The following is a 50,109-nucleotide window of genomic DNA, read 5'->3' as shown; positions in this document are numbered from 1 at the left end:
CTTCGGATCCAGCTTGTTCATCACTATCGTGATCGCCGCGGTCAAGGTCGTCTTGCCGTGATCGATGTGTCCGATCGTCCCGATGTTGACATGCGGTTTGCTGCGATCAAATTTCTCCTTGGCCATATCTCCCTCCGAACCTAGTTGACTGACGACTTTCCGCGGATCTTCGAAATCACCTCTTCGCTGACCGTCTTGGGCGCTTCCTCGTAATGGGAGAAGTGCATCGAGTAGGTCGCCCGCCCCTGGGTCATGGAACGCAGATCGGTCGAATAGCCGAACATTTCCGAAAGCGGCACCCTGCATTGAATCACGGTCGAGCCCAGCCTGTTTTCCGCCGACTCGACCCGCCCCCGGCGGGAATGCAGGTCCCCGGTCACGCTCCCCATGTACTCTTCCGGGACCACGACCTCCACCCGCATCATCGGTTCCAGCAGGACGGGACGGGCCCGCTTCGCGGCGTCCTTGAGGGCCATGGAGCCGGCGATCTTGAACGCCATTTCCGAGGAATCCACCTCGTGGTAGGAGCCGTCCGTGAGCGTGACCTTCACGTCGACCGTTTCGTACCCCGCCAGCACGCCCGCGGTCAGGGCCTCGCGGATGCCGCTTTCCACCGGGGCGATGTATTCCCTCGGGATGGCGCCGCCCACGATCTCGTTGACGAACTCGCAGCCGGACCCGGCCTCGGCCGGCTCCAGGATGATTTTAACATGACCGTACTGCCCGCGCCCCCCGGTTTGCCGCACGAATTTTCCTTCGGCTTCCGCCCGCTGGCGGATGGTCTCCCGGTACGCCACCTGCGGCCTGCCGATGTTGGCGGCCACTCCGAATTCCCGGATCATCCGGTCCACCAGGATTTCCAGGTGCAGTTCCCCCATCCCCGAGAGGATCGTCTGGCCCGTGTCCGGGTCCGTATGCACCTTGAAGGTGGGATCCTCACGGATCAGCTTTTCCAGCGAAATGCCCAGTTTCTCCTGGTCGCTCTTGGTCTTCGGCTCGACGGCGACCGAAATCACGGGAGCCGGGAACTCGATGGCCTCGAGAACGACGGGATGCCGCCGGTCGCAGATCGTGTCGCCGGTCGAGACGTTCTTGAGCCCGACGGCCGCGGCGATGTCGCCCGAGTAGACTTCCTTGATCTCCTCCCGCTTGTTGGCGTGCATCTTCAGCAGCCGTCCCACCCGATCCACCGAATCCCGGGTGGAATTATAGATGCCGCTCCCCGACTGGAGCTTCCCCGAGTACACCCGGAAGAAGGCCAGGTGCCCGACGAAGGGGTCGGTCATGATCTTGAAGATCAGCCCGGCAAAGGGCTCCTCGTCCGAGGCGCGCCTCACCGGCGGGGTCTCCCCCTCCCCGGCGACGCCCGTCACCGGCGGAACGTCCAGCGGCGACGGAAGATAGGCGATAATGGCGTCGAGCAGCTGCTGGATCCCCTTGTTCTTGAAGGCCGAACCGCAGAGGACGGGCACGAATTTCAGCTCTATCGTCCCCTTGCGCAGGGCCCGCCGGAGTTCCTCCTCCGTGACCGGTTTCCCTTCCAGGTACTTCTCCATCAGCCCGTCGTCGGCCTCCGAGGCCGTTTCGATCATCCGGTCCCGGTAGGCGGCCGCTTCCGCCTCGTACTCAGCCGGAATCTCTTCCATCGCGAAGTCCGACCCGAGGGTCTCCTCGTTGAAGACGATGGCCTTTTTCGCGACCAGGTCGATGATGCCGCGGAAGGCATCCTCCGCCCCGAGCGGCAGCTGGATCGCCACGGGCACGGTGCCGAGCCGCGAGCGCATCATGTCCAGCACCCGGGGAAAGTCCGCCCCGGTCCGGTCCATCTTGTTCACGAAACCGATGCGGGGCACGCGGTACTTGTCCGCCTGGCGCCACACCGTCTCCGATTGCGGCTCCACCCCCTCGACCGACCCGAAGATCCCCACCGCGCCGTCGAGCACCCGCAGGCTGCGTTCCACCTCGGCGGTGAAATCGACGTGGCCGGGCGTGTCGATGATGTTGACCCGGTGGTCCTTCCAGAAGCAGGTGGTGGCGGCGGACGTGATCGTGATCCCCCGCTCCTGCTCCTGCTCCATCCAGTCCATGGTAGCCGTACCCTCGTGCACCTCGCCCAGCCTGTGCGTGATTCCCGTGTAATAGAGAACGCGCTCGGTGGTCGTGGTCTTACCGGCATCGATGTGGGCCATGATGCCGATATTCCGAGTCCGTTCTAAGGGTACCAAGCGTCCCACAGAGGAAACCTCTTTATCCGCTTCCACTTGAAAGCGGAAATGCACAAATTACCAGCGATAATGGGCAAAAGCCTTGTTGGCCTCCGCCATCCGGTGCGTGTCTTCCTTTTTCTTGATGGCGCCGCCGCGGTTGTTCGAGGCGTCCAGGATCTCGGCGGCCAGCTTTTCACGCATGGTCTTCTCGCCGCGGTTCCGGGCGTTCAGAATGATCCACCGGATCGCCAGCGAGGTCCTGCGGTCGGCGGCGACCTCGATCGGCACCTGATAGGTCGCCCCGCCCACGCGGCGCGACTTCACTTCCAGGAGAGGCTTGACGTTGTCCATCGCCTTCTTGAAGACCTTGACGGGATCGTCCTTGGTCCTTTCCTTGACAATATCGAGACTGCCGTAGAAGGCTCCTTCGGCAACGCTTTTCTTGCCCTGGATCATCATGCAATTGACAAACTTGCTGATGAGGGTGCTTCCGTAAATCGGATCGGGCAGCGCCTCTCTCTTCGGTATTTCTCTTCGCCTCGGCATACTTAAAGATTCTCCCCAAGATCTGCGCATACTCAACTGCACAGGGTCGGCACGCCCGTCGATACCGAATCCCGTCGGCCCCCCCGCGGGGGCCGATTGAGGATCATTGTCGGGAGCAGATCGCTCGCCCTGAAACAGTGGTTATGAAGAAGTGATTAGCTTTTAGGCCGCTTGGCACCATACTTGGAACGGGAATTCTTGCGATCCTGAACTCCAACCGAATCCAGCGTCCCACGAACCACATGATACCGAACCCCGGGGAGGTCCTTGACACGCCCACCGCGAATCAACACGATGGAGTGCTCCTGCAGGTTGTGCCCGATCCCCGGGATGTAGGTCGTAACCTCGATCCCGTTGGTCAGCCGGACACGCGCAACTTTTCGCAGAGCAGAGTTTGGCTTTTTGGGCGTAGATGTGTACACCCTCGTGCATACTCCCCTCCGCTGAGGACTCCCCTGCAAAGCCGGACTCTTCGTCTTGTAACGAATCTTCTTTCGGCCAGATCTTACCAGCTGATTGAAGGTCGGCAAACTTTGCTCTCCTTATAAAAGTCAACGCACGGCCAGAAAAACTCCACCATTACAGTATTTCCGAGCCGTGCCGGATACAGCGAAAAACCTGACGAATATAGCAAAGCCCCCTAATCCTGTCAAGCAAATGAAATATTTGGAGATTCTTTTATCCGGGCCGGCCCGGGAATCCCCCGGAATTCGCCCCGTCCCCGAAAAATTTAGGAAATTTCCAGCGCTTTTTTCATCCGCCTGAGCGCTTCGGCCAGTTTTTCCCGGGGACAGGCGAAATTCAGCCGGACAAAACCCTCCCCCCCCTTCCCGAAATCGGTCCCGTCGCTGAGCGCCACCCTCCCCCGCTCGAGGAAAAATTCGGACAATTTTCCCGCCACCCCGGCCGCGGAGCAGTCGAGCCAGGCGAGGTAGGTGGCTTCCACCCGGCACATCCGGACCCGGGGGATCTCCCGCGGCAGGAACCCGGACAGGAAGTCCCGGTTGGCCCGCAGGTAGGCGAGCGCCTGGCCGAGCCACTCCTCCCCCTCGGACAGGGCCGCGAGCGCCGCCGTATGCCCCATGATGTTGACCCACGGTACGATTCCGGCGCTCACCTCCATCCAGCGCCGCCGCAGCCGCGGGTTGGGGATGACGGCAAAACCGCAATCGAGCCCGGCGATGTTGTAGGTCTTGCTGGGCGCCATCAGGGTGACGGTGCGGTCCGCCACCTCCCGGTCGAGCGTGGCGATCGGAATATGGCGGTGCGGGGGGTAGAGGAGCTCGCAGTGGATTTCATCCGAGCAGAGAACGAGCCGGTGGCGGAGGCAGATTTCCGCCAGCGTCTCCAGTTCGGCCCTGGTCCAGACGCGCCCGACGGGGTTGTGGGGGTTGCAGAGGAGGAAGAGACGGGTCGCGGGGGTGATCGCCCGTTCGAAACGCTCGAAATCGATCTCGTAGCCGTCGCCGCTCGGGGCCAGGGGCGGGTCCGCCAGCACCCGCCCGTGCTGCACCGGGTCCCGCAGGAGGTGGAAATAGACCGGCGGCTGCGCCAGCACCCCCTCCCCCGGGGCGGTAAAGGCCTGGATGGCCACGTTGAGGCCTGTGACGATGCCGGGGAGATAGACGACGTCGGGCTCCGCCACCTCCCAGCCGTAGAGCTTCCCCAGCCGGGCGCGCAGCAACTGTGTCAGCCTGGGGGACGGCCGGCTGTAGCCGAAGATCCCATGCTCCGCCCGTTCCCTGAGCGCCTCGATGACCGGCTGCGGGGAGCGGAAATCCATGTCCGCCACCCACAGGGGGAGGACGTCCCCGGGATAGTGCGACCACTTGACGCTGTCGCTCCCCCGGCGGTCGACCCTTTCGTCGAAATCGTACCTCATTCCCCAGAGGTTACAGGTTTCCGGCCGCCGGCCGCAAGGGCCAACGCGGGCCGCCGGGAGCGATTTTTTGGCTCAAATCGGCTCCGTTTCATTTATATAGGGAAAGGAGGAGGCGTCATGGGAACCATCAACAAAGTCCTGCTCATCGGAAGGCTGGGGAAAGACCCGGAAGAACGGACCACGGCGGGGGGCACCTGCGTGTCCAGCTTCAGCCTGGCCACCGACGGCTACCGGGGCAACAACGCCGAGAAGACGGCCGAGTGGCACCGGGTGGTGGTGTTCGGCAAGGTCGCGGGGCTCTGCAACCAGTACCTCAAGAAGGGACGCCTGGTCTGCGTGGAGGGCTCGCTTCAGACCCGCTGCTGGGAAAAGGGTCCGGGGGAGAAGCATTATTTCACCGACGTCGTCGCCTCCCGCGTGACGTTTCTCGGGTCCCCCGGTTCCGACTCCGCGCCCCGCCCGCCGGAGGAGGCTTCGGACGCCCCGAACTGAAGGAGCTGTGCTATAATGCCGTTCCGATGACGGCCTCCGGAAAAAAAGCAGACGGCACACTGTCGGCCCGCAGGGACAGGCTCGGGCTATGGGGTTTCTTCCTCTTCCTGGCCCTCCTCTTCATCACGGCCGGGCTGGGGCTGGGGATTTTTCTGGGCTACGAGTACAACCTCCCCCCGATCCAGAGTCTCGAGGATTACCGTCCCGACGTCATCACGAGCATCTATTCCGCCGACGACAGCGTCATCGGCGAATTCGCCGTCGAAAGGCGCATCATCGTCTCTTTCGAGGAGATCCCCCCCTACCTTCAGCTGGCCATCATCGCGGTCGAAGACGCCCAGTTCTACAACCACTCGGGGCTCAACTACTACTCCATCCTCAGGGCCGTCGTGAAGGACACGATCCGCCGCAGCTTTCCCATCGGCAAAGGGGCCAGCACCATAACGCTGCAGCTGGCCCGCATGCTCACCGGCCGCTACGAAAAGACCTGGGACCGCAAGATCAAGGACATCCTGATCGCCTGGAAAATCGAAAAACGCTACTCGAAGCACCAGATCCTGACGCTCTACGCCAACCTGCACAACATGGGCCCCGGCATCTACGGCGTCGCGGCGGCGGCGGACTATTACTTCGGGAAACAGCCGAAGGAACTGACGCTCGAGGAATGCGCCCTGATCGCCGGGCTGCCGCGCAGCCCGGGGAGGTACAACCCGCGCAGGCACCCACGGGAGGCCATGGCCCGGCGGAACCTGGTGCTCGACCGGATGGCGGACGAGCGGATGATCTCCCTCCAACTGGCCGAGGAGACGAAGAAAAAGCCGATCGTGCTCGCCCCCCCCCGCCGGAACGAACGCGACCTGGCCCCGCATTTCGTGGAGTGGGTGCGGGAGACGCTGGCCGGCCGCTATTCGACCGACGAGATCTGGAGAAGGGGGATGCGGGTCTACACCACCCTCGACATCCGCATGCAGACCGCGGCCCGCCGGGCGCTCGCCGAAGGGCTCCGCGAGTTTGACAAGAGGACCGGGTGGCGGGGTCCCATCGGGAACGCCTTCGCGGACGCTTCCGCCGACGCGGGCGCCTACGAGCACCCGGGATGGCGCACCCCCCTGCGCCCGGGCGACATCGTCGTCGGACTGGTCGAGGAGGTCGGCGGCGCCACGGCCGCCGTGCGCATCGGGAGTTACCGCGCCGAAATCGGAGCCCGGGAGATCGCCTGGACGGGGGCCAAGGCCCCCGGCGCCATCCTCGGGGCGGGGGACCTGGCCTGGTTCCGGATCGTGTCGCTGGACGAGGGCACGCTGAGCGCCGCCCTCCGGCTCGAGCAGCAACCGGAGGTGGAGGGGGCCCTGGTCATCCTCGAAAACGCCACGGGGAAGGTCCGTGCCCTGGTGGGGGGCTACGATTTCGCCTCGAGCGAATTCAACCGGGCGACCCAGGCCATGCGCCAGGTCGGATCGACCTTCAAGCCGATCGTCTACTCGGCCGCTTTCGAACAGGGCCTCGGGCCCGAGAGCCCCCTGCTCGACACCCCGGTCAGCTTCGACTCATCGGACGGGCGCCCCTGGAGCCCCCGGAATTACGACGGCGTGTTCAAGGGGGAGATCACCGTCCGGCAGGCCCTGACGGAATCGCGCAACGTCCCGACGGTCAAGGTGGCGTCCATGATCGGGATCAAGAACGTCGTCGTCATGGCGCGCCGGTTCGGCCTCGCCGGACCGCTCGACCCCTACCTGCCGCTGGCGCTCGGCGCCTGCGAAGCCACGCCGCTCGAAATGGCCTCGGCCTTCACGGTCTTCCCCAACCTGGGGAACCAGGCCCAGCCCTGGTTCCTGCGCCGGGTCGAAGACTACGACCGCGTGAAAAGGGAGGAGCACGAGCCGCAGGTCCACCGGGTGCTCCAACCGCATCACGCGGCCGCGATGCTGGGAGTGCTCGAGAACGTGGTTCAAAACGGCACCGCGAGAGCGGCCAGGGGCCTCGGCCGGCCGATCGGCGGGAAGACGGGAACGACGAACGACTTCACCGATGCGTGGTTCGTGGGGTTCACCCCCTCGCTGACGGCCGCCGTCTGGGTTGGGTACGACAAGACGCGCAACCTGGGAAACCGGCAGTCCGGCTCCGCCGTCGCCCTGCCGATCTGGATCGACTGCATGCGCGAGATCCTCGAGGGCACGCCGGTCGAGCGGTTCCCCGAGCCCGAGGTCACCGACCAGATGTCGGACGAGGTTTCCGGGTCCGCGCCCTACGAACGGAAGCGCATCTTCATCGAGGACCTTCCGTGAGGGGTCAGCGGTCGCGTTCCACGAGGAAATCGGGGATGGAGAGGAGGGCCTCCCGGGCCCGGCCCGGGGGGAAACCTTCGAGGCACGCTTTGGCCTTGCGGGCGTAATCCTGGGCCTTTTCCATGACGCGTTCGGCCGTCCGGTGCTCCCGCACCAGGCGCGAGATCCTTTCCTGCCCCTCCGCGTCCGGGTTCGCCGATTGCAGGACATTCCGTATCAGTTCCCGGTGCCCGGGGTCCCCCTCCCGCATCAGGTAAATCAGGGGGAGCGTCAGCTTTCCCTCCTTGAGGTCGCTCCGTACCGGCTTGCCCAGCGTCGTCTCGTCCGAGGTGAGATCCAGCACGTCGTCGACCAACTGGAACGCCAGCCCGACGTTGAGCCCGTACAGCCTCAGCCTCTCCTCCCCCTCCTTCCCGACCGCGCCCAGGACCCCGCCGAGCTGGGAGCAGGCGGAGAAAAGCACGGCCGTCTTGCGGGTCGAGATATCCAGGTGCTGCGCCTCGGTGATGTCCAGATTGCCGTTCAGGGTGAGTTGGATGAGCTCCCCCTCCACCATCTTGCGCGTGACCTCGATGAGGACGTCCATCACCTCGATCCGGCGCTCCCCCAGCGCCAGGCGGAAGGAGGTCATGTACAGCCAGTCCCCCATCAGCACGGTGATTTCGTTCCCCCACCGGGCGTTGACGCTCGGCCGGCCGCGGCGCGTGGAGGCGTTGTCGATGATGTCGTCGTGGACCAGCGTGGCGGCGTGGATCATTTCCACCACCGCGCCCAGCCGGGGCCCGACCGGGCCGTCGTAGCCGCACATCTGCGCCCCGAGCAGCAGAATGGCGGGGCGCACCCGCTTGCCGCCGCCGTGGCACACGTACTGCCCGATATCGTGAACCAGGGGGATCACGGAACTGGACTGGCGCGCGAGCTCCGCCTCGACCTCGGCCATTCCGCTTTCGATCAGTCTGTAGATTTCGTGAGGAGTCAAGGAGCCCCCGGTCCCGTCTATTTGAGCAAGGCGCCGTTCGGAACGTCCTCGGCGAAGGTGGCCAGGACCGGTTTCCCGTCCGCGGTGGCCGCGACCACCATGCCGTCGGATTCGACCCCCATGAGCCTGGCCGGCTTCAGGTTGGCCACGATCACTATCTTCCTGCTGAGCAGGCTTTCCGGTTCGTAGGCCTCGGCGATCCCCGCCACGACCTGGCGCACCTCCGTCCCGATATCCACCCTGAGCTTCAGGAGCTTGCGGGAACCTTCGATCTTTTCCGCCTCCAGCACCTGCCCCACCCGCAACTGCACCCTGGCAAACTCCTCGATGCCGATCCTGTTCGGCGTCTCTTCACTCTTGACCGGATTCGGCGTTTCTTCACTCATTCGATGTCCTTCCCGACGGGGTTCCCCGGATCGACCCGGGCCCCGAGATATGCGTGCACGGCCGCGGCCTGGACCTCCTTCAGGGCGGCGCCGGCCAGGTCGGCCAGGCGGCGGCAGTCTTCAAATTCGGGCACGAAGTTGACCTCCCGCCCGTCGAGGAGCGATCGCTTCACGGCGACGGGGCCGAAGGGCGTTTCGACCTTCACGAACTCGCGCCGGAGCGTCCGGCGCCGCTGCAGGGTGCAGCGCACCCCGATCGTGGTGGTCTCCCGGAACATCAGCGCCGTCATGCGATCGATCTCCCCGGGGGCGCACACGCACGTCACCTTCTGTCCCGGCCGGTTCTTCTTCATCTGCACCGGGGTCGCGTAAACGTCCAGGGCCCCCGCCTCGAGGGCCTTCTCCAGGAAATGGCCGTAAAGCTGCGGGCTCATGTCGTCGATCGTCGCCTCGATCACCGCCACCTGCTCGTCGGGCCCGGGGGCCGCCGCGGCGGCCGGCTCGCCCAGGCTCATCCTCAGGACATTCGCGTTCCCCGGAGTCTCGCGGGTCCCGGCCCCGTACCCCGTGGCCGAGATCCTCATCGCCGGGCGGTCGCCGAAACTCCCGACGAGCGTGACGAGCAGCGCCGCCCCCGTCGGGGTGGTCAGTTCCCCGTCGACGCTGTTGGAAAAGACCGGGACGTTACGGAGCAGCGCCTGGGCCGCCGGGCCGGGAACCGGGTAGGTGCCGTGCTGGCACTGGAGCGTCCCCTTCCCCACGTTCACGGCGGAGGAAACGACGCGGGCGGAGCGGAGCGGCTCCATGGCGATCATCGTCCCCACGATATCCACGATCGAATCGACCGCGCCGACCTCGTGGAAATGGACCTCTTCCGGGGGGAGGCCGTGGATCGCCCCCTCGGCCCCGGCCAGGACCCGGAAGGCGTCGATCGACCTCTCCCGGACCCAGGGCGACAGGGGGCTCGACGCTATCATCTCCCGGATGCCCTTGAAGGTCCGGTGATGGTGCGAGTGCTCCACCTTCACGTGGAACCGGGTCGCCTGGATCCCGCAGCGGAGGAGCTTCTCGGTCGCGAGCTCGTACCCCTCGAGGGGGAGGAGCCGAAGCTTCTCCCGCAGCTCCCCGAAACCGAAACCGAGGTCGAGCAGCGCGCCGATGAACATGTCACCGCTAGCGCCCGAAACCGGTTCGATGAACAGAATCGTGTCCGTGGAAACCGAGGGTACCGTGCCCACACCTACTCCTCTCCAAACTTTCAGACTGAGTCTATGGGCCAACCGCCCCCAAGTCAAGGCGGCCGTTGCGGAAGCCCCGCCGCGCCGCCGTGGCCCGCGCACACCCCCCGCGGCCTGTAACCGGGTGGAGGAATCGTGTATCATGGATGCCGTCGCTCGACGGCAAACAGACCAAGGACGGAAAGACACCCATGCTGCTGACCATTACCAGAAACCTCGAAAAGACCTTGCTGCGAAGCATTTCCGAAAGATACGGCATCCGGTACGACTCCCTGAGTTTCACGGTCCCCCCGAAGATCGAGCTGGGCGAACTGGCGCTTCCCGTGGCCTTCGACCTGGCCCGCAAGGTGCGGCGCCCGCCCGCCCAGATCGCCGGGGAACTGGCCGCGGACGCCGGGAGCCTCCCCGGGATCGGGAGGGTGGATGTCGCCGGCGGGGGGTATCTGAACTTCCATCTCGACCGGGGGTCCCTGGCGCGCCTCCTGGCGCGCAGCATCGGGCGGAAGCGGTTCGGGCGCGAAACGGAACCGGACCCGGGCGGCAAGATCATCGTCGAACACACCAACATCAACCCCAACAAGGCGGCCCACATCGGGCATCTGCGCAACGCCACCCTGGGGGATTCCTTCGTCCGCTGTCTCCGGTTCCTGGGGCGGCAGGTCGAGGCGCAGAACTATCTCGACAACACCGGCGTCCAGGTCGCCGACGTCGTCGTGGGACTCGAGCGGATGCAGAACCGGACGCTCGCGGAGGTGGCCGCGATCGGGGGGAAATTCGACTATTTCTGCTGGGACGTCTACGCCCAGGTGTCCGATTTCTACCAGCGGTCGGAGGAAAACAAACAGTGGCGCAGCCGGACGCTGCAGGCGGTGGAGGCGGGGGGCAACCCCACCGCGGAGCTGGCCGAGCACGTGGCGATGCGCATCGTCGACGCCCACCTGGCGACCATGGAGCGCATCAACGTCCGGTACGACCTCCTCCCGCGCGAAAGCGAAATCCTCCACCTGCACTTCTGGGACACCGCCTTCCGGCTCCTGAAGGAGCGGGGGGCCGTCTACTACGTCGACGAGGGAAAAAACCGCGGCTGCTGGGTCATGAACACCGGCGAGACGCAACCGGAGGCGGCGCGCGCGGAGGCGGAAGACGACGAGAAGATCATCGTCCGATCCGACGGGACCGTCACCTACGTCGGCAAGGACATCGCCTACCAGCTCTGGAAATTCGGGCTGCTGGGCCTGGATTTCCAGTACCGGAGGTACCCCCGGGAGACCGGGCACCCGGGCGAACCCGGGCACCCGGGAGGACCCGGGCACCCGCTCTGGATCACCGTCGCGGAGGGGGGCGGCGCCGATGCGCCCCGGTTCGGGCATGCCGAGCGCGTCTACAACGTCATCGACAGCCGACAGGCCTACCTGCAGTCGATCGTGGTCCAGGGGTTGCGGGCGCTCGGGTACACGGCCCAGGCGGACAACTCGATTCACTTTTCCTACGAAATGGTCGCCCTCAGCCCGGCATGCTGCGACGAACTCGGCTTCCCCCTTTCCGACGAGGACCGGAAACGCCCCTACGTCGAGGTGTCCGGGCGGAAGGGGCTGGGGGTCAAGGCCGACGACCTGCTCGACGCGCTCGAGGAAAAGGCCCTCGGAGAGGTCCGGGCGCGGCACTCCCTGCCCGAAGAGGAGGCGCGGCGGATCGCGCGGACGATCGCCGTGGGCGCCCTGCGCTATTTCCTGCTCCGTTTTTCCCGCAACACCGTCATCGCCTTCGATCTCAGGGAGGCGCTCAGCTTCGACGGGGAAACGGGCCCCTACGTTCAGTACGCCGCCGTGCGGGCGGGCAACATCTTCCGAAAGCTCGAGGAGTCGGGGGAAAGGGCGCCGGCGCTGGAGGGAGAGTTCCCCGGGCTGGACGCGTTTCTGGACGAAAACGACGAAATCTGGGACCTCGTCTGCCAGGCGGCGCGCTTCCCCGAAATCGTGCGCCAGATCTCCCAGAACCTGGAACTGGGCCAGCTGTGCAAATACGCTTTCTCGCTGGCACAGAAGTTCAATCTCTTCTATCATAAACACCATATTCTTTCGGAAACGGACCCGCTGAAGAAGAGCCATCTCCTGCTGGTGGCGGATCTGGTCCGCCGCCAGCTCGAAAAAGCGCTCGATCTGCTCGGCTGCGAGGTGCCGGCCAAGATGTGACGGTCATGACGTTTGCGCTCTCACTGTTTCTCGCGCTGCTGCTCGGCTCCCCGCCGGAGGGGCTCCCCCCTGCGGAGGGGCTCCCCCCTGCGGAGGGGCTCGCACCGGAGGAGAAGCCGCTGTTCACCCCTTCGGAGAGCGCCCGGCTCGCCCGCGCCGACAGCCTGGACGACAGGATCCGGGTCTACGAATCCGCGTCCAAGAGGATGCGGGAGGAGATCGAGCGGATGGCGGGAAAGGACGCTTTCGGGGCGATACCGGCCGCACTCGAAACCTGGGCCTCCCTGCTCGGGCGGTCGCTCGAAGACATCGGCGCCAACACCCCGCCGGACCGCAAGAAATCGAAGCGCCTCATCAAGTACGAGATCCAGGTGCGCAAATCGGTCGACGGCATGCGGGACCTGAAGATCAAGTCACCGATCGAACTGGCCGACGCCTTCGACGCCTTTCTCCTCGAAGCGGAGGAGGTCCGCAAGGGATTCATGGAGATCCTGTTCCTGGGGAGATAGCCCCCCGGACGGCTCGATCGGAGGGGAGTGCGATGTTCGTCAAATGCCTGGCACCGCTGCTCGTTTTCCTCATCGTTCCGGCGCCGTGCGCCCCTGCCCGGGACTTCCTCACCGAAAAGGAGATCGAGATCCTGCGCGAGAGCCCGGGCATCGACGCCCGGGTGAATATCTACATGGACGCGGCCGGGCGGCGCCTCCGTTCGGCCGATGAGCGGCTGACGGGCGAGGAACCTCGGGAGGGGGACCCGCTTGAGCTGCTCACGGCCGAGGATCTGCTCGAGGACTATCTCCGGATCCTCCGCAGCGTGATGTTGGCGGTGGACGACGCCTTCCAGGAACCGAAGAGGGCGAAGGGCGACATCCCCACGGCGCTCAGGAGGCTCAAGGGCCGGACCGGAGACCTCCTCAAGCCGCTCCAGGAGCTCAGGCGGCTCTCGGAAGAGAAGCGGAAGGAAGCGCTCTGGAACCTCGTCCACGAGGCCGACGAAATCACCCGGGCCGCCCGCGACGGGGCCGATGAGGGGCTTTCGATCCTGCGCGAACGCGAATCCCGGTAATTGCTCCTTGGCCGCGCCCCCAAAGAAGATATAATACCCCTTTTTTTGCCTGCGGGACCGCTCGCCCGGAAGAAGGGAACCAGTGAGGGAAGACAGGGAGATCAAAACCCGAAGCGACATGCTTGCGCGCGAAAGGATCGGCAGGCTCCTGTGGAAACTGTCCTTCCCCGCCATCATCGGGATGATGGTCCACGGGCTGTACAACATCGTGGACACGTTCTTCGTGGGACGCTACACCGGGACCCTCGGCATCGGGGGGACGGCCGTCGCCTTCCCCATCCAGATGATCGTCATGGGAATCGGGATGACGATCGGGATCGGGGGGGCCTCCATCCTTTCCCGCCGCATGGGGGAGCGGGACCACGAAGGCGCCTCCACCGCGCTCGGGAACATGATCCTCCTTTCCCTCGTCACCGGCGTCGCGTGCGCCGCCGCCGGCCTCGCCGGCGTCACCCCCCTCCTGCGCCTGTTCGGAGCCAACGACGCCCTGATGCCCTACGCCACCGATTACATCACGGTGATCCTGATGGGGAGCCCCCTGTTCACCTTTTCCATGGTCGCCAGTTCGGCCGCCCGGGCGGAGGGAAACGCCAAGGTCGCCATGAACACCCTCCTGATCGGCGGCATCCTCAACGTCATTCTCGACCCCATCTTCATCATCGCCCTGGACCTGGGCGTCAAGGGCGCCGCCATCGCCACGGTGATCTCCATGGGCGCGTCCTGCGTCTTTCTCCTCCTCTACCTGCGGAGCGGCAAGAGCGAGATCCGGCTGGACTGGGGCCACATGCGGCTCCGGTCACCCATCGTCCGGGAGATCTTCGCCGTGGGCTCCTCCGACTTCGCCCGGACGGCGGCCATGAGCGTGACCTCGGCCATCTTCAACAACATCCTCCGCGCCCTGGGGGGGGAACTCCCGATCGCCGCGTTCGGCATCATCTTCCGCATCATCAGCTTCGTCTTCATGCCCATGATCGGCATCGCCCAGGGGGTGCAGCCGATCCTCGGGTTCAATTACGGCGCCCGCCAGTTCGACCGCATCCGGGAGGGGCTCAGCCTGGCGAACCGGAGCACCACCGCCCTGGCCCTGGTCGGCTTCGCGGTGTTCCTCGCCTTCCCGGCGCCCATCCTCGGCATATTCAGCACCGACCCGAAGCTCATCGAGATGGGGTCCTCGGCCATGCGCTGGCTGGTCCTCGGCCTCCCGCTGGTCGGGTATCAGAACATCGGGACCAGCCTCTTCCAGGCGATCGGAAAGGCGAAACCCGCCATCTTCCTCGCCTTCTCGCGCCAGGTCCTGTTCCTGATCCCCGCGGTGATCCTCCTGTCGAAACTGCTCGGGCTGCGGGGGGTCTGGCTCTCCTTTCCGGTGTCCGACGTGGTCGCGTTCGTCGTCACCTACGCCATGGTGGTCCGCGAACTGCGCCGCCTTTCCCGCATGGCGGGGGGCGCGGCCCCGGAGGGCCCCGCCGGGGAGACCGGGGTCACGCATCCGGCTTCCAGAATCGGGGGGAAACCCTGATCTCGCTCTGCTTCCAGGAGAGGAGCCCGCGCCGCTTCAGGTCCTGAAGCAGCCGCGACAGGGTCTCCGGGGTGGCGCCGATGGCGGCGGCCAGCTGTTTCTTGTTCATTTCCACCCGGATGTCGAGCCTCTCCCCGTACTGCTCCGCCAGAAACGCCCGCAGCCGCTCGGCGACATCGTGGCGCGTCAGGTGCTGGATCCGGTCGGTGAGGTACCGCTGCTTGCGAAGGAGCATGGCGATGAAATCGTTGCGGAAATCCTCCTGGCCGAGCAGGTCGAGCATGTCGCGCCGCAGGATCCGCATCACGAGGACGTCGGTGAGCGCCACCGCCGTCACCGGGTACACCCTCCGTTCGAACAGGACCACTTCCGCGAAGGCCTCGCCCGGCTTGAGCACCTTGATGACGGTTTCGTCCCCCGCTTCCGACACCTTGCCCAGCGAGATGCGCCCCCGCGCCAGCAGGTACATCGCCTCCCCCGTCTCCCCCTCCCGGAACAGCACCGACTGCCGGGGGCGCTCGAGCGGCCGGCAGAACCGGGTCAGGATTCTCTTGCTGGCCTCGGAAATGCCGTCGAAAAACCGTGCCTGATCGAGTATGCTGTAAACATCCATGAGCCCCCCCCGTGCCGGACGCCAGGACAGGAAAAATGGCGATTTCTTGATCTGGGTCAATGTCGTCCCGCACAGCTCAAAGTATGCTATCGATCGTACGCGGACAACCAATAATTTCCGGGAGACGAGACTATGAACATGTTTTGCTACCAATGTGAACAGACGGCCGCCGGCCGCGGTTGCGAGAAGGTGGGCGTTTGCGGGAAAGACCCGGTCACGGCGGCGTTGCAGGATCTCCTCCTGTACGCCGCCAAGGGGATCAGCCAGTATGCCGTCCGGGCGCGACAGTGCGGGATGAAGACCCCGCAGGCCGATACCTTCGTGGTCGAGGCCCTCTTCACCACGGTCACGAACGTCAACTTCGACGCCGCGCGGGTGGAAGCCCTGATCCGCAAAGGGGCGGGCGTGAAGGACGCGACCCGGGCCCTGTACGAGGACGCCTGCAAAAAGGAGGGGAAAACCCCCGAGATCGTGCAGGGGCCGGCCGCATGGACGCCGGCCCAAACCCGCGACGGCCTCCTCGACCAGGCGGCGGGGATCGGCATCGCGGCCGCGAAGGCGTCGCTGGGGGACGACCTGACCGGGCTCCGAGAACTGCTGACCTACGGCCTGAAGGGGATGGCCGCTTACGTGGATCACGCCTACATCCTGGGAAAGGAGGACGACAAGGTCTACGCCTTCATCCATGAGGCCATGGACTACATAGCCCGGCCCGCCCTCGACCTGGGCCGGCTCCTGGAACTGAACCTGAAATGCGGAGAGGTCAACCTCTCCGTGATGGGGATGCTCGATGCGGTCCACACCGGCACCTTTGGCGACCCCGTCCCGACCCCGGTCCGCGTCACCCCGGTCAAGGGGAAGGCGATCCTGGTATCGGGCCATGACCTCAAGGACCTGGCCGCCCTGCTCGAGCAGACCAGCGGGAAGGGGATCAACGTCTACACGCACGGCGAGATGCTTCCGGCCCACGGCTACCCCGAACTCAAGAAATTCCCCCACCTCGTCGGGAACTACGGCGGGGCCTGGCAGGACCAGGCGAAGGAATTCGCCGCCTTCCCGGGCGCCATTCTCATGACCACCAATTGCATCCAGGCCCCGCGCGACTCCTACAAGGGCCGCATCTTCACCTGCGGCCTGGTCGCCTGGCCCGGGGTCACCCACATCTCCGATCGGGACTTCTCCCCCGTCATCGCGGCCGCCCTGGCCGAGCCGGGGTTCGAAGCGGACGAACCGGAAAAGACGATTCTCGTGGGCTTCGGCCACAACGCCATCCTGGGGGTCGCCGACAAGGTCATCGAGGCGGTCAAGGGGGGGCAGCTGCGCCACTTCTTCCTCATCGGCGGCTGCGACGGGGCCAAATCGGGGCGCAACTACTACACCGAGTTCGCCGAGGCCGTCCCGAAGGACTGCGCCATCCTGACCCTGGCCTGCGGCAAGTACCGCTTCAACAAGCTGGAGTTCGGCGACATCGGCGGCATCCCCAGGCTGCTCGACTGCGGCCAGTGCAACGACGCCTATTCGGCCATCAAGGTGGCCGGGGCCCTGGCCGAGGCCTTCGGCTGCGGCGTCAACGACCTGCCGCTGTCGCTCATCCTCTCCTGGTACGAGCAGAAGGCGTGCGTCATCCTCCTCTCGCTCCTGCACCTGGGGATCAGGAACATCCGTCTCGGCCCGACTCTGCCGGCCTTCGTCACGCCGCCCGTGCTCAACGTTCTGGTGGAAAAGTTCAACATCAAGCCGATCACGACCGTCGAGGCGGACCTCGAAGCCGCGCTGGCCAACGCCTAGATCGAAGACGGGAGGAACGCCAGGGGGGCGGCCGGCGGCCGCCCCCTTTTTATTTCAGGGTCGCCAGGTAGGCGACCAGGTCGCGGAGAGCCTTTTCGGGGAGGTTCGGGTAGGCCTTCATGGTGGTGTCCGCTTTCATGCTCCTGGGGCTCTGGATCCATTTCCGGATCTCTTCCGGCTTGAGCCGGGACCCGACCCCGTCGAGCGCCATCTTCTTCCCACCGATGCCGGAAACGGAGTGGCAGAGGGCGCATTTCTGCATGGCGTAGACCTCCCTCCCCTGGTCCGCCGTCGAGTCCAGTCCGAGCGTGACGGCCACGCCGACGGCCAGGAGCACGGCCCCGCAGATGATGATGGCGGCAGCTTTCATTCGAAATCCTCCTCCTTGAGAGTCTTCACTATACTATGCCTGGCCGGCGGGCTCAATCTCCCATCGCCCGCATCAGCGGCGCGCCATGGGGCGGGTTGAAAAACCTCACGCTTCTTTTCTTGAACGCCCCCACCAACACCACCCCCGCGACGAACCCGCCGACATGGGCCCAGAACGCCACCCCGCCCGCCGCCCCCGCCGTGGTGCTGCCGCCGAGGAGCTGAAGAACGAACCAGTACCCCAGGATGACCCCGGCGGGGAGATACAGGACCCGGATGAAGACGAAGAGAAAGATCAGGGTATGCACGCGCGCCCTGGGGTACAGCATGATGTAGGCGCCCAGCACGCCGCCGATGGCGCCGCTGGCGCCGATGGCGGGGATGACCGAATCGGGGTTGGCCAGGATGTGGGCCGCTCCCGCCGCCAGGCCGCACGCCAGGTAAAAGAGGACGAACCGGAAACGGCCCGTCGCCTCCTCGATGTTGTTGCCGAAGATCCAGAGGAACCACATGTTTCCGACGAGGTGCATCCAGCCGCCGTGAAGGAACATGCTGGTCAGCACGCTCGCGAGCGGGGGGACGGCGGCCAGGTCGGCCGACAGCCGGCCGAGCCCGGTCACCACCGCGGGGATGCTCCCGTACTGGTAAATGAACCGTTCGGCCGATCCCGGGGGAAGGGACAGCTGGTAGAGGAAGACGACCAGGTTGACCGCGATCAGGGAGATCGTGACCACGGGCGTGCTTTGGGTCGGGTTGTCGTCCTTCAAAGGAAACATGACGCTCGCCGGGCGGCACCCGCGACGGGAAATCCGCCTCTCCTCCCTTCAATCTGCTATAGTACCAGCCGGGAGCCGGAAGTTTCAGCCCGGATCGTCGCCTATGACCCTCGCCTTCGAGTTCGCCACCGCCACCCGCATCGTCTTCGGCCCCGGAAAGGTGTCGGAGGCCGCCTCCGAAGCCGCGTCCCTCGGCCTCCGTGCCCTGGTGGTCGGCGGAAGCCGGCCCGGGCGGCTCCAACCGCTTCTGGAAAAACTGCGCGCCGCGCGCGTCGGCTTCACCCTTTTCTCCGTTCCCGGCGAGCCGACCCTCCCCGTGGTATCGGCGGGGGTCGCGCGGGCCGGGGCGGAAGGGTGCGCGGCCGTCATCGGGTGCGGCGGGGGGAGCGTGCTCGACGCCGCCAAGGCGATCGCGGCGCTCCTCACCAATCCCGGGGACCCGCTCGATTACCTGGAGGTGGTCGGACGGGGCAACCCCCTCCCCCATCCCCCGGCCCCCTGCATCTGCCTCCCCACCACGGCCGGAACCGGCTGCGAGGTCACCCGCAACGCCGTCCTCATCGCGCCCGAACAGCGCGTCAAAGTCAGCCTGCGCAGCCCCATGATGCTCCCGCGCCTGGCCGTCGTGGACCCGGAACTCACCCGCTCCCTCCCCCCTTCCCTGACGGCCTCCACCGGCCTGGACGCGCTGACGCAGCTCGTGGAACCGTTGCTGAGCGTGCGCTCCCATCCCCTGACCGACGGTCTCTGCCGCGACGGGATCCGCCGCGCCGCCCGCTGGCTGCGCGCGGCCTGCGCGGACGGCGACGACATGGAAGCGCGCGAAAACATGGCGCTGGCCAGCCTGTTCGGCGGCCTGGCGCTGGCCAATGCCGGGCTCGGCGCCGTGCACGGGCTGGCCGCCCCCCTCGGCGGCATGTTTCCCGTGCCACACGGGATCGTCTGCGCCCGGTTGCTGCCGGGTGCGCTCGGCGTCAACCTTTCGGCCCTGCGCTCCCGGGCGCCCGGGTCCCCGGCGCTCGCGCGCATGGACGAAGTCGCCCGGCTGCTGACGGGCGACGGCCGCGCCGGCGCCGAGGACGGGATAGAATGGCTCGAGCGGCTGGTCGCGGACCTCGGGCTGCCGCGCCTCGGCGCCTTCGGGCTCACGCGCGAGGATCTGGGCGCCGTCGCCTCGCAGGGGGTCCGATCGAGCAGCATGCGGGGGAACCCCCTCCCGCTCGAGCGGGAAGAGCTCTGCGCCATCCTCGAGAGCGCGCTCTGATCCCTCCCCCGCGGCCGCAAAATGGCCGCTGTCCCCTCCACCCGGATTGTATTAGAATGGGGCTTTAAGACCCACTGGAGGAGAGTGCCCGATGCTGGTCATGATGAAGTCGAACGCGACCCGGGAGGAGATCGACGCCGTATGCCGCAAGATCGAGTCGATGGGGTTCAAGCCCCACCCGATCCCCGGAAGCACCCGGACCGCGATCGGCATCACCGGCAACCGGGCGCCGGTGGAACCCTTTGCGCTGGAGGCGCTCCCCGGCGTCGGTGAATGCGTCCCGGTATCGAAGCCCTACAAGCTGGTGGGACGCGAACTCAAGGAAGACACGACCGTCATCGACCTCGGGGACGGGGTCCGCATCGGGGGCGGGCAACTGGCCGTCATCGCGGGGCCGTGCGCCGTGGAAAGCCGGCAGCAGGCCCGGGAAACGGCCTCCCGGGTCGCCGCCGCGGGCGCCCGCCTCTTCCGGGGAGGGGCCTTCAAGCCGAGGACCTCGCCCTACAGCTTCCAGGGCCTCGCCCTGGAGGGACTCCAGATCCTGGCCGAGGTGCGGGAGGAGTTCGGTCTCAAGATCGTCACCGAGGCGGTCGACGTCGAGAGCGTCGACCTGGTGGAGCGCTACGCCGACATCATCCAGGTCGGCGCGCGCAACATGCAGAATTTCTCGCTCCTGAAACGGGTGGGCCGCTCAAGCAGCCCGGTGCTGCTCAAGCGGGGCAATGCGGCGACCCTGGACGAGCTGCTCATGGCGGCCGAGTACATCCTCTCCGAGGGGAATTACCGCGTGATCCTGTGCGAACGGGGGATACGGACCTTCGCCGATCACACGCGCAACACCCTCGATCTGAGCGTCGTCCCCGCGGTGCAGCACGCCAGCCACCTCCCCATCATCGTCGATCCCAGCCATGGCACCGGCCGCCGGGAGAAGGTGATCCCCATGTCCCGGGCGGCCGTCGCCGTCGGCGCCGACGGGTTGATCATCGAGGTGCATTCCCACCCCGAACAGGCGATGTCGGACGGGAACCAGTCCCTCGACCCGGTCGAGTTCGAGCAGCTGATGAGGGAAATCGGGCAGATCGCCCCGGTCCTGGGCCGGTCCATGGCCTGAAACCGGGAGCGGATGCCGGAACGCGAGGCCGCCATGAAAATCCTGATCACGGGATCCACCGGGCTCGTCGGGTCCGCCCTGGTCTCCCACCTGGCCGCAAACGGGCACCGCGCCCTGCACATGGTCCGCCGCCCCCCCCGGGGGGCCGATGAAATCCGCTGGGACATCGAAGCCGGGACCCTGGACCCCTCTTCCCTGGAGGGGCTGGACGCGGTGGTCCACCTTGCCGGCGAAAACATCGCCTCCGGGCGCTGGACGGCGGAGCGGAAACGCCGGATCCTCGAGAGCCGCGTCCTGGGGACGCGGCTCCTGGCCGGGGCGCTCGCCCGGACGGATCGCCCCCCCCGGGTGCTGGTCAGCGTTTCGGCCGTGGGGTATTACGGAAACCGGGGGGAGGAGGCGCTCGACGAGGAGAGCGGCCCGGGAACCGGTTTTCTCGCCGAGGTATGCCGGGCGTGGGAGGCGGAAGCCGCCCCGGCCGCCGCGCGCGGCATCCGGGTGGTCCACCCCCGGCTCGGCATGGTCCTGAGCGCGCGGGGGGGGCGCTCGACCGGATGCTCCCGGCCTTTCGCGCCGGTTTCGGGGGCCGCATCGGCAGCGGCCGGCAGTACATGAGCTGGATTGCGCTCGACGACCTGGTCGGCGTCATCCTCCACGCGATCGGGCACGACGACCTGCACGGCCCCGTCAACACGGTCTCGCCCCATCCGGTCACCAACGCGGAGTTTGCCCGGGTCCTGGCACGCGCGCTCGGCCGCCCGGCCTTCACGGCCCTTCCGGCCTTCGCCGCGCGCCTGGCCTTCGGGCAGATGGCCGATGAGCTTCTCCTGGCCAGCGCCCGCGTCTCGCCGGGCAAGCTCGAGCGGTCGGGCTACCGGTTCCGCTACCCGCGCCTGGAGGAGATCCTCGGTCGGCTGTTCGGGCCGGGGTCGAAATGACGCCGGCGCCCGATCCCCGGCTCCGCTTCGACGAAACGTTCGCGGGGCTGGAGGAGATCCCCCGCTCCTTCCTGCGCGGGGACACCGCCAGGGCGGCACGCGGGCTCATCGGCGCCTGGATCGCGTGCCGGCACGGGGGCCACTGGTACGGGGCGCGGATCGTGGAGACGGAGGCCTACCTCGGACGGGACGACCCGGCGGCCCATTCCTGCCGGGGGAGGCGCACGCCGCGCGTGGAGCCGATGTACCGGGACGGGGGGCACCTGTACGTTTACCTGGTCTACGGCATGCATCACTGCGCCAACGTCGTCACGAGGACCGAGGGGCTGGCCGAGGCGGTGCTGCTGCGGGCGGCCGAAGCCCCGGCGGGGGCCCCGGAAAAACTCCTGAGCGGCCCGGGACGCCTCTGCCGGGGATTGGGAATCACCACCGCCGCGAGCGGCATGGACCTGCTCGCGGGGGGAAAGGTGCGCCTCGCCCGCGGCCCGGACCGGCCGCGCACCATCCGGGCGACCCCCCGCATCGGCGTGGCCTACGCGGGCGAGGCGGCCGGGTGGCCGCTGCGCTTTTTCGACGCGCACTCCCGCGCGGTTTCGGGCCCCGCCCGCCTGAACCGGGGATGACAACGCCATGAAACGCACCCTGAAACTGACGGCGGTTTTGATCGCCACGCTCGCCGGACTCGGTCAGGGGCCGGCGGCCCGGACCGAGCCGCCCGATGCCCCCCCGCCGCGGGCCGGGAGCACGATCCGGGCGGCCGTGGAGATGGTGTCCCTGCCGGTGGTGGTCACCTCGGGCGACGGCGGCTACGTCACGGGGCTCACGAGGGAAGACTTCCGGGTTTTCGAGGACGGCGTTCCGCAGGAGATCGCAGCCTTCGCCGCGGTGGAGGACCCCATCTCGGTGGCGCTCGTGATCGACACGAGCGGGAGCACCGAGTCGCAGCTCTCCCGGATCCAGGCGGAGGCGATGCGCTTCGTGAGGCTCCTGCGGGAGGACGATGCGGCCGCCGTCGTCTCCTTCGCGGACGAGGTCACCCTGATCGAACCCTTCAGCATCTATCACCGGAAGAACCCGGAAGCGATCCGGAAAATCCGTCCGGGGGGGCTGAGCGCGGTCTACGAAGCGGTCTGGCTCACGATGGAGCAGGTCCTGAAACTGGAATACGGGCGCAAGGCGATGGTGATCCTGAGCGACGGGATCGACAACCGGAGCGAATCGGTGAGCCGGGAGGAGACGCTGGAACTCGCGCGCCGGACCGAAGCCCCCATCTACAGCGTCTATTTCGCCCCCGGCAAAAAGCGCGCCCCGCGCTGGAGCCCCATCCCCGTCCCCTCGCGGCGCGACGGCCCCGAGCGCGACGCCGGCCGGAAATACCTCGAGGCCCTGGCGCGATCGAGCGGCGGGCTCCTGGTCGACTCCTCGCGCGAGGCCGACCTGGGCCCGGCCTTCGCCCGCATCGCCCGCGAACTCCGCAACCTGTACAGCCTGGGGTACTACCCCCGGAACCTGAAGCACGACGGCTCCTTCCGCGAGGTGAAGGCCGTCGTCACCCGCCCGGGGCTCAAGGCCCGCACCCGGGGGGGGTACGTGGACCGCTGACGGGCCCGCGCCCCTACTTCGGGTACTCCATCGTCATCGGGTCGGGGAGCGGGATGCGGACGATGCCGCCCCTCCCCATCTTCCCGAACGAGTCCTCGGGCCGGGCCGGGTCCCCCCGGAGCACCTCGTCGACATTGCCGACCGCGAGGATCACGAGGCCGTCCGGATGGAGGTGGGCATTGGCCGCACGATGAACGTCGTCGACGGTGACCGCCCGGACCCTGTCCCGGTAGGTGTCCCAGAAACGGGGGTCGCGCCCGGTGTAGGCGTCCGCGGCGAAGGTGTCGGCCGTGGCGCGCGCCGTGGCGAAGATGCGGGGGAAGATCTCCACCGCCTGGTTCTTCACGGTTTCCAGCTCCCCGGGATCCACCCTGGTCCGGCGCATCCGCTCGATCTCCTCGATCACGATGCGCGCCGCCCGGGCCGCGGCCGCGCTTTTGGTCTGGAACCAGGCCCGGAAATCCCCCGGGTAATAAATGCCCGCCGCGTAGCGGGAGCCGGTGTCGTAGGCCAGCCCCTCCTCGGTCCGCACCCGGCTCATGATCCGGGAGGTGAACCCGGAGCCGCCCAGGATGTCGTTCATGACGTCCACGACGATCTCGTCCTGGTCCCCGCGCCGGATCCCGCGGTGTCCGAGCGAAACCCGGGCCTGGTTCACATCCGGCTTGTCGACCATGTAGATTCCGGGGGAGGGAGACGCGTCCGGCGGGGGGACCGGGGGCGCGCCCTCGCCCTTCTCCCAACCGGACATCGCCCGCTCCAGCGCCGCTTTCATCTCCGCGGTCCGGAAATCGCCCGAGACGGCCAGGATCAGGTTCCCGGGATGAAAGCAGCGCCGGTGAAACTCGATCAGGTCCTCCCGGGTGAGCGAGGAGATCGACTCCCGCGTGCTGTGGCGGTTGGAGAAGTGGTCCTCCCCGAAGAGGAGGCGGCTCCATTCCCGGCTCTCGATCTCATTCGTCTGGTCGTTGCGCCGCTCCATGGCCTGCAGCTGCCGCCCCTTGTAGAGGTCGAGCCGGTCCTGCTCGAAGGCGGGGCGGCGCAGCATGTCGAAGAAAAGGTCGAGCGCCCGGTCCGTGTCCTTGGCCATGAAATTGACCGAGGCCCGTCCCGCGGTCGGACCGACCGAACTTTCGAGGACCGCGGCCAGGAAATCGGCCTCCTCGTCGAATTCCTCCGCCCGGCGGCCCGTCGTGCCGCCCGAGCGCAGCTGGTTCCCCACGGCGGCCGCGAGCCCCGCCTTCCCGGCGGGGTCGAGGTAGGCGCCCGTGCGGATGTAGGCCGACACGTGAACGAGCGGGAGATCGTGGTCCTCGACGAAGAATACCGGCACGCCCGGGGCCACGGCCTGCCGGTGGTCCGCCGCCTTCGGAGGGACGTAGTCGAGCGGCTGGTAGACGATGTCCCGGGGATGCGGCGGTACCGCCCCCTCCCCCTGGCCGAACAGGATCGACGCTCCGAACATCCAGACAATGCAGGAAAGGCACACCCGTCCGCTTCGTCGCATCATCGGTCTCCCTCCTTCGCGATCCTCTCCTCGAGCAGGCGGATGAGGGCGGCCACGTATTTCCGTTTTTCGGGCGGCGCCGAACCCTCCTGGGCCCGGACCTTCCCGAGGATCGCCCGCGCCTCCTCGCTCCCCATCCCGGCCACCGCCCCCCTGAACTGCCCCAGTTCCGCCCGCTCCTGCGGGTCCAGCCCCTCGAGCAGCGGGTCGTCGCCGCCCTCCGCCTCCTTCGTGTAGTAGAGGGCGACCGCCCGGTTTTCCGGCCGGAAATAGCGGCCGGCCACCCGCCGGACGTCCTCCGCGGTGACGGCCGCCACCCGCCGCGGGTCCTCGTTGAAGCTCTGCCAGCCCCGGTTGCTGTCGGCCACCAGGAGCTGCAGCATGAGGTAGAGCCGGCTTTCCATCCTCCGCAGGTTGTCGGCCGCGAACTGGTTCTTCACCTTCTCCAGTTCCCTCTCCCCGACCGGCTCCCGCTGCAGTCTTTCGATTTCGGCGTAGAGCGCCCGCTCCACCTCCTCGGGGCTGCTCTCGGGCCTGGCCACGCCTCCCAGGGCGAAGTATCCCTCGTACTTCATCCCGTTCTGGCCGGCGGAGGCGCTGTTGGCGATCTTCTTGTCCAGGACCAGCGCCTTGTGAAGCCGCCCGGTCTCCCCGCTCAGCAGGGCGCCCAGGACCAGGAGCGCCGGCTCGTCCACGTGCCCGTCGGCCACGGAATGGTAGCGGACCTCCACCTGGGGACGGGTTTCGGCATGCGCGACCATCCGCTTTTCGGCCGTCTGCTCGATTTCGCGGGTCCGGACCACCGGGCGTCCCCGGGGGTTCGGCCGGAGGCGGCCGAAATAGCGGTCCGCCAGGCGGCGGGCCTCGGCGGGGTCGAAGTCCCCCACGAGGCAGGCGCTCAGGTTGTTGGGGGCGTAGTGGAGCCCGAAGTAGGCCTCGGCCTCCTCCCGCGTGATCCCGCCCAGGTCGCTGGGCCACCCGATGACGGGCCAGGCGTAGGGGGAGGAGCTGAAAAAGAGCGCGTCGAACTGCTCCTCGAGCCGGCCGGTGGGGGTGCTGTCGACCGTCATGCGCCGTTCCTCCTGGACCACTTCCCGCTCCGGGTAGAACTCGCGGAAGACGGGGTTCAGCAGCCGGTCCGACTCCATCCAGAACCAGAGTTCCAGCTTGTTGGCGGGAACGTTGATGAAATAGACGGTGTAGTCGCGCCCCGTCCCCGCGTTCATGCCGCTGGCGCCCGCGTGGGTGTAGATCCGGTCGAACTCGTTGCGCACGATCAGCTCCGCGGCCTCCGCCTCGAGCCGGGCGAACTTCTCGAGGAGCTCGGCGTGCCGCCCGGTCCGGCTGTCCGGGTCGCCGAGGTCGGCGATCTCGCCCAGCCGGAGGCGCTCGATCTGCGCCCGCTCCTCCCGGCCGATCTCGGCCTTCAGCGCGTCCATCTCCGCCAGCAGGCGGAGGTCCCGTTCGATGTCGGTGGTCCCGACGACGCGCGTCCCCTTGAACATCATGTGTTCGAGCAGGTGGGAGATGCCGGTGATGCCCTGGCGCTCGTTGACCGAACCCACCCGCGCGATCCACCCGGCGGCGATGTTGGGGTCCCCCTTCCTGGGCACCATCAGGAGGCGCAGCCCGTTGGGCAGCACGTATTCCTCGACGGCTACCTGCTGCGCCAGGAGCCCGGGCGCGCACAGGAGCCACATCCAGAAGACCGCCAGGTTTCGTCTCATATCCTTCTCCGTCTCGCTGTCATGGAGTCCGTCCCGCGCCGCGATCACGCATGGAGCGGGTCGGGAGCCTCCGGGTCCACGCCGAGGTCGCGGATGCCGCGCGCCGCCTCCGCCGCCGGCAGCCGGCCTTCCCGGCAGAGCGCGTGGAGCGCGGCGACGGCGATGCTCTCGGCGTCGACCTCGAAATGACGCCGCAGCCGCTCGCGGGTGTCGCTGCGCCCGTAGCCGTCCGTCCCCAGGGTGACGTAAAGCCCGGGGACCCAGGGGCGGATGAAATCGGGCACGATCTTCATGAAATCGGTGGCGGCGACGAAGGGCCCCGCCACCCCTTCGAGCGCCCGGCTGACCCAGGGGAGGCGCGGTTCCGATTCCGGGTGGAGCCGGTTCCAGCGGTCGGTCGCGAGGGCCTCCTGGCGCAGCTGCTGGTAGCTGGTCGCGCTCCAGACATCGGACGAGATCCCGAAGCGCTCCGAGAGCGTCTCCTGCGCCGCGAGGACGGAGCGCATGATCGACCCGCTGCCGAAGAGGGTGACATGGCGGTCCCGTTTCTCCTCCGCCGGCCTGAAGAGGTAGAGCCCCTTGAGAATTCCCTCCACCGGGTCCTCCGGCCCCTCCGGCATGGCGGGGTGGGGGATGTTCTCGTTGTAGAGGGTGAGGTAGTAAAACACGTCCTCCCCCCGCCCGTACATGCGCCGGAGGCCGTCCCGGACGATGGCGGCCAGTTCGAAGGCGAAGGCCGGGTCGTAGGCCAGGATGTTGGGCACCGTCGAAGCCAGCACGTGGCTGTGCCCGTCCTGGTGCTGGAGCCCCTCGCCGTTGAGGGTGGTCCTCCCCGCCGTGGCGCCGAGGGCGAAACCGCGCCCCCGGGCGTCGCCGAAGGCCCAGAAGAGGTCGCCCGTGCGCTGGAACCCGAACATGGAATAGAAAATATAAAAAGGGATGACGGCTTCGCCGTGGGTGGCGTAGCTGGTGCCCGCCGCGGTGAAACTGGCCACGCTCCCCGCCTCCGTGATCCCCTCTTCCAGGATCTGGCCCTCCTTGGACTCGTGGTAGCTCAGGAGCATCCCGGCGTCGACCGACTCGTACAGCTGCCCCAGCGAGGAGTAGATCCCGAACTCCTTGAACATGGCGTCCATGCCGAAGGTCCGGGCCTCGTCCGGAATGATGGGAACGATGCGCCGGCCGATCTCCGGGTCGCGCAGCAGCTGCCGCAGGAGGCGCACGAAGACCATGGTCGTCGAAACCTCGCGCCCCGGCGCGGTCCCTTCCCTGAATTCGGCGTACACGTCGTCGGGCGGGAGGCGCAGGCTCCCGCCCCGGACCAGGCGCCGCGGCAGGCTCCCCCCCAGCGCCTCCTTCCTCTCCCGGAGATACGCGAGCTCGGGGCTGCCGGGACCGGGGTGGTAGTAGGGGGCGTCCTCCAGCTGCCGGTCGGTGATGGGGAGTTCGAGCAGGTCGCGGAACTCCCGCAGCTGATCGAGATTCATCTTCTTCAGCTGGTGGGTGACGTTCTTCCCCAGGAAACCCTCCCCCAGCGCCCAGCCCTTGACCGTCTTGGCGAGGATCACGGTGGGGGAGCCCTTGTGTTCCACCGCCCGCCGGTAGGCGGCGTACAGTTTCACGTAGTCGTGCCCCCCCCGGCGCAGGTTCTCCAGGTCGCGGTCCTCGAGATGCTCCACCATCTTCCGCAGCCGGGGATCGGGGCCGAAAAAATGCTCCCGGATATAATCGCCCCCGGCGGTGGCGTATTTCTGGTAGGCACCGTCGACGGTGCCGTTCATCTTCTCCACGAGCAGGCCGTCACGGTCCGCCGCGAGGAGCGCGTCCCACTCGCGCCCCCAGATCACCTTGAGGACGTTCCAGCCGGCGCCGCGGAAAACCATCTCCAGTTCCTGGATGATCTTCCCGTTCCCCCGCACCGGGCCGTCCAGCCGCTGGAGGTTGCAGTTGACCACGAAGATGAGGTTGTCGAGCTTCTCGCGCGAGGCGAGAAAGAGGGAGCCCAGGGCTTCCGGCTCGTCGCACTCCCCGTCGCCGAGAAAGCACCAGACGCGCGAGTCCTCCGTGCGGGCGATCCCCCGTGCCTGCAGGTAGCGGTTGAAACGCGCCTGGTACAGGGCCGTCAGCGGGCCGAGTCCCATGGAGACCGTGGGAAACTCCCAGAAATCGGGCATGAGGCGCGGATGCGGGTAGGACGAAAGCCCCTGCCCCGGCTCCACCTCCCGGCGGAAGCGGTCCATCTGCGCTTCCGAAATGCGCCCCTCGAGAAACGCCCGTGCGTAAATGCCGGGGGAGGCGTGCCCCTGGAAAAAGACCTGGTCGCCCGCCCTCCCGTCGTCCTTGCCTCGGAAAAAGTGGTTGAACCCCACCCCGTATAGGGCGGCCGAGGAGGCGTAGGTGGAGATGTGGCCGCCGATGCCGTCATGGCGCCGGTTCGCCCGCGTCACCATCACCACCGCGTTCCAGCGGTCGATCCGCCGGAGGCGCTTTTCCATCGCTTCATCGCCGGGGAAAGGGGGCTCGGACCGGGGATCGATCGTGTTGATATACGGGGTCTGGACCAGCTCGGGGACCTCCAGTCCCATCGACCGGGCGCGATCCACGAGCAGGCGCACGAGCGAACGGGCGCGCGCCTTCCCCCGGTCGCGCACCACCGCCTGGAGCGAATCGAGCCATTCCTGGGTCTCCTCGGGATCCATATCCGGAAGCTGCTGATTCTGAATGATCACGGTCTCCACCCCTTTGATTTCTTCTGACTGCTATGTTAAGCGAAACCGCCCCCGGATCCAAGAATTACGGTGGGGAGCCAGGAAGCGGGGGCCGAATCAGGGAAACTTTCCCGGGCCACCCCTCCCCCGGGGATCGATCGAATCCGTTAGCCACTTTTAAACAATAACTTACATGGATTTGGGTATTGGCACGGAACTTGCGTTGGAAAGCAACGGAGCCCATTTGCAGACCGGGGCTCATCCAGAAATCGAGGAGGTGTTATGAAAGCGATGATACAGGGGAAGGGAGCGGCCCTTCTGGTTATGGTTTTCGCCCTTGCGCTCACGGCCGCGGGCTACGCCGCGCAGGAGGCCGACATTACCGAGGTCTCCACCGGCCAGAAGATGGAAATCGACGGGGTCATTCTGGACCACCAGGGGGATACCCTGACGGTGCGCTCGCTCTCGGGCCAGGCCTACCGGGTGGAGGTGCAGCCGGACACCCGGCTGAAGGAAAAGAAGAGCAACATCTTCCGCGGCGCCAAGACCTACTCCGCATCGGACCTGGTCCCGGGCCTGCGGGTGGAGGTGAAGGGAACGGGCGGGAGTTCGGGCGCCGTCACCGCGTGGGAGATCCGCTTCAGGGATGACGACCTCATCGTCGCCCAGGCGATGGACGTCCGGGTCGATCCCGTGGAGGAGGACCTCCGCCAGACCCGGACGCGGCTGGGGGAAACCGAGCAGAACGCCGAACGGCTCTCGGGCCAGGTCCAGGAGCTCTCCGCCATCTCCAACTCCGCCCGCGGCGGGGCCAAGGCGGCCCAGGAGACCGCCGACTCGGCGCTCACGGCCGCAGCCGGCGCCCAGTCCGCGGCCGACCGCGCCCGGGCCGGCGTCAGCGCCGCCAACGAGCGGATCACCCTGCTCGACGATTATGAAGTGAAGGAAATGGTGACGGTCAATTTCCGGGCGGGGAGCGCGGCGCTCACCCCCGAGAACAAGGCCGACCTGGACGCCTTCGCCCAAATGACCGGGGCGGAACGCGGCTTCGTGGTCGAGGTGGCCGGCTTCGCCTCCGCCGACGGCGACGTCGAACTGAACCGCCGGCTGAGCCGGAGGCGGGCCGACGCGGTCACCCAGTACCTGGTCGAAAACCACCAGATCCCGCTCCGGCGCTTCGTCACGCCGATGGGCTATGGCGAAACCCAGCCCGTGGCGGACAACACGACCGTGGCCGGCCGCAGGGAAAACCGCCGCGTCGAGGTCCGCCTCCTCGTCAGCAAGGGGATGTCGGCCCCCGGGACGGCGACCTCGGCTTCGGCCGAATAGCCCGGGACGGGGAACCGGCATGGCCCACAGACCGCGGCACAGAGCGAAACGCGTCCCCCCGCTTACGGCCGCGGTCTGTGGGCTGCTCCTGCTGCCCCCCGCCGGCAACCTGCGCGCGCAGCCCCGTGCGGACGGGCCGGCGCGCGCCGACGCGGCCGGGATCCATTCCCCGCACACGATCCGGGTCAGTTCGAGCCTGGTCTCCGTCCCCGTGTCGGTCACCGACCCGGACGGCCGCATCATCCGGGACCTCTCCCCGGGGGATTTCCGGATTTTCGAAAGCGGGCGGCCGGTGGAAATCAGCCGCGTAGCCGAATCCCGGCAGTCGCCGCTGCACCTCGCCCTCCTCTTCGACCTGTCCGGCAGCGTCCATTCCCGCTTCGAGTTCGAGCGGCGGGCCGCCGCGCGCTTCCTCGAAAAAGTGTGGACGCCGGGGGACACCATCACCCTCGTCACCTTCAGCGACCGTCCGCGCATCCACCTCGAGCGGGAACCCGGCCTCGAGGCGGCGCTGGGAGAACTCGCGCGGCTCGAGCCCACCAAGACCGGGACCGCGTTCTTCGATTCGGTCGTGCGCGCCGCGCGGTTGCTGAGCAGGGGCTCGACACCGGAAACGCGCCAGGCGCAGATCGTGATCTCCGACGGGGCGGACAACCAGAGCGATCACGGGCTGGCGGCGGCCGCGGAGGCGCTCCAGCGCTCCGACACCCTCTTTTACGCCATCAACCCCAGCGGCGCCTCGGTCCGGCTGAACGCCATCAACCGCAAGGGGCAGGAGGACCTGTCGCTGCTGGCCTCGGCCACCGGCGGGACCGCCTTCGTTTCCGATCCGTCGGACGACCTCGACTCGGTGCTCGGCCGGATCGCGGCGGAGCTCCGGGCCCAGTACCTGCTGAGCTACTACTCCCCCAGTGCGCGCAACGACGGGGTCTTCCGGGCCATCCGCGTTTCCATCCCGGCGCGGCCCGAGCTGAGTGTGCGCGCCCGGCTGGGCTACTACGCCTCCCGCTGAGGGACCCCGCCGGGCGAAAACCGCTTGTGCTTTCCCCCTGTCGGGCTACTATGAACGGATGGGACAGAAACGCCGTTACACCACCGCCTTCATCCCCGGAGCCGGGCTCGGCCTGCGTCTCCGGCCGCTGACGGAAAGGTGCCCCAAGCCCCTGTTGCCCGCGGGCGGACGCAGCGTCATCACCTGCGCCATGGACCACCTGATCTCGGCCGGGGTCGACCGCTTCATCGTCAACACCCACCACTGCCCCGAAAGGTACCGGGAGAAATTCCCCGACGGCGCCTGGAGGGGGAAACCCGTTCTCTTCCGCCACGAACCGGTGCTGCTCGACACGGCCGGAGGCTTGAAAAACATCGAGGATCTCCTCGCGGACGACGAGGCCATCGTCTGCTACAATGGCGACGTGATCTCCGATCTTCCCCTCGGCGACCTGCTCGAGCGGCACGAGCGGCGGCGGCCGGAGGCCACCCTGGCCCTGCGCAGCACGGGGCCGCTCCTGAACGTCGACGTCAACGACGGCGGGGAGGTATGCGACCTGCGGGGGGAGCTGGGGACCCGCGGGAGCCGCCGGTGCCTCTTCACCGGGATCTATGTCGTGGAAACGGCCCTGCTTCGGCATATCGAGCCGGCCCGCCCCTCGTCCGTCATCGACCTCTTCCTCCGGCGGATCCGGGTGCAGCCGGGATCGATCCGCGCGGCCGTGATCGACGGGGGCACCTGGACCGATATCGGATCGCCCGAAGCCTACGACCGGATACGGGGGGGCCTGGAGACCATGAAATGGTGACGGAAGCGGAGATGACGGAAGCCGGGATCAAGGCGCGCGCCCGGGAGGTCCTGGATATCCCCGCCGCAACGGAGGTCGAATGGATCCCTTTCGCGGGGAGGGGGTCCGACCGGGCCTACTTCCGCCTCCGCTGGGGGAGCGGGGACTCGGCGATCCTGGTCCGGTACGGGCAGGACAGGAAGGAGAACGGCTACCATGCCGCTATCGGCTGGTTCCTGGAGGAGATCGGGATACCGGTCCCCCGCATCCTCCACCACGACCCCGCCCGGGGCCTGATCCTCCAGGAAGACCTGGGGGACGAAGATCTCTACACGCTCCGGAACGAGCCGTGGGAGGTCCGCGGCCCCCTCTACCGGAAGACACTCGAGGTCGTCGCGGTGCTGCACTCCTGGCCCGAGGAGGAGTTCCTGCGCGACCCCGTCCCCCTGATGGAGGGCTTCTCCCCCGACCTGTATCGCTGGGAGCGGGATTATTTCCGGGAGCACTTCGTCCTCGGGCTCTGCGGCGTCGCCCTCCCCCCCGCGGAAGAGGACGCGCTGGAGCGCGAACTGGCGGCGCTGGCGCTCCGGCTGACGCGGCACCGGAGGTGCCTGGTCCACCGCGACCTGCAGTCGCAGAACGTCATGATCCGGGAGGGGGGCCCGGTGCTGATCGATTACCAGGGGATGCGGTTCGGGAGCCGTTTCTACGACCTGGGTTCGCTCCTTTGCGACCCCTACGTCTCCTTCACGCGCCCGGAGCGGCAGGAGCTGATCGATTTCTGCCGGGGGCCGGGGGAGGGCCCGGAGGAGTTCCGGAAAGCTTTCTGGGAGGCTTCGGCCCAGCGGTTGATGCAGGCGCTCGGGGCCTACGGGTTCCTGGCCCGGGAGCGGGGACTGGGGCGCTATCTCGCGCATGTCCCCCCGGGGCTCGCGAACCTGCGCCTGGCGGCGGACCGGGCCCGCTCCCTCCCCCTTCTCGAGCGGCTCTGCGGCCGGTGCGCCGCCGCGCTCGGGGAAAAAGGGGAGGCGCCGGAGGGTGTCCCGCCCGGGGGGGAGGGATCATGATCCGCCGCTTCGCGTTGACCCTGCTGCTCCTCGTGTCGGCGCTCGGACGGGGCGCGGGAGGGGACTCCGAAGAGGGACGCATGCGGAGCCACATCGTCCGGCAGGTGGACCACATCGTCGTGGAGTCGGACGACCCGGCGGGGCTCTTCCGTTTTTTCAGCCGGACGCTCGGCCTGCCCGTGGCATGGAGCGCGGGCGACGGCGGCACCTTTCAAACGGGGGGGGTGGGGGCCGGGAATGTCACCCTGGCGATCCTGCCGGCCGCGGGCGCCAAAACGGCCGGAAAGGGGAGGGCGCGCTGCACGGGCCTGGCGTTCGAACCCTACCCCCTGGCCGACGCGCTCAGGGAACTCAAGGTCCGCGGCATCCCCCACGCCCCCCCGGACCCCGAGGTCGGCCCCCTGCCCGGGGGGGATACGGGAACCCTCTGGACCACCGTCGCGCTCTCTTCCCTTTCGCGGCCGGGCATGTCGCTCTTCCTCTACGAAACGAGCCCCGCCTACCTCAACCCGCGCATCCGCAGGACGCAGCTGGCCAACAGGCTGGCGCTCGACAGGGGAGGGCCGCTCGGGATCCGCCGGGTGGCGGAAGTGGTCGTCACCGCGGTCGACCCGGAGGCCCGCGCGGTGGAGTGGACAAAACTGCTGGGCCGTCCGAAAGCCGCGGGGCTCTGGAACACGGTCATGGCAGGCCCCTCCATCCGCCTTTCCGGGGGCGGGGCGGACCGGATCCGGGGACTGGTCCTCGAGGTGAGCTCGCTCGAGCGGGCGCGGGCGTTTCTCGACAAGGAAGGGTTGCGGGGAAAGGCGGAGGCAGGAGGCCTCACCCTCGACCCGGCCGGGGCCCAGGGGCTGGCGATCCGGCTGGTCCGGTAGACCGCTCCCTCAGCGGGACGCCAGGCTCCGGAGCACGAAGGGCAGAATCCCCCCGCAGCGGTAATACTCGACTTCGATCGGCGAGTCGAGCCGCACCCGGAGGGGAACCCGGTCGACCCGGCCGTCGGAGCGCGCGATGACAAGGACCGCCTCCTGCCGCGGCTCGAGCGCCTCCCCGATCCCCTCGATGTCGAAGACCTCCGTTCCGCAAAGGCCCAGGTCCGCAACGCCGGTCCCTTCGGGGAACTGGCAGGGGAGGACGCCCATCCCCACCAGGTTGCTCCGGTGGATCCGCTCGTAGCTTTCGGCCACCACCGCCCGGACCCCGAGCAGCCGGGTCCCCTTGGCCGCCCAGTCGCGCGAACTGCCCGACCCGTACTCCCTCCCCGCGATCACCACGAGGGGCGTGCCCGAAGCCCGGTACCGGCCGGCGGCCTCGAAGATCGTCACCCGTTCCCCGCCGGGCTGCAGAGCGGTGTAGCCCCCCTCCAGTTCCGGCGTCATCAGGTTGCGGATGCGGACGTTGGCGAAGGTCCCGCGCATCATCACCTCGTGATTGCCCCGCCGGGCCCCGTAGGTGTTGAAATCCTCCGGCGCCACCCCAAGCTCCCGCAGGTAGAGGCCGGCGGGGGAATCGGGCGGGATGGCCCCCGCCGGGCTGATATGGTCGGTGGTGATCGAATGCCCCAGGATGGCCAGCGGGCGCGCGCCCCTGATCCCGGAAACGGCGCCGGGCTCCATCCGGAAGCCCTCGAAGAAAGGGGGCTCCCTGATATAGGTCGATCCGGCGTCCCATTCGTACAGTTCCCCCTCGCCGGCCGGGATCGCGTTCCACAACAGGTTCTGCTCGGTGAACCCGGAATACATCCGCAGGTAGGTTTCCGCGTCGAAGGCCACCTTCATAAGGGCGCGCACCTCCTCGAGCGTCGGCCAGAGATCGGCCAGGTACACCTCCCGCCCGTCGCTCCCCTTCCCGAGCGGTTCGCGCGCCATATCGATGTCGACGCGCCCCGCCAGGGCGAAAGCGACCACCAGCGGCGGGCTCATCAGGAAATTGGCGCGGACCGACTGGTGGATCCGGGCCTCGAAGTTGCGGTTTCCGGAGAGCACGCTGGCCAGGACCAGGTCGTTTTCGGAAATGGCCGCCTCGATCGCCGGCTCGAGCGGCCCGGAATTGCCGATGCAGGTGGAGCAGCCGTACCCCACGACCTGGAAGCCGAGCCGGTCCAGGTAGGGCTGCAGCCCCGTCTTCTCCAGGTAATGGCTGACGACGCGGGACCCCGGGGCGAGGGAGGTCTTGACGTAATCCGGGGGGCGGAGTCCCCGCTCCACCGCTTTTTTGGCCAAAAGGCCGGCCGCGATCATGACGCCGGGGTTGGAGGTGTTGGTGCACGACGTGATCGCCGCTATGACGACCGAGCCGTGGCGCAGGGGGACGTCGATCTCCCCTTTCCCTTCCGGGGAAAGGCTCACGGCATGGATCCGGCCGGCCGCGTCGGGCGACAGCGCGTATCCCCCATCCTTCCGGGGCGCGACCAGCAGCCGCCGGACCGTGTCCCGCAACCGCCCGAGGAGGATCCGGTCCTGGGGCCGCTTCGGCCCGGCGACGCACGGCTCGATCTCCCCGAGCGCCAGTTCCACCACCGAGCTGTAGCGCACCTCCTCGAAGGCGGCGGAGCCGAACATCCCCTGCGCCGAGTAATAGCCCCGGACGGCGTCCACCAGTTCGGCCGGCCGCCCGGTATCCCGGAGGTAGGCGCAGGTCTGTTCGTCGACCGGAAAAAGGCCCACCGTAGCCCCGTATTCCGGGGCCATGTTGCCGAGGGTGGCCCGGTCGGGGACCGGGAGCCCGTCCACGCCGGGCCCGAAGAACTCGACGAACTTCCCCACCACGTTGGTCCGGCGCAGCAGTTCGGTCACCGTCAGCACCAGGTCGGTCGCGGTCACCCCTTCGCCCAGCCGGCCGGAGAGCCGCACGCCCACCACGTCGGGCGCCAGGAGGTGGATCGGCTGCCCCAGCATCCCTGCCTCGGCCTCGATGCCGCCTACGCCCCACCCCAGGATGCCGAGGCCGTTGATCATCGGCGTGTGCGAATCGGTCCCCACCAGGGTGTCGGGATAGAAAACCCCTTCCCTCTCGGCCACCACCGTCCCCAGGTATTCGAGGTTCACCTGGTGGCAGATACCGATGCCGGGGGGGATCACCCGGAACCCGCGGAACCCCCGGGTCCCCCATTTCAAAAACTGGTAGCGCGCGCGGTTGCGCTCGAGTTCCATGTCCATGTTGAGCGCGAGCGCGTCGGGCCGGCCGAAGTAGTCGACCTGCACCGAATGATCGATGATCAAATCGACCGGCACCATCGGTTCGACCAGGCCGGCCGGCCGCCCCATCCGGGCGGCCGCCGAGCGCATGGCCGCCAGGTCGACCAGGAGCGGGACCCCGGTGAAATCCTGCAGGAGGATGCGGCCGACCATGAAGGGGATCTCCTCGGTGCGCTCCGCGGCCGGTTTCCAGTTGGCGAGCCGGACCACGTCCTCCTCCCGGATCCTCACCCCGTCCGAGTGGCGCAGCAGCGACTCGAGCAGGATGCGGATGCTCATCGGCAGGCTGGAAACGCGCCCCACCCCCTCCCTCTCGAGCCGCGGCAGGGAATAGTACTCCCCGCGACGTTTCCCCTGGATGTCCAGCGCCTGCAACGAATGGAACCTGTCGTGCTTCATGGTCTCTCCCCGCGTATCGTGATCCCCTTTTTCATCATACCCCGGGCGGGCGGGGATGCAAACCGCGCCGCGCCAGCCTCCACGGGGGGGGAAAAGAGAGAAGGGGCCGCCGCCGTCCGCGGCCCGGATCGGGAGGGAAAACGGGGATCAGGGACGGAGCCGGACGCCCGCTTCCCCCGTTACCATGCGGCCCGGCTCGCATCCTTTCGGGGATTCGTCCGCTTCCTGGTAGTACTTCACGTACTTCTTCAACACGAGCCGCATCCGCTCGTTGCTGGCGGGAGAAGCGTCGGCGATCTCGCCGGCGAATTCGGCCAGGATCCGCTTGAGCAGTTCGGGCGCGTAGTGGGTCCCGTTGCGGGCGATGAAGATCTTTTCATGGCGGCTGGCATCGGTCCCCTCCTCGGCCGTCAGGATCTCCTCGAACAGCTTCTCCCCCGGTCTCCGCTCGGTGATCTGGATATCAATGTCCTTATAGGGTTCCATGCCGTGAATGCGGATCAGCTCTTCGGCGATGTCCAGGATCTTCACCGGTTTTCCCATGTCGAGTACGAAGACCTCCCCGCCGTTGCCCAGGATGGACGCCTGGAGCACGAGGGAGACGGCCTCGGGGATGGTCATGAAGTAGCGCTTCATCTCCGGGTGGGTGACCGTGAGGGGCCCGCCGTACTTCAGCTGTTCGAGAAAGAGGGGGAGGACGCTGCCGCGGCTGCCGAGGACGTTGCCGAACCTTACGGAGATGAAGCGCGTCGAGGGCGCGGGGGCGGGGTAGGGCCGGGTCCCGCCGCCGGGGATGAGGGCGATCTTTGCCTGCGCCTTTTCGTTCAGGGCGCTGCAGATGTGCTCCGCCATCCTCTTCGTGGCGCCCATCACGCTCGTCGGGCGTACCGCCTTGTCCGACGAGATCAGCACGAACTTCTCGACACCGTGCGCCCTCGCCGTCGCGGCCAGGTTGTAGGTGCCGAACACGTTCACCTTGACCGCCTCCTTCGGGTTGCACTCCATCATGGGGACGTGTTTGTAGGCGGCGGCGTGGAACACGATCTGGGGCCGGAACTGCTCGAAGACTTCGCGCAGCCGGACTTCGTCGCGGACATCCCCGGTGATGTAGACCACGCGGTCCATCAGGTGCGGGAAGAGCCGCCGCAGCTTGAGTCCCAGGTTGTGCAGTTCGGTCTCGTCGATGTCGAACAGGAGGATGCGGTCCGGATCGAAGGCGCAGGCCTGCACCACGATCTCCGACCCGATCGAACCGCCCGCCCCGGTCACCATGATGGTCCTGCCCCGGAGGAAGGCCCGGATCCCCCGGTAATCCACGGAGACGGTCTGCCTTCCCACCAGGTCCTCGATGCTGATGCTTTCCAGGGTCCGCATGTTGATGTCCGGCCGGCTGAAATCATAGATCCGCGGGACGATCTTGATGTTGCTGACCTCGGCCCGCGTCGCCATTTCGTACAGCCGCCGCAGCGTCTTGTGATTCAGCCGCGGGATCGCGATGATGACGGCCTGGACCTTGTAGCGGTCCACCATCTCGGGAAGCCGGTCGATGGTCCCCAGCACCTTGATGCCGTGGATGTAGTTCCCCGTCAGGGTCCGGTTGTCGTCGAGGAACCCGACGGGCAGGAAACGGCTGTAATTGTTGCGCATCAGGTCCCGCAGCAGCATCTCCCCCGTGTTGCCCGCACCGACGATGAGGGTGTTCGGGCTCTTCGCGGCCGCCCCCTTCTTGCGGATCACCTCGAGGTATACGCGCTTGGATATCCGCAGCGCGCCGATGAGGCCGAAGCTGATGATCCCGTCGATGAAGAAGATGCGCTTGGAGATCCCCGTGAGCGCGAGCTCCGGGAGCACGCCGCTGGGGAGGCTCAGCACGACGAGCACGAGCTCGGAAAAGAGAACGGCCCAGAAGATGTTGACCAGGTCGGATATGCCGACGAAGCGCCAGGTGATCCGGTATACCTTGAAGGCGAGGAGGGCCAGGATCTTGACGGCGAGGACCCACCCGATCATCCGCAGGAAATGCGGCCCGTAAGGCGCCTCCGGGCTGCCGTTGAAGTGGGTCAGGAGCGCCAGCCCCAGGGCGAGGCCTATGATGGCGATGTCCGCCGCGAAAAAGAAAGCGAACCGCTTGAGCGGCGTGGCAAGGATCAATTTTCGCATCTGCTGCAATTCCCCAGGATGCATGCGGCGCCGGAGCGCCGATGGTGCTCCTATCATTATTCCAAGGAGCTACATTTTCAACAACATATTACCTCTCCAGCAATTCCCGTTGCAGCGCGCCCATGGTCAGACGCCTCCCACCCTGCGCGCGGGGTTTCCCAGGTAATAGGAATTGTCCCCGCACCCCTTGTAAACGGCCGAGAGGGGGGCGATCCGGTTGCGGCTCCCGACCCGGCTGAGGGGCAGGAGGATGGAACCCGCGCCCAGCTGGTTGCCGTCGCCCACCCGCACCCCGCCCAGGACCTGTGAATGGGGCCCGAAAAAATTGAAATCGCCGATGACGGCGTCGTGCCCCACCGGGATGAATCCGTTGAACACGTTGCCATTCCCTATCCTGGTCTGGGTGGATATCGTGCAGAAGGGGGCGAAGATGTTCCCCTCCCCCACCTGCGCGTATGGATATACGATACAGGAGGGGTCCAGGAGGTTCACCAGGGGAACATTTTTTCTTTTGAGGTCCCGGTAGATGAGTTCCCGGATGGCGGGGGCCGCCGCGCCGATCACGGCGCCGTCCCCCTCCCCGAACTCGAATTCCTCCATCTCCCCCCGGAACACGCCCTGGTAATCCCTGTAGTCGTTCGTGCGCCCGTGTCCGTTGTGACCCAGGATCCCGCCCAGGCTCCACCGGGGATCCCGCTCGGCCATCCGCTCTACATAGACGCAGCATTCCCGGGCGAAACAATCCCCCCCCACGACGAAAATCCTCTTCATCAGGGATGCCCCCCGTCGAGGATGTAGTTCTGCCCCGTGATCCACTTCGCCTCGTCCGAAAGGAGGAAGAGGGCCAGGGCGGCCACGTCGTCCACCGTCCCGAACCCCAGCGGGTACAGGTGCGACCGGTCGTTGCGCATCCCCTCCACCTTCGCCGTCATCGGCGTCAGGACGTCGCCCGGGCTGATCGCGTTGACCCGTATGCCCGAGGCGGCCACCTCCCGGGAGATCGAGCGCACCGACGCGACGAGCGCGGCCTTGGACCCCGCGTAGGACGCCATCCCCTTGTCGGCCAGGTGGGCCTCGATGGAGGCGATGAAGACCAGCGAGGCGCCCCGGCCGGCGTTGTGGCGCCGGTCGAGGAGGCCCTTGGCCAGCATCAGGGGGGCGAAATAGTTGATATCAAATATCCTTTTGCAGTCCTCGTATCGCAGGACCTGCAGCGGGCGGATCTCGGAGATCCCGGCGCACGAGACCATCCCGTGGAATTTGCCGTACTTTTCCTTCAGCCCCTTCACATATTGCGGCAGCAGTTCGATATCCGCGGCCAGGTCCCTGATTTCGGGGTGCATCCGCTCCGGGCACCCGCATTCCCGCACCAGTTCCCCGAGCCGGCCGGCGTCCCGGCCGACCGCGACGACGCGGGCGCCCGTCGCCGAGAGGCGCAGGGCGATCCCCCTCCCGATGCCGGAACTCGCGCCGGTGACAAGGAAGAGCCGCTCGCCGTCGGGCGGCGTCACGACGCCACCCCGGCCTTGCGGGCGACATCGGCCACCGTCCGCATCCCGGCGAAGTCCTCGAAGGTCGCGCCGACGCCGAAATCGGAGTCCAGAAACGCGACCGTGGCCATCCGGGCGAGCGAGTCCCACTCGACGAGGTCCTCGAGCACCGTGTCCATCCCGAGCGGCTCCTCCGTCTGCAGGACATCCTGAAATTTTTCCAGAAACTCCTCGTGCGTCATCGCTTCTCCCCCTTGAAATGACGGATCCACCCTTCCACCTGGTCTTCGCGCGCCGGAAGGCCCGCGGGCGCCGCGAGGAGCCCGATCCCCCCGTTATGGCACCCCTCCAGGCCTACGACCGCCGCCCCCCAGGAGAGCCCCACCCCGAAGGCCGAAAGCAGGCAGCGGCCGAGCTTCGGCCGCGCGTCCCGCTGGTCGCACAGGACGGTGGCCACCGAGGTGGTGGAGTTGTTGCCGTACCGGGAAAAGGTCTCCCACGTCGTCTTCTCCTTCGGGATGCCCGTCTTGGCCGCGATCGCCTCCACGATCTGCCGGTTGGCCTGGTGCAGCGCGAAAAAATCGATCTCCTCCATCCCGATTCCGGCGAAGAGGAGGAGTTCGCGGATGTTCGCCGGGGCGACCTCCATCGTGAAGTTGAAGACGTCCATTCCACGGATGATGCCGTCCCAGGGGTGCCAGACGTTGCCGGCCGCGTCCCGCACCTCGACGTCGCACATGTCCTTGCGGATCGGCAGGCGGCGCCCCCCGGCCGGGGCGACAATTTTGTCCCACCCTGCCCCCCTGGCCCCCAGGGCGAACCAGGCGGGGTTGTCCCCCGGTTCGTGCTCGAGCAGGGTGGCCGAGGCCGCGTCGCCGAAGAGCGGGTAGTAGAGCCGGTTGCGCGGGTCCGCATGGGTGCTGGCGGCATCCCCGGCCACGAGGAGCACCCGCGTCGACGCGCCGGAGGCGATGAGGGAGTGGGCGAGCCAGAGGCCGTAGACGTAGCCCGAGCAACCGAGCCCCACGTCGAACACCGCGCACTCCTCGCCGAGCCCGAGGCGGTCGTGCAGGATATAGGAAGAAGCCGGAAAGATATAGTCGGGGCTCTGGTTGACCAGGATGAGGGCGTCGATCCCCCCCCTGTCGGTCCCGAGCTCCCCGAGCAGGTCGGACGCCGCCCTTTCGCACAGGTCGACCACGGTGACCCCTTCGGGAACGACGGGGCGGCGCCCGAAACCCACCATCTTCTTCGCCCGCTCGAGCTGCCGGACGTTGTTGCCGAAATACTCGATCTCGTCGTCGATGTCGATGAACCGGTCGGGTACGATCGTCTTGATCCCACGGACCCGCACGTGGTTCAGGAGCGCTTTACTCATCGGGTTCCCCCGCTCCGTAGACCCGCGGTTTCAGGACCCTCACCCGCCCGAGGTCGAGCAGGCACGCGCCCCAGGACAACCCTATGCCGTACCCCTGCAGCACGACCCGCGCCCCCTTTCCCCCGATCTGTTCGGACAGCTCGTTGGAGATCGTGAAGGGGATGGAGGCCGAACTCTGGTTGCCGAATTCCGAAAAAGTCCGCCGCGGCGCCTTTTCCAGCGGGATGCCCGACTTCTTCGCTATCGTCTCGATGATGTACCGGTTGGCCTGGTGGAACACGAAATAATCGACCTCTTCCGCCGCGCACCCCGAAACCTCGAGGATCTCCCGGAGCAGTCTGGGCTGCTCGGTGAGGGTGAAGTTGAACACCTCGAAACCCTTCATGCAGAAATCTTCCAGGCGGCGCACGTTCCCCTTCTCGTCGACCATTTCCCTCCGGGTCTCCTCCGAGGAGGGGTGGCGGTAGGCCCCCGCCTGCTGCCACATGATTTCCAGCCCGCCGCCGTCGGAATAGAGGCGGAACCAAGAGGGGCGCTCCCCTTCGCAGCGCTCGACGACGGTGGCACAGCCGGCGTCCCCGAAGACGGGGGCGTCCGCCCGGTTCCGGACGTCGATGATACGGCTCAGGGTGTCGCCCGTCAGCAGCAGAACCCGCCGGAATCCCTGCTCCGCCAGCATGAAGGCCTGCAGCAGCCCCTTGACGTACCCGGAACAGCCGTAGACCAGGTCGAAGGCGATGCACGATCGCGGCAACGAAAGCGCCCGGTGCACGACGTGGGCGTTCCCGGGCATGCCGTAATCGGGGGTCTGGGTGACGAAAACGACGGCGTCGAAATCGGCCGCCGACAGGCGGCATCCCGCCATCAGCGCGCGGGCGGCTTCGAGGCAGAGGTCGGCGGCGGTGACCGGACCGTCCACCACCCAGCGCCGGTCGAAACCGATCGTCCGTTTCAGGCGCTCGAGCTGTTCGCCGCTTTCATAGTAACCGGCCTCGTCGTCGATGGAGATCCTCCTCGCACCGTAGACGGAGGAGATGCCCGTGATCCCGGCATGCCGGAACGTTACCGTTTTGCCCACCGGCGCACCTCCGTCTCCAGGCCCTCCAGATCGACCCTCCCAGGGACCGCCCAGGGCACCCGGCCTTCATCGGCCACGAGCGCGTCCCCCGTCAGGGAGCGGAGCCACTCGAGGGCCGGCCCGTTCCGTTCCCCCCGGCGGTAGGCGACAAGGGCCCCTTTCCCCGTCCCCAGGTGCGCGGCCGCCAGGCGCATCATCTCGGGCAGCATGACGTTCTCCAGGTGTCTCCCCAGGGCGCGGCAGCTGACGGCCAGTTCCTCGCACAGGAGCCTCTCCCCTTCGGCGCGAGCCGCCAGGAGGGCGATCATGCCGCTTTCGGAGAGGCGGTCGGACATGCGCACGGTAACCACGCAGCCGTCGCCCGCCCCCATCAACCGCCGGACCTCCGCCTCCGTATACCGGCGGTAGCCGAGGATGAACTGGTTGGTCTTGCCGGCCAGTTCGGCGACCCGGGGCGCCATGCTTTCGTCGTCCAGGCCGAACTGCAGCCGGATCCGCAGCCGGGCGAAGTAGTCCCGGGGGGCCAGGGTTTCGCCGAGCGCCGTCCGCTCCCGGTTGGCCCGGATATCCGCGGTCCGGAGCCCGTCTTCGGACGAAGTCCTCAGGCGCAGCAGGCCCGGGTAAAAGCGGAGCATCCGCAGGGTGTCGGCGGGATCGCCCGCCAGCAGGGTGCGCACCCCCAGCCCCGAGGCCTCGGCGTTCAGGATCTCGGCGGGATTGTCGTCGACGAAGAGCATGGCGTCGGCGCCGATATGCAGCTCCGACGCCAGCTCCGCCAGGTTTTCCGCCTTGTCCTTCCAGTTGATCCTCACGGCGGCGAAATCGTCCCACCTCAACCCGAAATCGGGACGCCGCTCGAAAAGCCGCCGGACATCCTCCTCCTCGTTCCGGGAAGCGACGGCGAGAAGAAAGCCCTCCTCCTTCAGCCCCCGGACATGCCGCTGCAGCTCCGCATGCGCCGCCGTCAACCGGACCCCCTCCGGCCCGTCCTCCCCCAGGACCCCCTCGTACAGGGTCTGGTCCAGGTCGAGGACGACGGCCTTCAGCGCCGGGCGCAGCACGGCGGGGATGAGGCGCAGGCCGAGGGCTCGGGCCACCTCGAGGCACGCCCTGCCCGACAGCCGGGTGCCGGTGGCCGCTTCCCGGGCGGGGTCGTAGATTCCGCCCCCGCCGGGGGGGAGCAGGTCCTCCACCGCGAAATCCCACAGGTCCGGAACGCCCTCCGTCGCCCGCCGATCCGCGCCGCCGGCGACCAGGAGCAGGATCGGCGCCGGGCTCCGCTCGCGCAGGGCCGCGGCGCGCTCCCCGAGCCACTCTCCCAGGTCGATCGCCCGGTAGCGCGCGGCGTCGACCCATATCAGGTTCAGATCGGCGTCGAACACACGCCCGAAGCCGAAGGTGTCGTCGTAGCCGCTGCAGGAGGTTTCGGCCCGGAGGCCGGAAAAGGCGAGAAAGGGATCGAGCACGGAGGCCACCGTTTCGAAGGCGTGGTTGCGGTAGACGGCGATCCGTACCGCCTCCGCCCCGGGATCCGGGGCCTGCCGGAGCAGCTGGAGCCGCCTCAATTCCTCGGCAAACAGGTGCCTCATCATTCCCTTCACGCTTGCCCGCCGTCCTCGAGCCGGGCCACGATCCGGGCCATGCTCGTCAGTTTCGGGATCTCCTCCGCCTCGAACGAAACGCCCGTCTCCTCCTCGACCGTCAGGATGATCTCGATATGCTTCATGGAATCCCAGGCTCTCTCACTCTCCATGGAACATTCCTCCCCCGGGGCGATCTCCCTCCCGAGGAGGGTCGACAGGATTTCAGCGACCTTTTCCCGCATATTCCGCTCTCCGGAAGTCATGGACGGACCCCGCAGGCGCCGGCGACGATCCCGACGATCCGCTCGAGGTCGCCCTCTTCCAACCGGGTTCCCGAGGGGAGGCAGAGTCCCCGCTCGAAAAAGCCCTCCCCAACGCCGCCGCCCAGGAAACGGCAGTCGCGGAAGGCGGGCTGCAGGTGCATCGGCTTCCATACGGGGCGCGACTCGATGTTCTCCCGCTCGAGCGCGAGCCGCACCCCCTCCCGGTCCGTCCCGAACGCGTCCGGGTCGATCAGGATGACGGTGAGCCAGCAGTTCGATTTTCCGTAAGGGGCCTCCGGCATGAACCGGATCCCGGGGAGATGCCCGAGCGCCTCCCGGTAGTACCGGTTCACCTCCCGCTTCTTATCGACCTTTTCCCCGAGCCGCTCCAGCTGCCCCCGCCCGATGCCGGCCAGGATGTTGCTCAGCCGGTAGTTGTACCCGACTTCCGAGTGCTGGTAGTGGACCACCGGCTCCCGCGCCTGGGTCGCCAGGTAGCGCGCCCGCTCGATGCAGGCCCCGTCGTCGGAGACCAGCATCCCCCCGCCCGAGGTGGTGATGATCTTGTTCCCGTTGAAGGAGAGGACGCCCATCGCGCCGAACGCCCCGGCCCGCCTGCCGCGCATCTCCGCCCCCAGCGCCTCCGCGGCGTCCTCGACGACGGGGACGCCGTACCGGCCGGCGACGGCGAGGATGGCGTCGTAATCGGCGCACTGCCCGTACAGGTCGACCGCCATGATCGCCCGGGGCATCGAGTCCCCCGCGCGCGCCCGCCGGCGGAGTTCGTCCTCGACGAGGCCGGGGTCGAGGTTCCACGTCGCCGGGTCGGCGTCGATGAGCACGGGGTGGGCGCCGCAGTACTTGACGGCGTTGACGCTGGCCGCGAAGGTCAGGTCGGCGCACATCACCTCGTCCCCGGGCCCGACCCCCAGGATCATGAGCGCGAGGTGCAGCCCGGCCGTGCCGCTCGAGAGCGCCACGGCGTGCCCGACTCCGAGCTCGAGGCACATCTCCCGCTCGAACAGCTCGACCTGGGGCCCCATGGTGGTGATCCAGTTCGAATCGAAGGCCGCGAGCATCAGTTCCTTTTCCCGCCCGTCCAGGTTGGGGGGCGACAGGTAGATGCGCGGACGGCCGACAGTCTGGCTCATGAGGCTTTCCATTTGTTAAAGTTTATATTATAGAAGCGAGGAAGCAACTGTGCGCGCGGTCACACTCTGTCAACCCGGCCGCGCCTTCTGCGGCGGCTCCGATCCCAGGAACTCCGGCATCGTCGCGTACCCTTCCTGCTGGATGCCGTCGCGCCGCAGGGCCTTCCAGACGGTCAAAAACAGGATTTTCGCGTCCAAAGCCAGCGACCGGTGATCGACGTACCAGACGTCGAGCCTGAGCCGCTCCTCCCAGCCGATGGCGTTGCGGCCATTGACCTGCGCCCACCCCGTCAGCCCCGGCTTCACCTCGTGCCGCCGCGCCTGCTCCGCCGAATAGCGCGGCAGGTACTTCACGAGCAGCGGCCGCGGCCCCACCCAGCTCATCTCCCCCCTGAGGATGTTCCAGAGTTCCGGCAGCTCGTCGAGGCTGCTGCTGCGCAAAAACCGGCCGAACCGCGTCAGCCGCTCCCGGTCGGGTAACAACCCGCCGTCGGGGTTCCGGGCGTCCGTCATCGTCCGGAATTTATAGATATAAAATGGCTTTCCATCCAGGCCCGGCCTCGCCTGACGGTAAAACACCGGCCGCCCCAGCAGCACCCGGCTCAATACCATCAGGGCCAAAAGCAACGGCGACAGAACCACGAGCGCGGGAACCACCAAGGCGAGGTCGAATATCCGCTTACTCACTCGCACACCGTCGTCCCTCCCGAGTCCGACCTCTGCAACAGACGTTCATATTGCGCATGGACCTCGTTCCACATCTCGGCCTGGCCGAAATCGCGCGTCATCCTCGCGCGCCCCGCAGCGCCATGTTCCCTTCTCAATTCTTCGTCCAGAAGGTACCGCTCAAGCGCGCCCGCAAGTGCCTCCGCGTCGCGCACGGGCACCAGGGTCCCCGTCACTCCATCCTCGACCCCATCCACGCAGCCGGGCACCCGTGTCGCCACGACGGGCAACCCCATCGAGCCCGCTTCCATGGCCGTGACCGGGAACCCCTCCCGGTAGGTGGGGAGCGCGAGCAGATCCATAGCCGCGTAGAAGGGCGCCATGCCGCTCGTGACCTTTCCTACCAGGCATAGACTTCGATCACTTTCCATGGCCTCGATCGTGTCCCGGCCCGGACTGTCCTGCTCCTCGAACTCACCGATCACCAGCAACCGTGCGTTCGGGATGGCGCTCCGAACCATCTTCCATGCCTTCACGAGTTCGCGCACCCCTTTATCCCGGACGACGCGCCCCACAAATCCGACCACGGGCGCCCCGGGATCTATCCCGAAACGCCTCCGAACCTCCAGCCTGTCCGTTTCGCCGAACCTGCCGGGATTGAAGTACCCCCGGCTATCCACCCCGTTGATGCTCCCGCTCCGCAGCACCCTGATTTTCGCCGAGGGACAGAGTCCCTCGCGCACGGCCTCATCGCGCACCGAAAAACTGACGCACCACACCTCGGTGGCAAACCGGCAGGCGGCCGCTTCGCTCCACCGGAGCAGACTCTTTCTATATCCTTTCGCCGTCAGCAGGGGAAGGCCGTGGATATGATAGATCCTTATGCGCACGCCTGCAAGTGCGGCGGCGACCGTTCCCAGCAATCCCCCTTTCGGGGTGTGCGCGTGGACGATGTCGGGCCGCAGGCGGCGGAGTCTGCGCCAGAGCCGCGCGAGCGCAACCACGTCCCTGACCGGCGTGATCCTGCGCGGCATTTCGACCGCGTACGTCCGAATGCCTTCGAGCCTTCCAAACGCTTCCAGCCCGTCGTCGGGAGACGCGATCGCGCTGACCTCCACGCCGCGCTCCTTCATGAAACCGATCTGTCCCCGCAGGAAGCCCAGCGATTTGGCCACGGTCATGACGTGGACAAGACGGAAGGCACGCCGGTTCGCCACGCCCGGATACCGCAATTCCTCTTTCCCTGTGCACCGGCCTTCTATTGTGCGATGGATCGCAGCACCTCCATCATCCTCGGAACCGCAACATCGAGACAATAGGTGGTCTCGACCTTGGCCCGCCCCCGCGCCCCCATGTCGGCGCACAGGCGCGGGGACGAGATGAGCCTTTCGAGCGCTTCGAGCCACTCCCCGTCTCCCGAGGCCAGGTATCCTTCCTGCCCGTTCTCGATGACCCGCCGGTTCTCCCCGACGGCCGAGGCGATGACGGGTTTCCAGCACGCCATGTATTGAATGAGCTTGAACGCACACTTGCCCGCCTCCCAGCGCCCGGAGGGAAGAGGCATGATCCCGACATCGATCTGGGAAAGATTCAGGACTTCGGACTCGCCGGACCACGGAACCCACCGGAGATTGCGGATGGCTAGCGGTATCCGTCTTCCCCCGATCATCCAGACCTGGGCGTCATGCCGGGAGCAGAACAGATCGAGCGCATCCTCCACCTCCCTGAGATACCCGGTGGTCGCCTGGGATCCTATCCAGCCTATGATGAAGGGCGAGCCGGAGCTTTTGCGCGGGGGTGCGGACGGGTACAACCCGAGGTCGATTACCGTGGGAATAAAGCGCACGTCGGGGTGGAACCGGCTTGCATATTGATACAAATAGTCGCTCCCCACGATCACCTTCGAAGCCCGCGCCATGATGCCCGAAATCTTCCCACCCAATAAAGCCCTTACAACCGCACGCGGATGCCGCTCATAGCGATGGAAAACCGCATCGTCGTAATCCACCGCATAGCGCAACCCGCCAAGGCCGCCGGCGAATTCCAGGGCCGCCGGAAAGAAGGGGAAGGCCTCCTTTTCCAGCACCACGCAGTCGTAGCGCCTGGCGCGCCCCAGAATCCTCAAACGGTTCCAGTAGGCGGCGGGAAGCAAGGGCAGAACCGACCGGTTTCCCGTGAATTTCCTCGCAACATAGCCCGCTGGGAAGAACGGTTGGTGATCGCACTCGATCCCCTGCGCCCGGAGCGCGGGCAGGTATTGCAGCAGACGGTATCGGGAACTGGCGCCGTCGGAATCGTAACGGGACAGAAACAATGCCTTCATTCCCCGACACCTATCTCGAAAATCCGCATTTCAAATCGGACCCCGCATGGGAAAGCAGATATTTCCATAGCTTGGCATAGCCCTCCAGGGTTTCCCCGACGCCCTGCCACGACCGTTCCAGGCCCGACCCCAGCAGCCGCGCGACAAATTCCGGGAACAGGGCGCCCAGGACAACACCCAGGGCGCGACACCTTCCGAAATGCTTGAAGGCGAAGAGGACCCGGCTGCGCAATATGTAGAAGAGACGGTCCCCCCTGACGCTCTCGCTGCTGCCCTGACCGTGATGGCAGGCGCAGGCCTCGGCCAGGTAAAAACATCTCCATCCGGCCTTGCGCGCACGCAGCGCGAAATCCACCTCCTCGTAGTAGACGAAAAACCGTTCATCGAAGCCGCCCAGAGCCTCGAACAGCGACCTCCGGACCATGAAGAAGGCGCCGATGACGTGATCCACCTCAGCCGAGCGCGCATGGTCCCATTCGACCATGAAGGGCTGCAGGTGCCGGAATCCCGCAAGTCGGTCCAACCCGACGCCGCCGGCCAGAAACATCCGCGGTGTCGGGAAGCGCGAACAGGACCGCTGAATCGCACCGTCCTGATCGACCAGCTGAATGCCGCAGATCCCCACGTCGCCGTTCTCCGGAGCAGATAGATACTGAACCGGCACCGAAAGTGAATCCGAGTTCAGCAGCATATCGGGATTGAGAAACAGGAGATAATCCGCCTCGCTTCCCTGCGCCCCCTGATTGCAGGCCGCCGCAAAGCCGCGGTTACAGCGATTAGGAATCGTTATGGCCTTGGCACCCTCTCGCAGAATGCCGGCGCAGGAATCATCACTGGAATGGTTGTCGACAATTACGACCGTTTCCAGGTCATATCCCCTCTCGACACAGCGTCCGATCGACTTCATGCATTCACGGAGTTGATCACCCGTGTTCCAGTTTACGATAATGATTCGGACTACCGGTCCATGTTTCATGACATCCTCATATCAGGATCCGGCCCATGCATGCGATTCGAACATGGAAGTCTAAACCCTAGCTTTAAAGCGGTTT

General features: G+C 67.1%; 44 protein-coding genes and 1 pseudogene. 17 read left to right on the top strand and 28 right to left on the bottom strand.

The features are described from left to right. The 5 genes from tuf to GXY47_09655 all read right to left on the bottom strand — a co-directional run. A partial coding sequence (tuf, locus tag GXY47_09675; GenBank protein ID NLV31412.1) for an elongation factor Tu occupies positions 1–126 on the bottom strand: 126 nt, incomplete at its 3' end. Positions 127–140: 14 nt separating this feature from the next. Then, positions 141–2,234, bottom strand: a complete 2,094-nt coding sequence (gene fusA / locus GXY47_09670) for an elongation factor G (GenBank protein NLV31411.1) — start codon at positions 2,232–2,234, stop codon at positions 141–143. Between the two features lie 48 nt (positions 2,235–2,282). Next, positions 2,283–2,753: a 30S ribosomal protein S7 gene (gene rpsG, locus GXY47_09665; protein NLV31410.1), complete on the bottom strand. Its 471-nt coding sequence runs from the start codon at positions 2,751–2,753 to the stop codon at positions 2,283–2,285. 155 nt (positions 2,754–2,908) lie between these two features. Then, positions 2,909–3,283 (bottom strand): 30S ribosomal protein S12, encoded by a 375-nt coding sequence (locus GXY47_09660; protein ID NLV31409.1) that lies wholly within the window; start codon positions 3,281–3,283, stop codon positions 2,909–2,911. A 200-nt stretch (positions 3,284–3,483) separates the two neighbouring features. After that, a complete protein-coding gene (locus GXY47_09655; GenBank protein ID NLV31408.1) occupies positions 3,484–4,635 on the bottom strand; it encodes a putative C-S lyase in 1,152 nt (383 codons plus the stop codon). Positions 4,636–4,752: 117 nt separating this feature from the next. Here GXY47_09655 and GXY47_09650 point away from each other — a divergent pair, with 117 nt between their 5' ends. After that, complete coding sequence (locus GXY47_09650; GenBank protein ID NLV31407.1) at positions 4,753–5,127, top strand: single-stranded DNA-binding protein; 375 nt, start codon at positions 4,753–4,755, stop codon at positions 5,125–5,127. Positions 5,128–5,153: 26 nt separating this feature from the next. Continuing rightward, entirely contained in the window at positions 5,154–7,412 is a 2,259-nt protein-coding gene (locus GXY47_09645; GenBank protein ID NLV31406.1) for a PBP1A family penicillin-binding protein, read from the top strand. A 4-nt stretch (positions 7,413–7,416) separates the two neighbouring features. Here the strand turns inward: GXY47_09645 and GXY47_09640 are convergent, their stop codons facing one another. From GXY47_09640 to larC, 3 genes are read right to left on the bottom strand one after another with little or no spacing between them, the layout of a single operon-like run. Next, positions 7,417–8,352: a polyprenyl synthetase family protein gene (locus GXY47_09640; protein ID NLV31405.1), complete on the bottom strand. Its 936-nt coding sequence runs from the start codon at positions 8,350–8,352 to the stop codon at positions 7,417–7,419. Positions 8,353–8,408: 56 nt separating this feature from the next. Beyond that, complete coding sequence (metG, locus tag GXY47_09635; GenBank protein NLV31404.1) at positions 8,409–8,777, bottom strand: methionine--tRNA ligase subunit beta; 369 nt, start codon at positions 8,775–8,777, stop codon at positions 8,409–8,411. Continuing rightward, a complete protein-coding gene (larC, locus tag GXY47_09630) occupies positions 8,774–10,015 on the bottom strand; it encodes a nickel pincer cofactor biosynthesis protein LarC (protein NLV31403.1) in 1,242 nt (413 codons plus the stop codon). The genes metG and larC overlap by 4 nt, the downstream gene beginning before the upstream one ends. Before the next feature lie 191 nt (positions 10,016–10,206). On the opposite strand from larC, the gene argS reads away from it, so the two are divergent. The 4 genes from argS to GXY47_09610 all read left to right on the top strand — a co-directional run bounded on the left by argS (position 10,207) and on the right by GXY47_09610 (position 14,792). Next, on the top strand, positions 10,207–12,207 hold the full coding sequence (argS, locus tag GXY47_09625; GenBank protein NLV31402.1) for an arginine--tRNA ligase: 2,001 nt from the start codon (positions 10,207–10,209) through the stop codon (positions 12,205–12,207). Positions 12,208–12,212: 5 nt separating this feature from the next. After that, complete coding sequence (locus GXY47_09620; protein NLV31401.1) at positions 12,213–12,716, top strand: hypothetical protein; 504 nt, start codon at positions 12,213–12,215, stop codon at positions 12,714–12,716. Positions 12,717–12,748: 32 nt separating this feature from the next. Further along, positions 12,749–13,273, top strand: coding sequence for a hypothetical protein (locus tag GXY47_09615; protein ID NLV31400.1), 525 nt, complete (start codon positions 12,749–12,751; stop codon positions 13,271–13,273). Positions 13,274–13,391: 118 nt separating this feature from the next. Beyond that, positions 13,392–14,792 (top strand): MATE family efflux transporter, encoded by a 1,401-nt coding sequence (locus GXY47_09610; protein ID NLV31399.1) that lies wholly within the window; start codon positions 13,392–13,394, stop codon positions 14,790–14,792. Here GXY47_09610 and GXY47_09605 read toward each other — a convergent pair. Further along, positions 14,755–15,405, bottom strand: coding sequence for a Crp/Fnr family transcriptional regulator (locus GXY47_09605; protein NLV31398.1), 651 nt, complete (start codon positions 15,403–15,405; stop codon positions 14,755–14,757). The two genes, GXY47_09610 and GXY47_09605, sit on opposite strands and share 38 nt — an antisense overlap. Positions 15,406–15,543: 138 nt before the next feature. Here GXY47_09605 and hcp point away from each other — a divergent pair, with 138 nt between their 5' ends. Further along, positions 15,544–17,193 (top strand): hydroxylamine reductase, encoded by a 1,650-nt coding sequence (hcp, locus tag GXY47_09600; protein NLV31397.1) that lies wholly within the window; start codon positions 15,544–15,546, stop codon positions 17,191–17,193. Positions 17,194–17,242: 49 nt separating this feature from the next. On the opposite strand, the gene GXY47_09595 is transcribed toward hcp, so the two are convergent. Then, complete coding sequence (locus tag GXY47_09595) at positions 17,243–17,563, bottom strand: cytochrome c (GenBank protein ID NLV31396.1); 321 nt, start codon at positions 17,561–17,563, stop codon at positions 17,243–17,245. A 52-nt stretch (positions 17,564–17,615) separates the two neighbouring features. Further along, positions 17,616–18,338: a rhomboid family intramembrane serine protease gene (locus GXY47_09590; GenBank protein NLV31395.1), complete on the bottom strand. Its 723-nt coding sequence runs from the start codon at positions 18,336–18,338 to the stop codon at positions 17,616–17,618. A gap of 103 nt (positions 18,339–18,441) precedes the next feature. Between GXY47_09590 and GXY47_09585 the strand changes: the two genes are divergently transcribed. The 5 genes and pseudogenes from GXY47_09585 to GXY47_09565 all read left to right on the top strand — a co-directional run bounded on the left by GXY47_09585 (position 18,442) and on the right by GXY47_09565 (position 23,253). Continuing rightward, entirely contained in the window at positions 18,442–19,602 is a 1,161-nt protein-coding gene (locus GXY47_09585; GenBank protein NLV31394.1) for an iron-containing alcohol dehydrogenase, read from the top strand. Positions 19,603–19,693: 91 nt separating this feature from the next. Continuing rightward, positions 19,694–20,713 (top strand): 3-deoxy-7-phosphoheptulonate synthase, encoded by a 1,020-nt coding sequence (aroF, locus tag GXY47_09580; GenBank protein NLV31393.1) that lies wholly within the window; start codon positions 19,694–19,696, stop codon positions 20,711–20,713. A gap of 33 nt (positions 20,714–20,746) precedes the next feature. Next, a pseudogene (locus GXY47_09575) lies at positions 20,747–21,651 on the top strand (TIGR01777 family protein). Beyond that, positions 21,648–22,274, top strand: coding sequence for a DNA-3-methyladenine glycosylase (locus GXY47_09570; GenBank protein NLV31392.1), 627 nt, complete (start codon positions 21,648–21,650; stop codon positions 22,272–22,274). The pseudogene GXY47_09575 and the gene GXY47_09570 overlap by 4 nt, the downstream one beginning before the upstream one ends. Before the next feature lie 7 nt (positions 22,275–22,281). Continuing rightward, complete coding sequence (locus GXY47_09565) at positions 22,282–23,253, top strand: VWA domain-containing protein (protein ID NLV31391.1); 972 nt, start codon at positions 22,282–22,284, stop codon at positions 23,251–23,253. 13 nt (positions 23,254–23,266) lie between these two features. On the opposite strand, the gene GXY47_09560 is transcribed toward GXY47_09565, so the two are convergent. Genes GXY47_09560 through aceE form a run of 3 tightly spaced genes read right to left on the bottom strand, consistent with a single transcriptional unit; the run spans position 23,267 to position 29,186 of the window. Next, complete coding sequence (locus GXY47_09560) at positions 23,267–24,763, bottom strand: insulinase family protein (protein ID NLV31390.1); 1,497 nt, start codon at positions 24,761–24,763, stop codon at positions 23,267–23,269. Further along, positions 24,760–26,487, bottom strand: a complete 1,728-nt coding sequence (locus GXY47_09555; GenBank protein ID NLV31389.1) for an insulinase family protein — start codon at positions 26,485–26,487, stop codon at positions 24,760–24,762. Before GXY47_09555 ends, GXY47_09560 begins: the two co-directional genes overlap by 4 nt. 44 nt (positions 26,488–26,531) lie before the next feature. After that, positions 26,532–29,186, bottom strand: a complete 2,655-nt coding sequence (aceE, locus tag GXY47_09550; protein ID NLV31388.1) for a pyruvate dehydrogenase (acetyl-transferring), homodimeric type — start codon at positions 29,184–29,186, stop codon at positions 26,532–26,534. 291 nt (positions 29,187–29,477) lie between these two features. Between aceE and GXY47_09545 the strand changes: the two genes are divergently transcribed. The 5 genes from GXY47_09545 to GXY47_09525 are packed head-to-tail and all read left to right on the top strand — an operon-like array spanning position 29,478 to position 34,244. Next, positions 29,478–30,524 (top strand): OmpA family protein, encoded by a 1,047-nt coding sequence (locus GXY47_09545; protein ID NLV31387.1) that lies wholly within the window; start codon positions 29,478–29,480, stop codon positions 30,522–30,524. 19 nt (positions 30,525–30,543) lie between these two features. After that, the gene (locus tag GXY47_09540) at positions 30,544–31,536 is read left to right on the top strand and encodes a VWA domain-containing protein (protein NLV31386.1); all 993 of its coding nucleotides are present in this window, start codon (positions 30,544–30,546) and stop codon (positions 31,534–31,536) included. 58 nt (positions 31,537–31,594) lie between these two features. Further along, a complete protein-coding gene (locus GXY47_09535; GenBank protein ID NLV31385.1) occupies positions 31,595–32,323 on the top strand; it encodes a hypothetical protein in 729 nt (242 codons plus the stop codon). Further along, positions 32,317–33,369: a phosphotransferase gene (locus GXY47_09530; GenBank protein NLV31384.1), complete on the top strand. Its 1,053-nt coding sequence runs from the start codon at positions 32,317–32,319 to the stop codon at positions 33,367–33,369. The genes GXY47_09535 and GXY47_09530 overlap by 7 nt, the downstream gene beginning before the upstream one ends. Continuing rightward, positions 33,366–34,244 carry a hypothetical protein gene (locus GXY47_09525; GenBank protein NLV31383.1) on the top strand — a complete coding sequence of 293 codons (879 nt, stop codon included), beginning with the start codon at positions 33,366–33,368 and terminating at the stop codon, positions 34,242–34,244. Before GXY47_09530 ends, GXY47_09525 begins: the two co-directional genes overlap by 4 nt. A gap of 9 nt (positions 34,245–34,253) precedes the next feature. On the opposite strand, the gene acnA is transcribed toward GXY47_09525, so the two are convergent. The 14 genes from acnA to GXY47_09455 all read right to left on the bottom strand — a co-directional run bounded on the left by acnA (position 34,254) and on the right by GXY47_09455 (position 50,009). Next, positions 34,254–36,965: an aconitate hydratase AcnA gene (acnA, locus tag GXY47_09520; protein NLV31382.1), complete on the bottom strand. Its 2,712-nt coding sequence runs from the start codon at positions 36,963–36,965 to the stop codon at positions 34,254–34,256. Positions 36,966–37,112: 147 nt separating this feature from the next. Next, positions 37,113–39,125, bottom strand: coding sequence for a polysaccharide biosynthesis protein (locus tag GXY47_09515; GenBank protein ID NLV31381.1), 2,013 nt, complete (start codon positions 39,123–39,125; stop codon positions 37,113–37,115). A gap of 126 nt (positions 39,126–39,251) precedes the next feature. Continuing rightward, positions 39,252–39,896 carry a hypothetical protein gene (locus GXY47_09510; GenBank protein NLV31380.1) on the bottom strand — a complete coding sequence of 215 codons (645 nt, stop codon included), beginning with the start codon at positions 39,894–39,896 and terminating at the stop codon, positions 39,252–39,254. Next, positions 39,896–40,636 (bottom strand): SDR family oxidoreductase, encoded by a 741-nt coding sequence (locus tag GXY47_09505; GenBank protein NLV31379.1) that lies wholly within the window; start codon positions 40,634–40,636, stop codon positions 39,896–39,898. Before GXY47_09505 ends, GXY47_09510 begins: the two co-directional genes overlap by 1 nt. Next, positions 40,633–40,857 carry an acyl carrier protein gene (locus tag GXY47_09500; protein NLV31378.1) on the bottom strand — a complete coding sequence of 75 codons (225 nt, stop codon included), beginning with the start codon at positions 40,855–40,857 and terminating at the stop codon, positions 40,633–40,635. Before GXY47_09500 ends, GXY47_09505 begins: the two co-directional genes overlap by 4 nt. Then, complete coding sequence (locus GXY47_09495; GenBank protein ID NLV31377.1) at positions 40,854–41,993, bottom strand: ketoacyl-ACP synthase III; 1,140 nt, start codon at positions 41,991–41,993, stop codon at positions 40,854–40,856. The genes GXY47_09500 and GXY47_09495 overlap by 4 nt, the downstream gene beginning before the upstream one ends. Then, positions 41,986–43,071 carry a ketoacyl-ACP synthase III gene (locus GXY47_09490; protein ID NLV31376.1) on the bottom strand — a complete coding sequence of 362 codons (1,086 nt, stop codon included), beginning with the start codon at positions 43,069–43,071 and terminating at the stop codon, positions 41,986–41,988. Before GXY47_09490 ends, GXY47_09495 begins: the two co-directional genes overlap by 8 nt. Further along, the gene (locus GXY47_09485; protein NLV31375.1) at positions 43,056–44,672 is read right to left on the bottom strand and encodes an HAD-IIIC family phosphatase; all 1,617 of its coding nucleotides are present in this window, start codon (positions 44,670–44,672) and stop codon (positions 43,056–43,058) included. The genes GXY47_09490 and GXY47_09485 overlap by 16 nt, the downstream gene beginning before the upstream one ends. After that, a complete protein-coding gene (locus GXY47_09480; GenBank protein ID NLV31374.1) occupies positions 44,669–44,896 on the bottom strand; it encodes an acyl carrier protein in 228 nt (75 codons plus the stop codon). The genes GXY47_09485 and GXY47_09480 overlap by 4 nt, the downstream gene beginning before the upstream one ends. Before the next feature lie 17 nt (positions 44,897–44,913). Further along, on the bottom strand, positions 44,914–46,068 hold the full coding sequence (locus tag GXY47_09475) for an aminotransferase class I/II-fold pyridoxal phosphate-dependent enzyme (protein NLV31373.1): 1,155 nt from the start codon (positions 46,066–46,068) through the stop codon (positions 44,914–44,916). 69 nt (positions 46,069–46,137) lie between these two features. Beyond that, entirely contained in the window at positions 46,138–46,755 is a 618-nt protein-coding gene (locus GXY47_09470) for a sugar transferase (protein NLV31372.1), read from the bottom strand. After that, complete coding sequence (locus GXY47_09465; protein NLV31371.1) at positions 46,752–47,951, bottom strand: glycosyltransferase family 4 protein; 1,200 nt, start codon at positions 47,949–47,951, stop codon at positions 46,752–46,754. The genes GXY47_09470 and GXY47_09465 overlap by 4 nt, the downstream gene beginning before the upstream one ends. A gap of 41 nt (positions 47,952–47,992) precedes the next feature. Continuing rightward, entirely contained in the window at positions 47,993–49,057 is a 1,065-nt protein-coding gene (locus GXY47_09460; GenBank protein ID NLV31370.1) for a glycosyltransferase family 4 protein, read from the bottom strand. Between the two features lie 10 nt (positions 49,058–49,067). Continuing rightward, positions 49,068–50,009, bottom strand: a complete 942-nt coding sequence (locus GXY47_09455; GenBank protein NLV31369.1) for a glycosyltransferase family 2 protein — start codon at positions 50,007–50,009, stop codon at positions 49,068–49,070. Positions 50,010–50,109 lie beyond the last annotated feature (100 nt).

It is taken from the genome of Acidobacteriota bacterium (genome assembly GCA_012729555.1).
Classification (GTDB): domain Bacteria; phylum Acidobacteriota; class UBA6911; order UBA6911; family UBA6911; genus UBA6911.
This window is presented reverse-complemented; position numbering and strand designations above follow the sequence as displayed.

What these genes read in the sequence shown, in the direction of transcription:
- rpsG (NLV31410.1), bottom strand. Translation starts at nt 2,753, where the DNA reads ATGCCGAGGCGAAGAGAAATACCGAAGAGAGAGGCGCTGCCCGATCCG.
- GXY47_09655 (NLV31408.1), bottom strand. Translation starts at nt 4,635, where the DNA reads ATGAGGTACGATTTCGACGAAAGGGTCGACCGCCGGGGGAGCGACAGC.
- GXY47_09650 (NLV31407.1), top strand. Translation starts at nt 4,753, where the DNA reads ATGGGAACCATCAACAAAGTCCTGCTCATCGGAAGGCTGGGGAAAGAC.
- GXY47_09645 (NLV31406.1), top strand. Translation starts at nt 5,154, where the DNA reads ATGACGGCCTCCGGAAAAAAAGCAGACGGCACACTGTCGGCCCGCAGG.
- GXY47_09640 (NLV31405.1), bottom strand. Translation starts at nt 8,352, where the DNA reads ATGGCCGAGGTCGAGGCGGAGCTCGCGCGCCAGTCCAGTTCCGTGATC.
- metG (NLV31404.1), bottom strand. Translation starts at nt 8,777, where the DNA reads ATGAGTGAAGAAACGCCGAATCCGGTCAAGAGTGAAGAGACGCCGAAC.
- argS (NLV31402.1), top strand. Translation starts at nt 10,207, where the DNA reads ATGCTGCTGACCATTACCAGAAACCTCGAAAAGACCTTGCTGCGAAGC.
- GXY47_09620 (NLV31401.1), top strand. Translation starts at nt 12,213, where the DNA reads ATGACGTTTGCGCTCTCACTGTTTCTCGCGCTGCTGCTCGGCTCCCCG.
- GXY47_09615 (NLV31400.1), top strand. Translation starts at nt 12,749, where the DNA reads ATGTTCGTCAAATGCCTGGCACCGCTGCTCGTTTTCCTCATCGTTCCG.
- GXY47_09610 (NLV31399.1), top strand. Translation starts at nt 13,392, where the DNA reads ATGCTTGCGCGCGAAAGGATCGGCAGGCTCCTGTGGAAACTGTCCTTC.
- GXY47_09605 (NLV31398.1), bottom strand. Translation starts at nt 15,405, where the DNA reads ATGGATGTTTACAGCATACTCGATCAGGCACGGTTTTTCGACGGCATT.
- hcp (NLV31397.1), top strand. Translation starts at nt 15,544, where the DNA reads ATGTTTTGCTACCAATGTGAACAGACGGCCGCCGGCCGCGGTTGCGAG.
- GXY47_09595 (NLV31396.1), bottom strand. Translation starts at nt 17,563, where the DNA reads ATGAAAGCTGCCGCCATCATCATCTGCGGGGCCGTGCTCCTGGCCGTC.
- GXY47_09590 (NLV31395.1), bottom strand. Translation starts at nt 18,338, where the DNA reads ATGTTTCCTTTGAAGGACGACAACCCGACCCAAAGCACGCCCGTGGTC.
- GXY47_09585 (NLV31394.1), top strand. Translation starts at nt 18,442, where the DNA reads ATGACCCTCGCCTTCGAGTTCGCCACCGCCACCCGCATCGTCTTCGGC.
- aroF (NLV31393.1), top strand. Translation starts at nt 19,694, where the DNA reads ATGCTGGTCATGATGAAGTCGAACGCGACCCGGGAGGAGATCGACGCC.
- GXY47_09570 (NLV31392.1), top strand. Translation starts at nt 21,648, where the DNA reads ATGACGCCGGCGCCCGATCCCCGGCTCCGCTTCGACGAAACGTTCGCG.
- GXY47_09565 (NLV31391.1), top strand. Translation starts at nt 22,282, where the DNA reads ATGAAACGCACCCTGAAACTGACGGCGGTTTTGATCGCCACGCTCGCC.
- GXY47_09560 (NLV31390.1), bottom strand. Translation starts at nt 24,763, where the DNA reads ATGATGCGACGAAGCGGACGGGTGTGCCTTTCCTGCATTGTCTGGATG.
- GXY47_09555 (NLV31389.1), bottom strand. Translation starts at nt 26,487, where the DNA reads ATGAGACGAAACCTGGCGGTCTTCTGGATGTGGCTCCTGTGCGCGCCC.
- aceE (NLV31388.1), bottom strand. Translation starts at nt 29,186, where the DNA reads ATGGATCCCGAGGAGACCCAGGAATGGCTCGATTCGCTCCAGGCGGTG.
- GXY47_09545 (NLV31387.1), top strand. Translation starts at nt 29,478, where the DNA reads ATGAAAGCGATGATACAGGGGAAGGGAGCGGCCCTTCTGGTTATGGTT.
- GXY47_09540 (NLV31386.1), top strand. Translation starts at nt 30,544, where the DNA reads ATGGCCCACAGACCGCGGCACAGAGCGAAACGCGTCCCCCCGCTTACG.
- GXY47_09535 (NLV31385.1), top strand. Translation starts at nt 31,595, where the DNA reads ATGGGACAGAAACGCCGTTACACCACCGCCTTCATCCCCGGAGCCGGG.
- GXY47_09530 (NLV31384.1), top strand. Translation starts at nt 32,317, where the DNA reads ATGGTGACGGAAGCGGAGATGACGGAAGCCGGGATCAAGGCGCGCGCC.
- GXY47_09525 (NLV31383.1), top strand. Translation starts at nt 33,366, where the DNA reads ATGATCCGCCGCTTCGCGTTGACCCTGCTGCTCCTCGTGTCGGCGCTC.
- acnA (NLV31382.1), bottom strand. Translation starts at nt 36,965, where the DNA reads ATGAAGCACGACAGGTTCCATTCGTTGCAGGCGCTGGACATCCAGGGG.
- GXY47_09515 (NLV31381.1), bottom strand. Translation starts at nt 39,125, where the DNA reads ATGCGAAAATTGATCCTTGCCACGCCGCTCAAGCGGTTCGCTTTCTTT.
- GXY47_09510 (NLV31380.1), bottom strand. Translation starts at nt 39,896, where the DNA reads ATGAAGAGGATTTTCGTCGTGGGGGGGGATTGTTTCGCCCGGGAATGC.
- GXY47_09500 (NLV31378.1), bottom strand. Translation starts at nt 40,857, where the DNA reads ATGACGCACGAGGAGTTTCTGGAAAAATTTCAGGATGTCCTGCAGACG.
- GXY47_09495 (NLV31377.1), bottom strand. Translation starts at nt 41,993, where the DNA reads ATGAGTAAAGCGCTCCTGAACCACGTGCGGGTCCGTGGGATCAAGACG.
- GXY47_09480 (NLV31374.1), bottom strand. Translation starts at nt 44,896, where the DNA reads ATGCGGGAAAAGGTCGCTGAAATCCTGTCGACCCTCCTCGGGAGGGAG.
- GXY47_09475 (NLV31373.1), bottom strand. Translation starts at nt 46,068, where the DNA reads ATGAGCCAGACTGTCGGCCGTCCGCGCATCTACCTGTCGCCCCCCAAC.
- GXY47_09460 (NLV31370.1), bottom strand. Translation starts at nt 49,057, where the DNA reads ATGAAGGCATTGTTTCTGTCCCGTTACGATTCCGACGGCGCCAGTTCC.